Origin of the sequence: Pseudomonas sp. ArH3a (assembly GCF_022648765.1) — a bacterium.
Taxonomy (GTDB): domain Bacteria; phylum Pseudomonadota; class Gammaproteobacteria; order Pseudomonadales; family Pseudomonadaceae; genus Aquipseudomonas.
In genome coordinates this window covers 3,218,759-3,276,429 of sequence record NZ_CP080330.1, presented here as the reverse complement: position 1 = coordinate 3,276,429, position 57,671 = coordinate 3,218,759, and the positions used below count along the sequence as shown (strand labels likewise).

43 protein-coding genes and 2 pseudogenes (2 of these 45 running past the window's edge) are annotated in these 57,671 nt (G+C 60.7%); 24 read left to right on the top strand and 21 right to left on the bottom strand.

Annotated elements, in window-relative coordinates; genetic code table 11:
- Positions 1 to 33: the 3' portion of a threo-3-hydroxy-L-aspartate ammonia-lyase gene (locus K0P33_RS14900; RefSeq protein ID WP_242155920.1), read on the top strand. The gene continues 933 nt to the left of window position 1, outside the view; 33 of the gene's 966 nt are visible here — the last part of the coding sequence; its start codon lies off the left edge, out of view; it ends in the stop codon at positions 31 to 33.
- 28 nt (positions 34 to 61) lie between these two features.
- Here K0P33_RS14900 and K0P33_RS14895 read toward each other — a convergent pair whose 3' ends face one another.
- Together K0P33_RS14895 and K0P33_RS14890 are read right to left on the bottom strand one after the other, a co-directional pair.
- Positions 62 to 688: a PAS domain-containing protein gene (locus K0P33_RS14895; protein WP_242155919.1), complete on the bottom strand. Its 627-nt coding sequence runs from the start codon at positions 686 to 688 to the stop codon at positions 62 to 64.
- A gap of 106 nt (positions 689 to 794) precedes the next feature.
- Positions 795 to 980, bottom strand: coding sequence for a hypothetical protein (locus K0P33_RS14890; protein ID WP_242155918.1), 186 nt, complete (start codon positions 978 to 980; stop codon positions 795 to 797).
- A 271-nt stretch (positions 981 to 1,251) separates the two neighbouring features.
- Here K0P33_RS14890 and K0P33_RS14885 point away from each other — a divergent pair, with 271 nt between their 5' ends.
- Positions 1,252 to 2,502, top strand: a complete 1,251-nt coding sequence (locus K0P33_RS14885; RefSeq protein WP_005788524.1) for a ribonucleotide-diphosphate reductase subunit beta — start codon at positions 1,252 to 1,254, stop codon at positions 2,500 to 2,502.
- Between the two features lie 152 nt (positions 2,503 to 2,654).
- Positions 2,655 to 3,143 carry a DUF1289 domain-containing protein gene (locus tag K0P33_RS14880; RefSeq protein ID WP_094953836.1) on the top strand — a complete coding sequence of 163 codons (489 nt, stop codon included), beginning with the start codon at positions 2,655 to 2,657 and terminating at the stop codon, positions 3,141 to 3,143.
- 60 nt (positions 3,144 to 3,203) lie between these two features.
- Here K0P33_RS14880 and mdeB read toward each other — a convergent pair whose 3' ends face one another.
- Positions 3,204 to 5,882, bottom strand: coding sequence for an alpha-ketoglutarate dehydrogenase (gene mdeB / locus K0P33_RS14875; protein WP_242155917.1), 2,679 nt, complete (start codon positions 5,880 to 5,882; stop codon positions 3,204 to 3,206).
- A gap of 191 nt (positions 5,883 to 6,073) precedes the next feature.
- Between mdeB and K0P33_RS14870 the strand changes: the two genes are divergently transcribed.
- From K0P33_RS14870 to K0P33_RS14860, 3 genes are all read left to right on the top strand, one after another.
- On the top strand, positions 6,074 to 7,000 hold the full coding sequence (locus tag K0P33_RS14870) for a class I SAM-dependent methyltransferase (RefSeq protein ID WP_094953838.1): 927 nt from the start codon (positions 6,074 to 6,076) through the stop codon (positions 6,998 to 7,000).
- Between the two features lie 148 nt (positions 7,001 to 7,148).
- Entirely contained in the window at positions 7,149 to 7,868 is a 720-nt protein-coding gene (gene pcsA / locus K0P33_RS14865; protein WP_094953839.1) for a phosphatidylcholine synthase, read from the top strand.
- A 1,086-nt stretch (positions 7,869 to 8,954) separates the two neighbouring features.
- Positions 8,955 to 9,734: a TSUP family transporter gene (locus K0P33_RS14860; protein WP_242155916.1), complete on the top strand. Its 780-nt coding sequence runs from the start codon at positions 8,955 to 8,957 to the stop codon at positions 9,732 to 9,734.
- Here K0P33_RS14860 and nudC read toward each other — a convergent pair.
- Positions 9,702 to 10,535, bottom strand: coding sequence for an NAD(+) diphosphatase (gene nudC / locus K0P33_RS14855; protein ID WP_094952356.1), 834 nt, complete (start codon positions 10,533 to 10,535; stop codon positions 9,702 to 9,704). The genes K0P33_RS14860 and nudC overlap by 33 nt on opposite strands.
- A 5-nt stretch (positions 10,536 to 10,540) precedes the next feature.
- Positions 10,541 to 11,353 (bottom strand): crotonase/enoyl-CoA hydratase family protein, encoded by an 813-nt coding sequence (locus K0P33_RS14850; protein WP_242155915.1) that lies wholly within the window; start codon positions 11,351 to 11,353, stop codon positions 10,541 to 10,543.
- A gap of 194 nt (positions 11,354 to 11,547) precedes the next feature.
- Here K0P33_RS14850 and K0P33_RS31330 point away from each other — a divergent pair, with 194 nt between their 5' ends.
- Positions 11,548 to 11,679 (top strand): hypothetical protein, encoded by a 132-nt coding sequence (locus tag K0P33_RS31330; protein ID WP_256589287.1) that lies wholly within the window; start codon positions 11,548 to 11,550, stop codon positions 11,677 to 11,679.
- A 59-nt stretch (positions 11,680 to 11,738) separates the two neighbouring features.
- A complete protein-coding gene (locus K0P33_RS14845; RefSeq protein WP_094952354.1) occupies positions 11,739 to 12,293 on the top strand; it encodes a UPF0149 family protein in 555 nt (184 codons plus the stop codon).
- A gap of 6 nt (positions 12,294 to 12,299) precedes the next feature.
- Here K0P33_RS14845 and K0P33_RS14840 read toward each other — a convergent pair whose 3' ends face one another.
- Positions 12,300 to 12,929, bottom strand: a complete 630-nt coding sequence (locus K0P33_RS14840) for a lytic polysaccharide monooxygenase auxiliary activity family 9 protein (protein WP_083358232.1) — start codon at positions 12,927 to 12,929, stop codon at positions 12,300 to 12,302.
- Positions 12,930 to 13,259: 330 nt separating this feature from the next.
- Between K0P33_RS14840 and K0P33_RS14835 the strand changes: the two genes are divergently transcribed.
- Both K0P33_RS14835 and K0P33_RS14830 read left to right on the top strand, forming a co-directional pair.
- Positions 13,260 to 14,516 (top strand): 3-phosphoshikimate 1-carboxyvinyltransferase, encoded by a 1,257-nt coding sequence (locus K0P33_RS14835; protein ID WP_094952353.1) that lies wholly within the window; start codon positions 13,260 to 13,262, stop codon positions 14,514 to 14,516.
- Positions 14,517 to 14,548: 32 nt separating this feature from the next.
- Positions 14,549 to 14,938: a hypothetical protein gene (locus K0P33_RS14830; RefSeq protein ID WP_094952352.1), complete on the top strand. Its 390-nt coding sequence runs from the start codon at positions 14,549 to 14,551 to the stop codon at positions 14,936 to 14,938.
- Position 14,939: 1 nt separating this feature from the next.
- Here K0P33_RS14830 and K0P33_RS14825 read toward each other — a convergent pair whose 3' ends face one another.
- On the bottom strand, positions 14,940 to 15,539 hold the full coding sequence (locus K0P33_RS14825; RefSeq protein WP_094952351.1) for an NAD(P)H-dependent oxidoreductase: 600 nt from the start codon (positions 15,537 to 15,539) through the stop codon (positions 14,940 to 14,942).
- 77 nt (positions 15,540 to 15,616) lie between these two features.
- Here K0P33_RS14825 and K0P33_RS14820 point away from each other — a divergent pair, with 77 nt between their 5' ends.
- Positions 15,617 to 16,219, top strand: coding sequence for a TetR/AcrR family transcriptional regulator (locus K0P33_RS14820; protein ID WP_094952350.1), 603 nt, complete (start codon positions 15,617 to 15,619; stop codon positions 16,217 to 16,219).
- Positions 16,220 to 16,280: 61 nt separating this feature from the next.
- Here the strand turns inward: K0P33_RS14820 and K0P33_RS14815 are convergent, their stop codons facing one another.
- On the bottom strand, positions 16,281 to 16,946 hold the full coding sequence (locus K0P33_RS14815) for a GNAT family N-acetyltransferase (protein WP_094952349.1): 666 nt from the start codon (positions 16,944 to 16,946) through the stop codon (positions 16,281 to 16,283).
- Between the two features lie 56 nt (positions 16,947 to 17,002).
- The gene (locus K0P33_RS14810; protein ID WP_094952348.1) at positions 17,003 to 17,887 is read right to left on the bottom strand and encodes a LysR family transcriptional regulator; all 885 of its coding nucleotides are present in this window, start codon (positions 17,885 to 17,887) and stop codon (positions 17,003 to 17,005) included.
- Between the two features lie 114 nt (positions 17,888 to 18,001).
- Between K0P33_RS14810 and K0P33_RS14805 the strand changes: the two genes are divergently transcribed.
- From K0P33_RS14805 to K0P33_RS14795, 3 genes are all read left to right on the top strand, one after another.
- Complete coding sequence (locus K0P33_RS14805; protein WP_094952347.1) at positions 18,002 to 19,216, top strand: MFS transporter; 1,215 nt, start codon at positions 18,002 to 18,004, stop codon at positions 19,214 to 19,216.
- Positions 19,217 to 19,297: 81 nt separating this feature from the next.
- On the top strand, positions 19,298 to 20,149 hold the full coding sequence (locus K0P33_RS14800) for a CAP domain-containing protein (protein WP_094952346.1): 852 nt from the start codon (positions 19,298 to 19,300) through the stop codon (positions 20,147 to 20,149).
- Positions 20,150 to 20,321: 172 nt separating this feature from the next.
- Complete coding sequence (locus tag K0P33_RS14795; RefSeq protein WP_242155913.1) at positions 20,322 to 22,508, top strand: response regulator; 2,187 nt, start codon at positions 20,322 to 20,324, stop codon at positions 22,506 to 22,508.
- 17 nt (positions 22,509 to 22,525) lie between these two features.
- On the opposite strand, the gene K0P33_RS14790 is transcribed toward K0P33_RS14795, so the two are convergent.
- The 4 genes from K0P33_RS14790 to K0P33_RS14775 all read right to left on the bottom strand — a co-directional run bounded on the left by K0P33_RS14790 (position 22,526) and on the right by K0P33_RS14775 (position 31,424).
- Entirely contained in the window at positions 22,526 to 23,692 is a 1,167-nt protein-coding gene (locus tag K0P33_RS14790) for a GGDEF domain-containing protein (RefSeq protein WP_242155911.1), read from the bottom strand.
- A 51-nt stretch (positions 23,693 to 23,743) separates the two neighbouring features.
- Positions 23,744 to 25,981, bottom strand: a complete 2,238-nt coding sequence (glgB, locus tag K0P33_RS14785; protein WP_242155909.1) for a 1,4-alpha-glucan branching protein GlgB — start codon at positions 25,979 to 25,981, stop codon at positions 23,744 to 23,746.
- Positions 25,978 to 29,325 (bottom strand): maltose alpha-D-glucosyltransferase, encoded by a 3,348-nt coding sequence (gene treS, locus K0P33_RS14780; protein WP_242155906.1) that lies wholly within the window; start codon positions 29,323 to 29,325, stop codon positions 25,978 to 25,980. The genes glgB and treS overlap by 4 nt, the downstream gene beginning before the upstream one ends.
- A gap of 110 nt (positions 29,326 to 29,435) precedes the next feature.
- Positions 29,436 to 31,424, bottom strand: a complete 1,989-nt coding sequence (locus tag K0P33_RS14775; protein ID WP_094952341.1) for an alpha-1,4-glucan--maltose-1-phosphate maltosyltransferase — start codon at positions 31,422 to 31,424, stop codon at positions 29,436 to 29,438.
- Between the two features lie 204 nt (positions 31,425 to 31,628).
- Here K0P33_RS14775 and K0P33_RS14770 point away from each other — a divergent pair, with 204 nt between their 5' ends.
- Complete coding sequence (locus K0P33_RS14770) at positions 31,629 to 31,787, top strand: hypothetical protein (protein ID WP_174245633.1); 159 nt, start codon at positions 31,629 to 31,631, stop codon at positions 31,785 to 31,787.
- Between the two features lie 219 nt (positions 31,788 to 32,006).
- Positions 32,007 to 33,023: a M10 family metallopeptidase C-terminal domain-containing protein gene (locus K0P33_RS14765; RefSeq protein WP_242155904.1), complete on the top strand. Its 1,017-nt coding sequence runs from the start codon at positions 32,007 to 32,009 to the stop codon at positions 33,021 to 33,023.
- Here the strand turns inward: K0P33_RS14765 and K0P33_RS14760 are convergent.
- Positions 33,012 to 33,527 carry an MgtC/SapB family protein gene (locus tag K0P33_RS14760; protein ID WP_242155902.1) on the bottom strand — a complete coding sequence of 172 codons (516 nt, stop codon included), beginning with the start codon at positions 33,525 to 33,527 and terminating at the stop codon, positions 33,012 to 33,014. The genes K0P33_RS14765 and K0P33_RS14760 overlap by 12 nt on opposite strands.
- A gap of 122 nt (positions 33,528 to 33,649) precedes the next feature.
- Here K0P33_RS14760 and K0P33_RS14755 point away from each other — a divergent pair, with 122 nt between their 5' ends.
- The 3 genes from K0P33_RS14755 to mapR all read left to right on the top strand — a co-directional run bounded on the left by K0P33_RS14755 (position 33,650) and on the right by mapR (position 36,987).
- A complete protein-coding gene (locus K0P33_RS14755) occupies positions 33,650 to 33,889 on the top strand; it encodes a DUF3203 family protein (RefSeq protein WP_094952338.1) in 240 nt (79 codons plus the stop codon).
- Between the two features lie 184 nt (positions 33,890 to 34,073).
- Positions 34,074 to 35,483 carry a cytochrome c oxidase accessory protein CcoG gene (ccoG, locus tag K0P33_RS14750; protein ID WP_242155900.1) on the top strand — a complete coding sequence of 470 codons (1,410 nt, stop codon included), beginning with the start codon at positions 34,074 to 34,076 and terminating at the stop codon, positions 35,481 to 35,483.
- Positions 35,484 to 35,577: 94 nt separating this feature from the next.
- The gene (gene mapR, locus K0P33_RS14745) at positions 35,578 to 36,987 is read left to right on the top strand and encodes a GntR family transcriptional regulator MpaR (protein WP_094952336.1); all 1,410 of its coding nucleotides are present in this window, start codon (positions 35,578 to 35,580) and stop codon (positions 36,985 to 36,987) included.
- A 183-nt stretch (positions 36,988 to 37,170) separates the two neighbouring features.
- On the opposite strand, the gene K0P33_RS14740 is transcribed toward mapR, so the two are convergent.
- Together K0P33_RS14740 and K0P33_RS14735 are read right to left on the bottom strand one after the other, a co-directional pair.
- On the bottom strand, positions 37,171 to 37,917 hold the full coding sequence (locus K0P33_RS14740) for an SDR family oxidoreductase (RefSeq protein WP_094952335.1): 747 nt from the start codon (positions 37,915 to 37,917) through the stop codon (positions 37,171 to 37,173).
- Between the two features lie 54 nt (positions 37,918 to 37,971).
- Positions 37,972 to 40,068 (bottom strand): EAL domain-containing protein, encoded by a 2,097-nt coding sequence (locus K0P33_RS14735; protein ID WP_242155898.1) that lies wholly within the window; start codon positions 40,066 to 40,068, stop codon positions 37,972 to 37,974.
- A gap of 633 nt (positions 40,069 to 40,701) precedes the next feature.
- On the opposite strand from K0P33_RS14735, the pseudogene K0P33_RS14730 reads away from it, so the two are divergent.
- Positions 40,702 to 41,725: pseudogene (locus tag K0P33_RS14730) on the top strand (IS110 family transposase).
- Positions 41,726 to 42,215: 490 nt separating this feature from the next.
- A pseudogene (locus tag K0P33_RS14725) lies at positions 42,216 to 43,587 on the top strand (IS3 family transposase).
- 458 nt (positions 43,588 to 44,045) lie between these two features.
- On the opposite strand, the gene K0P33_RS14720 reads toward K0P33_RS14725, so the two are convergent.
- The 5 genes from K0P33_RS14720 to tpx all read right to left on the bottom strand — a co-directional run bounded on the left by K0P33_RS14720 (position 44,046) and on the right by tpx (position 53,755).
- Positions 44,046 to 45,521, bottom strand: coding sequence for an efflux transporter outer membrane subunit (locus K0P33_RS14720; protein WP_242155896.1), 1,476 nt, complete (start codon positions 45,519 to 45,521; stop codon positions 44,046 to 44,048).
- The gene (locus K0P33_RS14715; protein WP_242155894.1) at positions 45,518 to 48,625 is read right to left on the bottom strand and encodes an efflux RND transporter permease subunit; all 3,108 of its coding nucleotides are present in this window, start codon (positions 48,623 to 48,625) and stop codon (positions 45,518 to 45,520) included. The genes K0P33_RS14720 and K0P33_RS14715 overlap by 4 nt, the downstream gene beginning before the upstream one ends.
- Positions 48,622 to 51,723 (bottom strand): MdtB/MuxB family multidrug efflux RND transporter permease subunit, encoded by a 3,102-nt coding sequence (locus K0P33_RS14710; RefSeq protein ID WP_242155892.1) that lies wholly within the window; start codon positions 51,721 to 51,723, stop codon positions 48,622 to 48,624. The genes K0P33_RS14715 and K0P33_RS14710 overlap by 4 nt, the downstream gene beginning before the upstream one ends.
- Complete coding sequence (locus tag K0P33_RS14705) at positions 51,720 to 53,024, bottom strand: MdtA/MuxA family multidrug efflux RND transporter periplasmic adaptor subunit (RefSeq protein ID WP_094953372.1); 1,305 nt, start codon at positions 53,022 to 53,024, stop codon at positions 51,720 to 51,722. The genes K0P33_RS14710 and K0P33_RS14705 overlap by 4 nt, the downstream gene beginning before the upstream one ends.
- A gap of 230 nt (positions 53,025 to 53,254) precedes the next feature.
- On the bottom strand, positions 53,255 to 53,755 hold the full coding sequence (tpx, locus tag K0P33_RS14700; protein ID WP_242155890.1) for a thiol peroxidase: 501 nt from the start codon (positions 53,753 to 53,755) through the stop codon (positions 53,255 to 53,257).
- 171 nt (positions 53,756 to 53,926) lie between these two features.
- Between tpx and K0P33_RS14695 the strand changes: the two genes are divergently transcribed.
- The 3 genes from K0P33_RS14695 to K0P33_RS14685 form a co-directional block, all read left to right on the top strand.
- The gene (locus K0P33_RS14695; protein WP_242155888.1) at positions 53,927 to 55,216 is read left to right on the top strand and encodes a glycosyltransferase; all 1,290 of its coding nucleotides are present in this window, start codon (positions 53,927 to 53,929) and stop codon (positions 55,214 to 55,216) included.
- 72 nt (positions 55,217 to 55,288) lie between these two features.
- The gene (locus tag K0P33_RS14690; protein WP_242155886.1) at positions 55,289 to 56,194 is read left to right on the top strand and encodes an AraC family transcriptional regulator; all 906 of its coding nucleotides are present in this window, start codon (positions 55,289 to 55,291) and stop codon (positions 56,192 to 56,194) included.
- Positions 56,195 to 56,356: 162 nt separating this feature from the next.
- Positions 56,357 to 57,671, top strand: partial view of a hypothetical protein gene (locus tag K0P33_RS14685; RefSeq protein WP_242155884.1) — the 5' portion only. Its footprint extends 227 nt past the window's final position; 1,315 of the gene's 1,542 nt are visible here — the first part of the coding sequence; it begins with the start codon at positions 56,357 to 56,359; the stop codon falls past the right edge of the window.

Genomic DNA, 57,671 nt, shown 5'->3' with positions numbered 1-57,671 from the left:
CGCTATGCCGCGCTGCTCAGCGAGGCGCCATGAATCGGGTGGAGGTTGAAGCCGTGGGGCGCTACTTGGCGTAGGTGTAGACCGCTGCGCGTGACACGCCCAGGTGCGAGGCCACCGTCTCCATGGCCCGGCGAATGTCCATGCAGCCTGAGTCTTTCAGCTCTTGCAGGAGCAGCCGCCGATCCGCCGTCTTGAGCGCGCGCGGGGTGGTCGCCAGGCGCGCGGCGAACTGGTCGATACGCGCACGAATCACATCGGCACCGGACGGCTCGAGGGACTCGCTGGGCGTGTCGCCACTGACTGAACCAAACTGTTCCAACATGCCCTGCAAGCCTCGGAACAACGAGAGATCGACGTTCATGCACAACGCGGCGACGTACTTGCCGCTGGCGTCCTTGATGCCGATCGACGTGCTCTTGACCTGGCGGCCATCGGCGAATTGATTCTGGTAGTTGGCGATGACTTGCGGGTAGTCCGGGTCGGCAATCCGCGCCAGGCCCAGCTCGGTCGCCGGGTCGCCCGGTTGGCGCCCCGAAAGGTTGTTATGAATGGCCAGGATCGCGTGCTGCGGGTCGCGCAAGTCGTGCAGCACCACTTCGCAGAATGGGCTGAAGGTTTTGCTCAAGCCTTCGGCAATCTGTTCGAGCTGGCTGATCAGGGTGGTTTCTTCGGGCGAGGTGTTTTTCATGCAAGACAACATATCCAGTCGTGGACAAGTCGTCAATTTGGCCGTCATCCCTCATTGTTGATCCGCTGGCCCAGCACCCAGCGTGAGCCCGCGCGCGTTTCCTTTCCTAAAAAGCCCGCTCCATCCTGATGATCTCGATGGAAACCGGGCGGTTGCCACGGCTGAACCTACCCTCGCCGATCTTGCGAAAGCCGTAGTCGGCATTGCACAGGTTTTCGACGGCGTTTTGATGCACCGCGAAGAGGCTTTCGGCGTCTTCTTGAGTGGCTGGGCGGATCAGATTTTTTTTCATCCCCTTGAGTTTCCGTGTGTGGCCAGTGAACCCAGGCTTTATAGCCGAATGACCGCCTGGCAGCGACCGATGAGCGCCTACCTTGTGCGTTGACCTACTTTGTTACACACCATATAGTGTGCCCACAAACAGAACAGACCACTACATAGTGTGCAGTATCGGTATTTACCGACCACACTACGCGCAGTATTTCAATGCCTAGTAGCCTGCAAACCGCATATTTTTGGACGGGTTCACACGCCGTCAGAACAGATCAGGAAGGAGTATTTCAATGCTGAGTTGGGATGAAGTCGACAACGAAGACACCGGTGCAGCGGTGATCAAGGGCGCCAACGCCGGCCACGCCAGTGAAGCCAACATGGACCGTCTCGACGGTGCCGGCGCCGCTGCCGCGCTGGAAGCGCGCAACGTGACTGCCAACGACTCCGCCGCGATCATCCGCGCCAAGGCCGCCCTGGACAAACTCGACGTCGCCGAAGGCCTCGCTGAGCTGGAAGGCTCCGCCGCCCGCGTCGCCGTTGACGAAAAGCGCATGATCAACTGCCGCGCCGACCTCAACCAACTCGTGCCGTTCAAGTACGACTGGGCCTGGCAAAAGTACCTCGATGGCTGCGCCAACCACTGGATGCCGCAAGAGGTCAACATGACCGCCGACATCGCCCTGTGGAAAAACCCCGAAGGCCTGACCGACGACGAACGCCGCATCGTTATGCGCAACCTCGGCTTCTTCTCCACCGCCGACTCCCTGGTTGCCAACAACCTGGTGCTGGCCGTGTACCGCCTGATCACCAACCCGGAGTGCCGCCAGTACATCCTGCGTCAGGCCTTCGAAGAAGCGATCCACACCCACGCCTACCAGTACTGCATCGAATCGCTGGCCATGGATGAAGGCGAGATCTTCAACATGTACCACGAGATCCCATCGGTGGCTAAAAAAGCCGCCTGGGGCCTGAAATACACCCGTTCGATCTCCGATCCGAAGTTCGAAACCGGCACCGTTGAGACTGATAAAGAGCTGCTGCGCAACTTGGTCGCCTACTACTGCGTCCTGGAAGGCATCTTCTTCTACTGTGGCTTCACCCAGATCCTGTCCATGGGCCGTCGTAACAAAATGACCGGCGTGGCCGAGCAGTTCCAGTACATCCTGCGCGACGAGTCGATGCACCTGAACTTCGGTATCGATGTGATCAACCAGATCAAAATCGAAAACCCACATTTGTGGGATGCTGAAATGAAAGAAGAAGCGACCCAGATGATCCTGCAAGGGACTCAGCTGGAGATTGAATATGCGCGCGATACCATGCCGCGCGGTGTTCTCGGCATGAATGCGGCAATGATGGAGGACTACCTCAAGTTCATCGCCAACCGTCGTCTGTCGCAGATCGGCTTGAAAGAAGAATACCCGGGCACCACCAACCCGTTCCCGTGGATGAGCGAGATCATGGACTTGAAGAAAGAGAAAAACTTCTTCGAAACCCGCGTGATCGAGTATCAAACCGGCGGCGCGTTGAGCTGGGATTAGTCCACGGCATAGATCTAAAAATGTGGGCGCGGGCTTGCTCGCGAATACAGTGTGTCAGTCGATGCATCCAGTGACTGACCCACCGCATTCGCGAGCAAGCCCGCTCCCACATTGGGTCCGTGGTGTTCTATAGACTTTGCACATTACTTTTTATGCCCAATCAAACCATCAAGACCCCCTGCGTCGGCCTGTGTTCCACCGTTTACGGTGATCTGGTCTGTCGGGGCTGCAAGCGTTATCACCATGAAGTCATTCAGTGGAATGGCTACAACGCCGACGAAAAACAGGCCGTGTGGTTGCGTCTGGAGCAGTTACTGGTGCAGGTGATGGCGAGCAAGCTGGAAGTGCTCGACCCGCAGCGCCTGCGCCAGCAGCTGGAAGACCGCAAGATTCGCTTTATGCCGCACCAGTCGCCGTATTGCTGGGCGTATCAGTTGATTGCGCGGGGCGCGCGGGTGATTTCCAGGCTGGATGCGTATGGCTTGGCGTTGCTGCCGGCGTTTCGTGAGCGCAACCTGACCGATTTGCGCGATGCGATTGATCGGGAGTTTTTTCTGCTTTCTGAGGCGCATTACGAGCGGTACATCGCACCTGGGTTTCTGAAAGAGGCATTTGGGCCAGCCCTGATCGCCACTTTCTAACAAACACCCCAAAACACTGTGGGCGCTGGCTTGCCAGCTCCCACATTTGACTTGTGTTGTTCAGCACATCCAGGAACCCGCCCGCTCCGTCTGCAAGCCATAGCGCTCAATCGCCTGCTGACATACCTCCCGCGCCAAACGCCCCTGCTCCACCAACGCCGTGAGCGCCGCCAGCACGATGTGGTGCCGGTCCACCTCGAAGAAGTCACGCAATGCCGCCCGCGTGTCACTGCGGCCGAAACCGTCGGTGCCGAGCACGGTGTAGCTGGAATCCAGGTACGAGGCGATCATCTGCGGCACCGCCCGTACATAGTCGGATACGGCAATCACCGGTGCGCCTTTAGGCAGGCATTCATTCACATGGCTGCAACGCTTGTCGCCTTGCGGGTGCAGGCGATTCCATCGCTCCACTTCCCGCGCCTCCCGGGCCAGTTCGCTGAAACTGGTGACGCTGAACACCTCGCTCGCCACTTGCCAATCATCGGCCAGCAACTGCGCGGCCGCCTGGGCTTCGCGCACCAGCGTGCCTGAACCGAGCAAGCGCACCTGGGCGGCGGCGGCGCCTTGCAGGCGGTACATGCCCTTGATGATTGCCGCTTCCACGCCTTGGGGCAGGCTCGGCTGTGGGTAGTTTTCGTTCATCAGGGTCACGTAGTAAAACTCGTCCACGTCGTGTTCGAGCATCTGGCGCATGCCGTGGTCGAGGATCACCGCAAACTCGCCAGCAAACGCCGGGTCGTAGGCGCGGCAATTGGGCACGGTGGCGGCGGTGAGGTGGCTGCTGCCGTCCTGATGTTGCAACCCTTCGCCGCCCAAGGTGGTGCGCCCGGCCGTGGCGCCAAGTAGGAAGCCGCGAGCACGCTGATCGGCGGCGGCCCAGATCAGGTCGCCGACGCGCTGGAAGCCGAACATCGAGTAGTAGATGTAAAACGGCAACATGCGCAGGCCATGCACCGAATAGCTGGTGGCCGCCGCCACCCAGGAACTGATGGCGCTGGCTTCGCTGATGCCTTCTTCAAGGATCTGCCCGTCGGTGGCTTCGCGATAGCTGAGGATCGAGCCGATGTCTTCCGGCTCGTAACGCTGGCCGACGCTGGAATAGATGCCGATCTGCTTGAACAGGTTGGCCATGCCGAAGGTGCGCGCCTCATCGGCGACTATCGGCACGATGCGCGGGCCCAGCGCCTTGTCCTTGAGCAGATGGGTGAGCATGCGCACGAAGGCCATGGTGGTGGACATTTCCTTGCCTTCGGCCGCCGTGGCGAAACCGGCGTAGCCCGTCACCGGCGGGACGCTGACAGGCGCGGCGAGCGGGCTGCGGCTCGGCACATAACCGCCCAGCGCGTGGCGGCGCTGATGCAGGTAGCGCAACTCCAGGCTGTCAGCGGCCGGTTTGAAGAAACTCAGCGACTCGGTCTGCGCGTCCGACAGCGGCAACTGGAAGCGATTGCGAAAGGTGATCAGCGCGTCGCGATCGAGCTTCTTCTGCTGGTGCGTGGTCATCTTGCCCTGCCCGGCTTCGCCCATGCCGAAGCCCTTTTTGGTCTGGGCCAGGATCACCGTCGGCTGGCCTTTGACCCGGCGCGCGGCGTGGTAGGCGGCGTGGATCTTGACCATGTCATGGCCGCCACGCTTGAGGCGGTCAATTTGCTCATCACTCATGCCCTCGACCAGCTTGGCCAGTGACTCGCTTTGGCCGAAGAAGTGCTCACGGTTGTAGGCGCCGTCCTTGGCGGCGAACGTCTGGAATTGCCCGTCGACGGTCTGCGACAGCGTGTTCACCAGCGAGCCGTCGCTGTCCTTGGCAAGCAAGGCGTCCCAATCCGAGCCCCAGACCAGCTTGATCACGTTCCAACCGGCACCGGCAAACAACGCCTCCAGTTCGTCGATGATCCGCCCATTGCCGCGCACCGGACCGTCGAGGCGTTGCAGGTTACAGTTGACCACCCAGGTCAGGTTGTCCAAGCCTTCGCGCGCGGCCAAGGTCAGCGCCGACATGCTTTCCGGCTCGTCCATTTCGCCGTCGCCGAATACGCCCCACACGTGGCGATCGGTGGTGTCGAGCAAATCGCGATGCTGCAGGTAGCGCATGAAGCGCGCCTGGAAAATCGAGCTGATCGGGCCGATGCCCATAGAGCCGGTGGGGAACTGCCAGAAGTCCGGCATCAACCACGGATGCGGGTAACTGGAGAGGCCGCGTGCGCCGTTTTTTGGCCCGCCGATCTCCTGGCGGTAATGCGCCAGGTCGTTTTCAGTCAGGCGGCCTTCCAGGTAGGCGCGCGCATAAATGCCCGGCGCGGAATGCGGCTGGTAGAACACCAGGTCGCCGCCAAAACCTTCGTTACGGGCGCGAAAGAAGTGATTGAAGCCCACTTCGAACAAATCCGCCGCGCTCGCATAGCTGGCGATATGGCCACCGAGTTCGCCGTACGCCTGATTGGCGCGCACCACCATGGCCAGGGCGTTCCAACGCACCAGCGACGCCAGGCGCTCTTCGGTGGCGAGGTCGCCGGGAAAGGCCGGCTGTTGCTCAACACCGATGCTGTTGATGTAGGGCGTGCCGTGGCGGGGTTTCCAGTCGATGTGCGGGGCGCTGCCTTCGCGGGCCAGCAGGTCGAGGATCTGCCGCGCCCGTTCGGGACCGGCGCTGGCCACCAGCGAGGCCAGCGCATCACGCCATTCGTCCTGCTCTACCTGATCCAACGCCGTGTGATTGACTGCACTCGCGAAACCGTTCATGGGCACCTCCGGGCTTTTTTTCCAGTTTATGTCGGTGCCTGAGGATTTTTTGCCTGTTATCAGGCGCAGGTTTGAGTGTTTTGAGCATGAATCACTGCCAATCCATTTTTTACCAGCACGTTGTGCTCAAGCCACACGAGACGTTGCAACTGTGTTTAAAATGCCGCCCGCTCAATGACCGACGCTAACCGATGACCCCAGACGCACTCGCCACCCTGCACGCCCACCTGCTCACCGCCCTGGCCAGCCCGCCCGCTGAAACCCGGCGCCTGTTCCACGGCCGGGGCCGCTGCTGGCCGGGCCTGGAACAGCTGACAGTGGACTGGTTGCAAGGCGTGGTGCTGGTCGCGCTGTTCAAGGAGCCTGAGGCTACGCAGCTGGACGCGTTGAAACAGCTGCTGGTTGAGTTCGACTGGGCCCAACATGGCGCGCATACCGTCGCCCTGCAACATCGCTACCTGCCGCAAAGCACCACCGAGTGGCTGGTGGGCGAAGCGGTTGATGAGCTGACCATCACCGAGGGCGGCCTGCGTTACCTGATCGACCTGGGTAAAAAACAGAACAGCGGGCTGTTCCTCGATATGCGCTATGGGCGCAACTGGGTGCGCCAGCAGGCCAAGGGCCAACGCGTGCTGAACCTGTTTGCCTATACCTGCGGCTTCTCGGTCGCGGCCATCGAAGGCGGCGCCGACCATGTGGTGAACCTGGACATGGCCCGCGGCGCCCTCAGCCGTGGTCGCGATAACCATCGCTTGAATGGTCATGACCTGGGCAATGTCACCTTCCTGGGCCACGACCTTTTCAAATCCTGGGCCAAGGTGACCCACAGCGGCCCCTATGACTTGGTGATCATCGACCCGCCGTCCTTCCAGAAAGGCAGTTTCCTGCTGACCAAGGACTACCAACGCGTGCTGCGCCGCTTGCCGGATTTGCTCACGCCACACGGCACCGTCCTGGCGTGCATGAACGACCCGGCGTTCGGCGAAGACTTCCTGATCGACGGCGTCACCCGCGAAGCACCGGGCCTGCGCTTTGTGGAACGGCTGCAAAATCCGCCTGAATTTCCGGATATCGACCCACAAAGTGGCTTGAAGGCGCTGGTGTTCCGTCAGGGTTGATGCTGAAACGTCCTACGCTTGCTACGCTAAGTGATACACCGGGTGGTGAACCTTATCCCCCCCTTCCCGGTCGATACCTGCATCCCCTGGCCAGACTCGACGGCGTTACGTTGTCGGCTGCCCTGTTTCACCTTTTGGAGAACCGCCCGTGATATCGACCCTGCATGTAGCCAGACTCAAAGCCTGGGGCGCCCACGGCTTTACCGCCACCGGCGTGGTGCTGGCCTTCCTGGCCACCTTGGCGCTGCTGGAAAACTCACCCAAGGCGTGCCTGCTCTGGCTGGGCCTGGCGCTGGTGGTTGATGGCGTTGACGGCTCCCTGGCGCGACGGGTGAATGTCAGCACGGTGTTGCCAAGCTTCGACGGCTCGGTGCTGGACCTGGTGATTGATTACCTGACGTATGTGTTTATTCCGGCGTTGTTTATCTACCGCTATATCGATTTGCCGGACTTTACCCACCTGTTCACGGTGTCAGTGATCCTGGTGTCTTCGTTGTTCTGCTTCTGCAATGTGAACATGAAGAGCAAGGACAACTACTTTGTCGGCTTTCCCGCGGCCTGGAACGTGGTCGCCTTATGCGTGTATATCATCCAGCCGGAAGCCTGGGTTACGTTGCTGACCGTGATTGGCTTGGCGCTGCTGACTGTGACGCCGATGAAGTTTTTGCATCCGTTTCGGGTTAAGCGGTTTATGCCGCTGAATATCGCCGTTACCACCATTTGGTTGCTGTGCAGCTTTTTGATGGTGGTGGATTATCCGAATACGAATCCCTGGACGTTTGGGTTGTGGTCGGTGATGTCGGCTTATTTCCTGGGGATTTGTGTGTGGCGTACGGGGTTGGAGTGGTGGGATAGACGCCACGGTTGAGCTAGGTCGGTTGAGTACATATCCGTTGCTGCGGTAACGGCTGCTTAGGGTTCCGCTCTTACAGCGGGTCACTTTTGGAAAAGAGCCCCAAAAGTAACCAAAAGGGCTCTTGCCCCACCACTCGGCACCTCGCTTAGGCTCGGTGTGCCCTCACTCCGGCTTTGGACCGTGGGCCGCCGCCATGGGCCATCCTTGGCCCATCGCGGCTAAACCGGCGTCCTGCCGGTTTACCCACGCTCCAAAGCCTGCGTTCGGCCAGCGTGGTTAACGGGGCGCCTAAGATCAAGATCAAAAGCAAGAGCACGGCGGCCTAGTAGCCGACCTGAGTGGTTAAATCAAAAGCAAAACTGAGGCGGCCTGACAGCCGACCTGATATTTGAAACTGAACTCAATCTAATGTGGGAGCTGGCTTGCCTGCGATGGCATCAACTCGGTGTACTTGATGGACCGAGGTGCCTGCATCGCAGGCAAGCCAGCTCCCACAGAAAAGCAGAGCACTGCGGTGCTGGCAGCCGAACGCGGTCAAAGTTGTGGGAGCGGGCTTGCTCGCGAAGGCGGTGGGTCAGCCAGCTGATGTGTAACTGACCCACTGCCTTCGCGAGCAAGCCCGCTCCCACATTGGGATCTCAGTACATCAGGCAGAGAGTGTACTGCCGTGCTTTTGCTGTGCTTTTGCCCTGTTTTGCTTCTACCACTCAGGTCGGCTACTAGGCCGCCGTGCTTTTGCTTTTGCTTTTGATCTTGATCTTAGGCGCCCCGTTAACCACGATGGCCGAACGCAGGCTTGAATCCGTGGGTAACCCGGCAGGACGCCGGGTTAGCCGCGATGGGCCAAGGATGGCCCATGGCGGCGGCCCACGGATTCAAGCCGGAGTGAGGGCATGCCGAGCCTAGGCGAGGCAACGAGTGGTGGGGCAAGAGCCCTTTTGGTTACTTTTGGGGCTCTTTTCCAAAAGTGACCCGCCGTAAGGGCGGAACCCTACGAAGCCGTTACCACAAAAATGGATATGTACCCAAAGCCAGAGGTACCATAACGCCCTTAGGCGCACCCAACTCGCTCCCCCCTGCCAACTATAAGCCCCGCCCATGCCCTTCGAACTCAGCGTTGACCTGACCACCCTCGCCATCCTGGCCGTCGTAGCCTTCATCGCCGGTTTCATCGACGCCATCGCCGGCGGCGGCGGCCTGCTCACCACGCCGGCCCTGCTCACCGCCGGCATGCCCCCGCACCTGGTGCTGGGCACCAACAAACTCAGCTCCACCTTCGGCTCCGCCACCGCCAGCCTCACCTTCTACCGGCGCAAGCTGTTCCACCCGCGCCAATGGGTGCACGCCATCGTCGGCACACTGATCGGCGCCCTCGCCGGTGCAATAGTCGCCCACTACCTGCCCGCCGAAACCCTGAACAAAATGCTCCCGGTGATCGTGTTCGCCTGCGGTGTGTATTTGCTCTTCGGCGGCACGCCCAAGGCGCCGCTGGACGCCGACGCACCGATCAAGAAGAAATGGCAATCCACCCAAGGCTTCGGCCTGGGTTTCTACGATGGCGTGGCCGGCCCCGGCACCGGCGCGTTCTGGACGGTCAGCACCATGCTGCTGCACCCCATCGACCTGGTCAAAGCCAGCGGTGTGGCGCGCAGCATGAACTTCGTCAGCAACGCGGCGGCGCTGTCGGTGTTTATCTTCAATGGCTCGGTAGACTGGATCGTCGGCCTGGCGATGGGCTTCTCGGTCATGTGTGGCGCGTTCTTTGGCGCGCGCAGCGCGATCAGCGGCGGCGCCAAATTCATTCGCCCGGTGTTTATCACCGTGGTCCTCGGCCTGACCGTGCGCCTAGCCTGGCAACACTGGTTCAGCGTGGCCTAAACGACGGGCCAAGTAGAGGTCAATCAAGTAGCGCGCAATCGAGCGTGACGCTGGCAACGGCGGCAGTTCGTGGATGTTGAACCACTGCGCGTCTTCGATCTCATCGGCCTGGGGCACGATGTCGCCACCGGCGTATTCGGCGTGAAAGCCGAGCATCATCGAATGCGGGAACGGCCAGCACTGGCTGCCCATGTACTGGATGTTCTTGACCTCCACCTGCACTTCTTCGCGCACTTCGCGGATCAGGCAGTCTTCGGCCGACTCACCCGGCTCGGCAAACCCGGCCAAGGTGCTGTAGACGCCGGTGACAAAACGCGGCGAGCGCGCCAGCAGAATCTCATCGCCACGGGTCACCAGCACGATCATGCTCGGCGAAATGCGTGGGTAGCTGCGCAGGTCGCAGGCCTGGCAATACATCGCGCGCTCGCGGGGCACCTGGGCCATGGCCTGGCCGCAACTGCCGCAAAACCGGTGCTCGCGCGCCCAGGTGCCAATCTGCGCCGCGTAACCGAGCACTTTGTACAGCGTGTGGTCGCCTTGCAGCATGAAGCCGCGCAAGCCCTGCCAGCTGCAGCCGGGTACTTCACTCGCCGAGTTGAGTTCCAGCAGGTACACCGGCTCGCCGTCGAGGTGGCCGATGCCATGTTCGGCAAACACCGACAGGTCCTGGCGCTTGAGCCATTCGCGCGGGAACAGCGGGCCGTTGGTGTCATGCAAAAAGCCTTCGCGGCTGCGGGCTACGGCCCAGCCGCCAGGGGCGTCGTTGTCCAGCAGCGTTGTGGTAATCCAGCCTGGGGTCATATCAGTCAATCCACGAATTCGGGTTTCTGCTTACTCATATGGGCCGCGATGGCCACGCGCAGATCGTTGGATTGCAACATAGCCGAGTTCCAGGTGGCAACGTATTCCAAACCATCATTGACCGTGTGGTCACGCATGTAGCTGATCATGGCCTTGGTGCCGGTCACGGCAATCGGCGACTTGGCGGCAATTTGCTCGGCAATTTCCATGACGCCGGCCAACAGGCTTTCATAGTCCGCATACACACGATTGACCAGGCCGATGCTGCGCGCTTCTTCGGCGCCGAATTGGCGGCCAGTGTAGGCCAGTTCACGTAGCATGCCGTCGCCGACAATCCGCGGCAGGCGCTGCAAGGTGCCGACGTCGGCGGCCATGCCGATGTCGATTTCCTTGATGGAAAATTGCGCGTCTTCAGCCGCGTAGCGCATGTCACAGGCGCTGATCAGGTCGATGGCGCCGCCGATGCAATAGCCGTGGATCGCCGCCAGTACCGGTTTGCGGCAGTTGTCGACGGCGTTGAACGAGGCTTGCAGCTCGAGGATCTTGCGCCGCAGCAGGCGCGCGTTGCGGCCCACGTCCTTGCCGAACGCGTTGGCCACCGAGGCCAGCAGCATCAGGTCGATACCGGAAGAAAAATGCTTGCCCGCACCGCTGAGCACCACAGCGCGCACGGCATCGGTGTCTTCGACCCATTGGAAGATCTCGATGATTTCGGTCCAGAACGCCGCGTTCATCGCGTTGATCTTTTCCGGGCGATTGATCTGCACATGGGCAACGTTGCCGGTGAGTTCGACGACGAAAGCTTGGTATTCGGACATGGCAGTGATCCCTGACTGGCGAGTGATAAGGCCCGAACTATAACAAGGGAGCGCGACGGCGCATCGGCCAAAAACGGGACTGGCAAACGTAATGAAATGTTGTGTGTGTGCGGGCTTCATGCAGTGCCGATACCTTTCACCCCGCAGGCCCGCGTTATCGGCTATACAATCAGGGCCCTTGCCTGGAGCCGCCTATGCCGTCCACGGCAGAATTTACCCGTATCGGCCATGACTTTCTGGTGCCGATCATTCTCGCGGTGGTGGGTTCGGTGTGCGTGAGCAAGCGGTGCCAGCACTGGGAAAACACTGGAAAAAAGCCAGCCTAAGCGCCATCCTTCGCGCTTTAAGCCGCCCACAGCGGCGCTCGACGCTCAAAGGAATTGCCATGCACGCCCAACCCCTCGCCCCCGCCGATTTCGAATTCATCGAAGAAACCCTGCTCAAGTACGGCGACGATCACTCGGTGCTGAACCTGGCCGAACTCGACGGCTACTTCACCGCGCTGGTCTCAAGCCCGGCCCAAGTGGAAGTCGGTGAGTGGTTCCCGGCGATCTGGGGTGGGCAGAACCCGGACTGGGAAAGCGTGGAAGAGGCCCAGCGTTTCCTGGAATTGTGCGTACGCCATATGAATACGCTGGCAGCGCAACTGGCGACCGATGCCCAGGCGTTCAAGGCGCGCTTCGACGAAACCGACCATCAGGGCCAAGCCGTGACGCTCGCTGAGGAGTGGTGCTTTGGTTATATCCGCGGTGCCGCGATCGGCAACTGGCCCGAATTGCCTGCCGAACAGGCCGGGCAACTGGAGAAGATTTCCTGGTGCGCCGAGCAAGACAACTTCGAATTGCCGGCGGACCTGGATGTAAACGCCCATCAACAGCGGGTCAGTGCAATCGAACCGGCTGCGCGGGCGCTACATGATTACTGGTTGGCCCAGCGTTAACAGCGCTTACTTGAAATCCAGGTCAAACGCCTGATAGAACGCGTTGCCGGTGTTGGCCACGATCCACATCAACACCACCACGTGCCGACCTTTCTTGCCCTTGGGCAGCGTCACTTGGTGCTCGACCTTGGCCTTCATTTCATCGGCGTGCTGGTAGTACGGCTCCTGGGTGTAGAAATCCTCAAAGAACGGCTTGGCCTCCAATTGGGCGCGGCTGATGCGCTGCTTGGGGTCCCAGCCGTCTTTGGTGATGAGCCAGCGATAACCACGGGTGACGTGAGCGGCGGTGTATTCCCATTGCACCTTAAACACCTGGCCGGCTTCGACATTCAGCAATGGCCAATTGAACGAGGTGTTGAGCTTTTTACTCATTTCTTCGTCGGTGAAGTTGATGCAGTCGCGGTCATCGGTTTTGCCGCCGCTCAAGATATACCCGTCGGCAGGTGGCGCGACGCTTGGGTCATCAGTTTGGTAAGGCGCAGGGAATGGCCCGGCGGTGAGTGCGGGGAAGTTCTTGCCGCCTTCCATTTCGTTGACTTGCCAGTTGCCCAGCAGCCCACGCTCCACGGCCACCGAGCCACGGCTGGCGGGGGTCACGACACGGCCGTGTCTGAGTTGCGTCTGGGGTTTGTTCATTTCAGTCACTCCTTGATTGAATACGCACCGTCTTGGGGCGTGCATCGAACTTACCTCGCCGGGCGATATTGTCCAGCCGCTGCCTCCCTCAGAAAGTTCGTACATCGGCCAGGTTTCGCGGAGTAAAGGCCTTTGCCCTGCATCGGTAGGGTTGTTTGTCCTACCCAGTGAAGGGCGATACAGCTACAAGCAGCGTCCACACGCGGATCACGCCGCAAATACACGCCGTACAACGATCCCCGCTCGACAAGCGTGGCGTGTTTGGCTGATTATTCGGGTCCGCCCGTCGGCCACTCCACGCCACCTTGCCCTGATCAGGAGCCTTGTACCTTGAGTTCGCAGAAAACCGTGACCGTTACACCGCCCAATTTCCCCCTGAACGGCAAGGTCGCGCCCCCCGGCTCCAAATCCATTACCAACCGCGCCCTGTTGCTGGCGGCCCTGGCCAAGGGCACCAGCCGTCTGAGCGGCGCACTGAAAAGCGATGACACCCGCCACATGTCGGTGGCCCTGCGCCAGATGGGCGTGACCATCGATGAGCCGGACGACACCACCTTCGTCGTCACCGGCTCCGGCAAGCTGCAACTGCCTGCGCAGCCGTTGTTCCTCGGCAATGCCGGCACCGCCATGCGTTTTCTCACCGCTGCCGTAGCGACGGTCGAAGGCACCGTGGTGCTGGACGGCGATGACTACATGCAAAAGCGCCCGATCGGCCCGCTGCTGGCCACCCTTGGCCAGAACGGTATCCGCGTCGACAGCCCCACCGGCTGCCCACCGGTGACCGTGCATGGCGTGGGCAAAGTCCAAGCCAAGCGTTTTGAAATCGATGGTGGCTTGTCCAGCCAGTACGTGTCGGCCCTGCTGATGCTTGCAGCCTGCGGCGAAGCGCCGATTGAAGTGGCGCTGACCGGCAAGGACATCGGCGCCCGTGGCTATGTGGACCTGACCCTGGATTGCATGCGGGCCTTCGGCGCGCAGGTCGAAGTGGTCGACGACACCACCTGGCGCGTGGCCCCGACCGGCTACACCGCCCATGACTACCTGATCGAACCCGACGCCTCCGCGGCCACCTATTTGTGGGCCGCTGAAGTGTTGACCGGCGGGCGCATCGACATCGGCGTCGCCGCGCAAGATTTCACCCAGCCGGACGCCAAGGCCCAAGCCGTGATCGCCCAGTTCCCGAACATGCAGGCCACAGTGGTCGGCTCGCAGATGCAGGACGCGATTCCGACCCTGGCTGTACTCGCCGCCTTCAATAACACCCCAGTGCGATTCACCGAGTTGGCCAACCTGCGCGTGAAGGAATGCGACCGCGTGCAGGCGCTGCACGACGGCCTCAACGAAATCCGCCCAGGCCTGGCGACCATCGAAGGCGATGACCTGTTGGTGGCCAGCGACCCTGCATTGGCCGGTACGTCATGCAATGCGCTGATCGACACCCACGCTGACCACCGCATCGCCATGTGCTTTGCCCTGGCGGGTTTGAAAGTCGCGGGTATCCGCATTCAGGACCCGGATTGCGTGGCCAAGACCTACCCTGAATACTGGAAGGCCTTGGGCAGTCTTGGGGTCGCGCTGAGCGACTGAAGCAGCCGCGTCGGCATGGGGAGGGAATGCACATGACACTTCGCCAACCCTGCCCACCCGGCGCTTGTGTCTGCGAGCGTGAACAATTGCTGCAGGCACCCGACGCCGACGTGCGCATTCTCAACCTGACGCGCCAGGAGGAGAAAAAGCTGATCGAACGCCTCGAAGACCTCAAGAGCCTGCAAGACCTGGAACACATGCAACAGCGGATGTACGAACTTTTGGGCATCCGCGTGCATGTCGCGCCAGGCCATACCGAAGTCAAAAGCATGCGCGGGATCCAGATCGTCATCGACGACCTGCCCGGCATGTGCCGTAAGACTCGGCAATCCATTCCGGCGGCGATTCGTCGCGGCATGGAGAAACGCCCGGAGATTGCTTACCGGTTGCTGGATGCCCACGATCTGTTTCGCGAAGGTTGAATCAGCCCGCTACAGCCTCGCCCTGAAACAGCCCCTGCCCTACGGCTTTCGCCGTGTGCAAATGCGTTTGGGCGCTACCGCCTTCAGACTCCAACAGCAACTCGGACGTCACCACCTGCGCCCCGCAGTAATCAAAGATCCCGTAGTCGATCTGCGTGCGCATCGCCTTGGCATAGCCGTGGCGATCAAATGCGCCGGCATCCGCCGCGCCGAGCGCCAGCAGGTGCACCTGCAAGTGCCGCAGCTTCTTCACCACCGGCGTATCGGGGCCATAGTCGATGGCCCAGCCGTTGACGAACACGCGGTCGATCCAGCCTTTGAGCACGGCCGGCAGCGACCACCAATAAATCGGGAACGCGAGAACCAAGGCGTCGGCGCGGTCCAGGCGCGCTTGTTCGGCAAGCACGTCGGCAGGCGGGGTGGCACGGCTGCGGTGTACGCGATGGTCGGCGGCGTTGTAGCGCGGGTCGAAACCTTCGGCGGCGAGGTCGGCGATCTCGAAGGTGTGGCCGGAGGCTGTCAGCCCCGCCGCCACCTGTGCGGCGAGGCCGTGGGTGAGCGATTGTGGGTCGTGATGAGCAACAACGATTAGTGCGTGCATGACAAGGACTCCCTTTCGGCTTAGGATAAGCTACTTTTGGTAAGTTACGCCGATTAAGTTACTTTTGGTATATAAGCATGTCAAGCACTGAATCCCCTGCCCCACGCCGCCGCCTTACACGCGAGGATCGCCTGCGCCAGTTGCTCGATGTGGCCTGGCAACTGGTGCGCGAGGAAGGCACCGAAGCCCTGACCCTGGGCCGCCTGGCGGAACTGGCGGGCGTTACCAAACCGGTGGTCTATGACCATTTCGTCACCCGCGCGGGGCTGCTCGCCGCGCTGTATGAAGACTTCGACGGGCGCCAGAACCAGGTGTTTGCCGAGGCCCTGGACACCAGCGGCGCGACGCTGGATGAGCGCGCGCAGGTGATCGCCGCGTGTTATGTCGATTGTGTGTTGCTGCAAGGTCGGGAAATTCCGGGGGTGATCGCCGCGCTGAGCAGCTCGCCAGAGCTGGAAACCCTCAAGCGCAAGTACGAGGCGATCTTCCTCGACAAATGCCGCGCTGCCCTGGCGCCGTTCGCGCCGGGCGCCACAGTGTCCCAGGCCGGGTTGCGGGCGATGCTCGGCGCGGCGGAAGCCTTGTCGCAGGCGGCGGCCAGCGGCGAGATCAGCCGTGACGAGGCGCAGCAGGAGTTACTGGCGACGATCCTGGCCATGGTCAATCGCGGGCGTGTTTGAGTAATTTGTGGCGAGCGGGCTTGCCACAACAAGCCCACTCACCACAACAGCCCGATCGCCACTAGCGTTCAGCGATAAACCGCTGAACCTTGCGCGCCAGTTGATCGAGATGCCGATCACGTTGCTTCTCCGCATCCACCATCGCGCGCTTGCCGTGTTTTTGCAGCAGGTACGTGTGAATCTGCCGCACTTCCAGCGAGCTATAGATAGCCGCCACGTCCAGCACGCCCATCAAGCCATCAGTGCCGTAATCGCGGGTGTTCATCAGCACCTGGGTGCCACGCGCGCCGCGTACCTGAAAGCCCATGGCCGCGAACGCCGGGACCTTTTCCACGGCACACGCCAACTCGGCGTGGGGGTAGCGCGCCAGCACGTCCTGCAGCATCGCGCGGGCCACACCCTGGCGCCGCCTACCTGCCTGCACCGCCATGAACGCGATGCCGCAGGCTTGCGGATCATCTTTCACCGGTAGGTACAGGCAAAAGCCAATCACCGTGTCCTCATCCATCGCCACTACCAGCTCAACGGCAATGCCCTTGGCGCCATCCAGCGCCTCCAAGTACAGGTGCACCTCAAAGCCGATGGCGTACTGGTAGATGTTGTAGAGCAAGTTGCTGGGCGCCAGCGCGACGCTGCTGATGTCGGTGAGGTTATCGACCACCAACTGCAGAATCTGACTGTTGATCGGCTCGGGGCACGGCGTGGTATAGCGGGTAAGGCTGAACATGCAAATTCCTGGGGTTTCGCGTCAAGGCAGCGGCGATTGTACCTGTTGCAGCCGCGTTATTGCCCGCACACCTCGCGCAAACAACCGCGCAGCCAGCGGTGGGCCAGGTCGGCGTCCAGGCGCGGGTGCCAGAGCATGGCCACGGTGAACGTCGGTATGGATACCGGCAGTGCAAAGCTGAACAGCCCTTCACGCTGGTTGGCGGTGTAGCGCTCGGGCACGCTGGCGATCAGGTCGGTATCGCGGGCCAGGGCGATGGCGGTGGCAAAGCCGGCGACGAGGGTGCTGATCTCGCGCGTGAGGCCCAAGGCGAGCAAGGCGTCATCAACCTGGCCACGCGCCAGGCCGCGCCGGGAGACATAGACATGCTGCCCCTGGGCAAACCGCTCGGCGCTGACGGCGCCCCGGCTCAAGGGATGGCCGCTGCGCACCACGCCGACCAGGCGATCACGAAACAGCGCCTGGGTCAGCACTTCAGGGCTGGCGCCGGGGTCGACCACGCCGATGGCCACGTCGACGCTGCCTTCGCGCAGCAGCGCGTAGTCGTTGTCGGTCTTATTCACGAAGCGCAGCCGCACGCCGGGCGCCTCGTGGGCGATTCGCGCCAGCAAGGCCGGGCCGAGGTTCTCCACAAACTCCTCGCTGGCACGCAGGGTGAACGTGCGCACAACCTGGCCCATGTCCAGAGATTGCACGGGGCGCAGCACCGCCTGGGCCTCCTGCACCAGCCGGCTGACCTGTTCACGCAGTGCCAACGCACGCGGCGTCGGTACCAGGCCGCGCCCGGCCCGCACCAGCAAGGGGTCGCCGGTGGTCTCGCGCAAGCGTGCAAGTGCCCGGCTCATGGCTGATGGGCTCAGGCGCAGGCGCTGGGCGGCACGCGCGACGCTGCCTTCGGTCAGCAACACATCCAGGGTGGTCAGCAGGTTGAGATCGGGCATGGGCAATCCTCATAAGGCGTTTGATGCACGTATAGGCTGCAAACCCTGCGCCTTCCGCCATAGTAGGCGAGGACGTAGATTGGCGACAGCTGCGTTCACTCAAGGAATCGCCCCATGCACACCTCATCAAAAGGCCGACTTATCAGCCTGTCCCTGTCCATGCTTCTGGCCTCCCTCGGCACCAGCATTGCCAATGTCGGCCTGCCCAGCCTGGCGCAGGCGTTTGATGCCTCGTTTCACGCGGTGCAGTGGGTGGTGCTGGCGTACTTGCTGGCGATCACGGCGGTGATTGTCAGTGCAGGCAGCCTGGGCGACCGTCTGGGGCGGCGCCGATTGTTGCTCGCCGGGTTGCTGCTGTTCGCCGTGGCCTGCGCGCTGTGCGGCGCCGCACCTTCACTGCAATGGCTCGTTGCCGCGCGCGTCCTGCAAGGGCTGGGCGCAGCGAGCATGATGGCGATGACTTTAGGCTTGGTCGGCGACACCGTGCCCGCGCAACGCACCGGGCGTGTGATGGGCCTGCTCGGCACGATGTCGGCGGTGGGCACCGCCATGGGCCCCAGCGTCGGCGGCGTGCTGCTCAGCCTGTGGGGCTGGCGCGCGTTGTTTCTAGTGGGCGCGCCTCTGGGTTTGTTGGCCGCCGCCCTCGCCTGGCGGTATTTGCCGGCAGATCAGCAAGGCCGCACGTCGGCCTCGGGCAATGCATTCTGGCTGCCGTTGAAAGACCCAGCCTTGCGCGCAGGCCTGGCGATGAGCACCTTGGTATCGGCAGTAATCATGACCACCTTCGTGGTCGGCCCGTTCTATCTTTCCCGGGGCCTGGAGCTTGAGGCGGCGTGGATGGGCCTGGCGATGGCCGTCGGGCCGTGCGTTTCAGCGGCCACCGGTGTGCCGGCCGGCCACCTCACCGAGCGCCTGGGCAGCCAGCGCATGACGCTCGCGGGGTTGGGCCTCATGGCCGTCGGCGCCCTGGCGCTGTCGCTGGTCAGCGCCCTGGTGGCGTACCTTGCCGCGCTGGTGCTGCTGACGATGGGCTACAGCCTGTTCCAGGCCGCCAACAACACGGCGGTCATGAGCGATGTCGACGCGTCACGCCGGGGCACGATCTCCGGCCTGTTGAACCTGTCGCGCAACCTGGGCCTGATTTTCGGTGCCTCGGCCCTGGGCGCTGTGTTTGCCTGGGCCAGCCCCGATGTCACCCGCGCAGCGGCGCAAACCGTGGCTAATGGCCTGCACGTGACCTTCGCCGCAGCACTGGCCCTGATCATCGCCGCCAGCACCTTTGCCTGGCGCCGCCACAGCGCCGAGAACGGCGCGCAGAACACCCGTTGAGGCAAAAAAACAAAAAAGGCGTTGCGCCAGACCGGGTTACATCGCGCATCATGGGCACTTTCAAGCTCAAGGGTAATGTCCATGCGCGTGCTGTCATTGATGATGGGTCTTACGACGCTGGCCGCCAGTTTGGCGTTCTGCGCCAGCGCGATGGCGAATGAAGAAAGTCAGTTGGTGCAACAGATCAATCAGTACCGCAGCCAGGTGCAGCGCTGCGGTAACCAGGGTTCCCAGGAACTGCCACCGTTGGCCAACGACACGCGGCTGGTGCTGCCGGCCACCAATGTCGGCGACTTGCAGCAAGCGCTGGCGCGGGCCGCGTACCCGATGGTGAATGTGCAAGCCATCAGCCTGTCCGGCCCCAAAAATGCCGAGGCGGCGATGAAGGCCGTGCGCGAAAGTTTCTGCCGCGTAGTGCTCGACCCGCAATTTGTCGACATCGGCGTAAGCAACAGCGGCCAGGATTGGCGCATCGTGCTCGCGCGCCCGTTGTTGACCAGCGGCCTGGGCGACTGGCAGACCGAAGGCAAACAACTGCTGAACCTGATCAACACCGCGCGCGCGCAACCGCGCCAGTGCGGCACCCAGGCGTTTACCGCGACCACGCCGGTGTCGTGGAACGATGAGCTGGCCAATGCCGCCAACAGCCACACACGCAACATGGCCAACGGCAACTTCTTCGACCACCTCGACCACGATGGCCGCACCCCGGGCGACCGCGCGGAGCTGGCCGGCTACATCGCAAAAAACATCGGTGAAAACATCGCCGCCGGCCTCGACACCCCGCGCAAAGTGGTGGACGGCTGGCTCGCCAGCCCCGGCCATTGCGCCAACTTGATGAACCCGCAATTTCGCGAGTTGGGCGCAGCCTATGCCATGGACCCGAAGAGTGACGCGGGGATTTATTGGACCGGTTTATTCGGCGCGCAGTAGGGCGTGAGCAGGCGCCGAACTCCGCCGAGCGCAATCTATCCAAACGGAGGGAGAATCAAATTGCCATCTAGGCGATAATTGCGCTGAACTGGCAGCGGTCAACCGGGTCAGTAGCTTGATACCTGAGGCATTCAGGCACGCTAAAGACTCTGGAAAACAAGGTGTTCACCCAATGATGAATTGGCTGCAAAGCAGCAGCGACATGGCCGAGCGAGTTCGCCAGCATGATTGGGCAAGTACGCCATTAGGTCCATTGGAACAATGGCCTGATGTACTCAAAACCACCGTTGCGCTGTGTTTTGCCTCAAGCTTCCCCCAGTCCATCAGTTGGGGCCCGCACCTGATCACGCTCTACAATGATGCGTTTATCCCTATTCTGGGCGATAAGCCCTACGCATTGGGGCGTGCTTTCAGCGACACCTGGCGTGAAGTCTGGGACGAAGTGAGCCACTTCGCCAATGCTGCCTTTCAAGGCAATGCGACCTACGTAGAAAACTACCCGCTGGTGATTGAGCGTGGCAATGGCCCGGAGCAAGCGTACTTTACGTTTTGCTACAGCCCTGTGCGCGACCCGCAAGGCACGGTCGTCGGCATGCTCAATACGGTCACAGAAACCACCGCCACGGTCTTTCTCGCCCGTCGCCTGGCCGTACTGGATGCCATTGGTAGTGCGGTGGCCAACGCCACCGACGCCGAATCCATCATGACCACCACCACGCGCCTGTTGGCCGAACACCTGCATGTGTCCAATTGCGCCTATGCCGATATGGACGCCGATGAAGACGGCTTCACCATTCGCGGTAATTGGGCGGCGCCCGGCTCGCCAAGTATCGTCGGGCGGTACAGCCTGGCCTCGTTCGGCGCACACGCGATAAAACAGCTCAACGCCGGTGAAGCGCTGGTGATTGGCGACAACCGCGTGGAGTGCACGCCCGAGGAGTCCGCCTGCTACCAGACCTTGGGCGTCACGGCGACGGCGTGTTTCCCGCTGATCAAAGACGGGCGCCTGACCGCCCTGATGGCCGTGCATCACAAGTTTGCGCGCGTCTGGTCGCCCTATGACTTGGCCCTGGTGAGGGAAGTCACCGAGCGCTCCTGGGCGCATATCGAACGGGTGCGCGCCGACGCCGCCGTACGCGAGGGCCTGGCGGCCATTACCGAGCTGAACGCCACCCTGGAGCAGCGCGTCGAAGAACGCACCAGCGCCCTGACCCAGGCCGAAGCGGCGCTGCATCAGTCGCAAAAGCTCGAAGCCATCGGCCAGTTGACCGGCGGCGTGGCCCACGACTTTAACAACCTGCTGACGATCATTCGCTCCTCGGTGGACTTCCTGCGCCAGCCCGGGCTGTCCGAAGAGCGGCGCCAACGCTACATGGGCGCCGTCTCGGACACCGTCGAGCGCGCCAGCAAGCTCACCAGCCAGTTGCTCGCCTTCGCCCGCCGCCAACCGCTGAACCCGGAAGTGTTCGATGTGTGCCTGCGGGTCAAGAACATCGGCGAAATGCTCGAAAGCGTGACCGGTGCGCGTATCCATGTGCAGACTCAATTGCCCGGCCAGCCTTGCTATGTGCGCGTCGACCCCAGCCAGTTTGAAACCGCGCTGATCAACATCGCGCTCAACGCCCGCGATGCCATGGAGGGCCGAGGCACCCTGACACTGCGCGTGGCAACGCTGGCGGCGCTGCCGCGTATCCGGGGCGATGCCGAAGCCCATCAGCCGTTTGTGGCGATTGCGCTGGCCGACACCGGCAGCGGGATTCCCGGCAATACCGTCGAGCGCATTTTCGAGCCGTTCTTTACCACCAAGGCCGTGGGCAAAGGCACCGGCCTGGGCTTGTCGCAAGTGTTCGGGTTTGCCAAGCAGTCCGGCGGCAATGTCGATGTAACCAGCCACTTGGGCCAGGGCAGTGTGTTTACCCTGTACCTGCCTGAAGCGGAACCGGCGGCGGAGCAACCCAGCCTGGCGCAGGAAGACTGCAGCCCAACCCACGACACGGCAATGCACCATATTCTGATCGTGGAAGACAACCTGGAAGTCGGCCGTTTCGCCAATCAGATCCTGCAGGACCTCGGCTACCAGACCACCTGGGCCACCGATGCCGAACAGGCATTGGCGCTGGCCGGGCCCGACGGGATGGCGTTCGACGCGATTTTCTCGGATGTGGTGATGCCGGGCATGACCGGCGTGGCGATGGCCAAGCTGCTGCGCCAGAGGCGGCCGGACTTGCCGATAGTGCTGACCTCGGGCTACAGCGAAGAGCTGGCCGACAGTGGCTACGAAGGCGTCGAGTTCCTGGCCAAGCCCTACTCCGCCGACCAAGTGGCCCGTGCGCTGGCTAAATCGATGCAACGCGACTGAGCCCTGCCTCAAGCGCCCTACTCTGCTACCGCCACCTGGTTACGCCCCATGGCCTTGGCGCGGTACAGCGCCTTGTCGGCGGTGTTCATCAGGCTGTGCAGGTCCTGATCGAGGCTGCGGGTGGTGGCAACGCCCAGGCTCGCGGTCAAGCCCTGCACCGGCTCGGAGGCCAGCCCGGAAATCGCCTTGACCAGTTGCTCAGCGATACCCCGTGCAGTTTCCAGTGAGGTATTGGGCAACAGCACCGCAAACTCCTCGCCGCCGAGCCGCCCGTAGACATCGGCCTGACGAAACGATGCACTGATCACCCCGCCGACTTGGCGCAGCACTTGGTCGCCGGCCTGGTGGCCGTAGGTGTCGTTGATATCTTTGAAGTGGTCCATGTCCATCATCAGCGCGCACAGCGGCTGCTGGTTGTGGCGACACTGCGCGTAGAGCACTTGGGCGTGTTCGAAAAACGCCCGACGGTTCATCAGCCCCGTGAGCTCGTCGGTCTGGGCGGCGCGTGTGGAAATCGTGTACGCACGCTCCATTTGCCGGGTCAGGCGAAAGGCTTTTTCCAGGGCATCGGACAGTTTGTGCGTGGCGCTGGCCACGAAAAACGCGAACACCAGCACCGCAATGGCCACACCCACTTGCATCGACGAGGCCTGGAACAGCAGCCACAGCGTACACGGCATCAGCACCAGGGCAATGGAGCCCAGGGTCATGTAGCGATAGGCTGAATAACACGAGACCGCGCTGACTGACATGCCCACGGTAAACAGCATGACCAGCACTTGGGATAGGCGGTCGTCCGTGGGCATCACCGCCAACGCGCCAATGCCCCACACGCCCGCCGACAGCATCAGCGTCACCCAGTAACGACGCTCCCAACGCTGGGGCGTACGCTCGTTAATGGGGCAACGAAACCACTCCAAGAACATCTTGATGCGCAACAGCGAGGTGCCCGCCAGCACCGGCAGCCAGACCAGCATGACCTGGTGGTCAAAGCGGTCCCAACACAGCCAGCAGAGCATGCTGGCGGCCAGGTAACTGCCGAAAATGGCGGAGAACGATTGGCGAAATAGCTGGTGCAACCGGTCGGTTCGCACCTGCTCTTCGATAAAACCATCCTGGTCCTGCCCACGTCCAAGGCTATTCATGAAATACGCCTGTTTCGACTGCCTCGACAAAGGCGCCATTGTGGCACCCTGCCAGTAGTGCGGACAACAGAATCCGGCATGCTAGAGCCTTTAAAGGGCTTCCGGCCGCAGAATCAATACACCCAGTGGTGGCAGATTCAGCGAGAGCGACACCGGTTGCCCATGGCGCGCCTCATCCTGAGTGAACACTCCCCCACCGTTGCCATAGTTGGAACCGGCATAGGTGTCGGCATCACTGTTGATCACCTCGCTCCAACGCCCCGCAATCGGCACGCCGACCGAATACGCCTCGCGCGGTACTGGGGTGAAATTGGCAACTACCAATACCGGTTTGCCGTCCTTGCTCCAACGCAGCCAAGCGTAGACGCTGTTGATCGCATCGTCGCCGATTAGCCACTGGAACCCTTGAGGTGCGTCGTCCTGTTCGTGCAGCGCCGGCTCCTCGCGGTACAGGCGGTTCAGGTCGCCGACCAGCTTCTGCACGCCCCGGTGCTCGGGGTATTGCAGCAGGTACCAGTCCAACTGCTGATCGTGGTTCCACTCACGCCATTGGCCGAACTCGCAGCCCATGAACAGCAATTTCTTACCCGGGTGCATCCACATGAAGCTCAGGTAAGCCCGCAGGTTGGCAAACTTCTGCCAGCGATCACCGGGCATCTTGTCGATCAGCGAATGCTTGCCGTGCACCACTTCATCGTGGGAGATCGGCAGGATAAACCGCTCGGACCAGGCATACACCAGGCCGAAACTCAGCTCATTGTGGTGATGGGCGCGGTACACCGGGTCTTGCTGGATGTAATGCAAGGAATCGTGCATCCAGCCCATGTTCCACTTGTAGTTGAAACCCAGGCCACCTTGCTGCGTGCTCTGGCTCACACCCGGCCAGGCGGTGGACTCCTCGGCAATCACCAGCGCGCCCGGTGCTTCCAGCGCCACCACGTCGTTCAAGTGCCGCAGGAAATCGATGGCTTCGAGGTTCTCGCGGCCGCCATGGCGGTTGGGCACCCACTCGCCGGCTTTGCGCGAGTAGTCGCGATACAGCATTGAGGCCACGGCATCCACCCGTAAACCGTCGACATGGAAATGTTTAAGCCAGTGCAGCGCCGAGGCCAGCATAAAGCCGTGCACTTCCGTACGGCCCAGGTTGTAGATCAGCGTGTCCCAATCCTGGTGAAAGCCTTCCAGCGGGTTGGCGTATTCATACAGCGCGGTGCCGTCGAACTGGGCCAGGCCGTGGGTGTCGGTGGGGAAATGCGCTGGCACCCAGTCGAGGATCACGCCGATATTGGCCTGGTGCAGGGCATTGACGAAAAAGCCGAAATCTTCCGGCGAGCCAAAACGCGCACTCGGAGCGAATTGTGACAACGCTTGGTAACCCCAGGAGCCGCCGAACGGGTGTTCCATAATCGGCATCAGCTCGATATGGGTGAAGCCCAATTGCTGCACATGCGGAATCAATCGATCGGCCAGCTCGCGCCAGCCGTACTGGCGCGATACTTCGCCGGCCTCGTCCAGCTCGCATTGCCAGGAACCGACGTGCAGCTCATAAATCGACAGCGGCGCCGTGGTCTTGTGCTTGTCGCCGCGCGACTGCATCCACTCATGGTCTTGCCAGTCCACCTGCAACGGCGCGGCGACTTTCGAGGCGGTGTCGGGCGGCAGTTGGGTGGCCAGTGCCATCGGGTCGGCCTTGAGCGGCAGAATCCCGTTGGCACCGAGAATTTCGTACTTGTAGGCCGCACCCGGTTGCAGGCGTGGGATAAAGATTTCCCACACGCCAGACGGATGACGCAGGCGCATCGGGTGACGGCGGCCGTCCCAGATATTGAAGTCGCCCACCACCGACACACGCCGGGCATTCGGCGCCCACACGGCGAAGCGCACACCCTGCACGCCGTCGACGCTGGTCACCTGCGCACCGAGGCAACTGCTCAGGTCACGGTGATTGCCTTCGGCAAACAGGTACAGGTCCATTTCACCGAGGAGCAATTGGTTGAAGCTGTAAGGGTCTTCGGTGATCTGCTCACCGCCGGCCCACTGGATCTTCAGCAGGTAACCCTGGCGCGTGTTGAAATGCCCGACAAACAGACCCGGCACCTGAGTCGCGTCGAGGCTGCCAATCTGTTCACCGCTGTCACGCGCCAAGACCTGAACACTCAGGGCTTCGGGCAGGAACGCGCGGATAAACTGCCCGCCCTGCTCGTCATCATGCGGCCCCAGAATCGAGAACGGGTCATGGTGCTCGGCGCGCACCAGTGCTTCGACGTCCTTGGACGCCGGCATTGCAGTCAATTTCGGTTGCAGCGGTTCTTTATTTGTAAAGCTCATGACGTCTCCCCACCGCGTGCAGTTTTCGATATAGGTGTCAGCCCGCTGAGCAGGCCGTGCAAACCTTGCAACGGCACCGGCAACCAGGTCGGGCGGTTTTCCGCTTCGTAGGCCACTTCGTACGCGGCCTTCTCCAGGCTGAACAACGTCAGCGCGGCGCTCTGGCCTTTGGCATCCTGCCAGTCATGCGCCAGTGTAGTCGTCGCCTGATGATAAGCCTGGGTAAATGCCTCTCGCGCTTCATTCAGGTAACGCTCGGTCACGCGTTTACGGGCGATATCCGCTTCGGGTGAGTGATCCACTCCTTGCACATTCAGGGCCATGGCGGCAGCGTAATCAAACGAACGCAGCACGCCACTCACATCTTTATACGGGCTGTGCTTGCCGCGCCGCTCATGCAGCGGCCGCGCCGGTTCACCTTCAAAGTCGATCAAGTAAGCATCGCCCTTGACCACCAACACCTGGCCCAGGTGCAAGTCACCGTGGACCCGAATCCGCAAGCCGCCCGCCGTGGCTTTCGCCAAGGCCTGAACGTGACCGGTGATGGCTTTTTTCTGCGCCAGCAACTCACTGACCCGCGCCTGATCGGCAGGGTTCAATTGGTTTTGATGCAGCTTGAGCAAGTGCAGCGCGCGGTCGATCTGCGCCCCGACGTCCTTGGCCCAGGCCTGTGTATCCTTGACCGTGGTGGCTTCGGGGTTGAAGGCCTTGTTGGTGGTTTTCGCCGCCAGCACCCCATGCATTTCACCCAGGCGCTGGCCGAGCAGGCCGGCAAAGTCTTTCAACTCACCCAAGGCGTTGTAGTGCTGTTCCTGCTCGGAGATGGCTTCAGCCAGCTCGTCGCGAATCGCGCGCTCCAGGTTGTTCTGGGTCCAGCCCCACGCATCGCCCTGGTTGCTCAAGTAGCCCTGGGCGATCATCAGCAGGTTGTCATGGCCCTCGGCATCATGGCGAATCATCGAGCCCAGCAGCGGCGAGATATTCGGGTAGCCGGCGGCGGTCAAATAAGCGCTCATTTCCAGCTCCGGATGTACCCCGGCGCTGACTTTGCGGATAAGTTTGAGCACCAGGCTTTCGCCCACCACCACGGAGCTGTTGGACTGTTCGGCCGCCAGGTAGCGCACCTGCGACTCATCGCTCAGTTGCAACTGGGCCAAGTTCGGCGTGGCCTCAAAGCGCAAATCACCTTCACGGGTGTTCAACACCGTGCCGGCTTGCAGGCCGTGAATCACCGCACGAATAAAGTGCTCGAGGCTGAAGGCATCGGTCACCAAGCCCACCTGACGCGCTCGGCGTACGCGGGCCAGCGCCAACTGCTGCGGCAAGGCGCTGGTGAACTGGTCTTCACCGAGAAAGCCGAACGGCAGTTGGTAGCGACTGACCTGACCACCGCTGCTGACCTCGATTTCGCTGAGCAGCACCGGGTACTGCGGGTCGCCGAAGCGCACGCCGTAGGCGATGTGCACACTGTCGATGGCGGTGTCCTTGCCCGCGAACCAGCGCCGCTTGGGCAGCCAGGCCGGCAGCGAGGTGTGCTCCAAGGTGGTGCGGCACGGTTCTTCGAGTAACTCTTCCATGCGTTTTTTCAGCACCAACGTAGTGAAGTCCGGAATGCTCTGCGCCGGTTCCACATGCCAGCTCGGCATCTGTTTTTCCGCCGCCAACACGAACCAATAGAAACCGTACGGCGCCAGGGTCAGCAGGAAATTCAGCTGGCCAATCGGCGGGAAGGCATTACCGCCGAGCATTTCCACCGGCACCATGCCGGCAAAGGCCGACAAGTCCAGCTCGGCCGCTTGGGCACTGCGCGACACGTTGGCCACGCACAGGATGATCTCGTTGCGCCCATCGCCGCCGGTGTATTCGCGGGTATAGGCCAGGATACGGCGGTTGCTCGGCGAGAGCATTTTCAAGCTGCCACGGCCAAAGGCCTTGGACTGCTTGCGCACCGCCAGCATGCGTCGGGTCCAGTTCAGCAGCGAGTGCGGGTCCTGGGCCTGAGTCTCGACGTTGACCGACTGGTAGCCGTAAAGCGGGTCCATGATCGGCGGCAGCACCAGGCTGGCCGGGTCGGCGCGGGAGAAGCCGCCGTTGCGGTCGATGGACCATTGCATCGGCGTGCGCACGCCGTCACGGTCGCCGAGGTAGATGTTGTCGCCCATGCCGATCTCATCGCCGTAATACAAGGTCGGCGTGCCCGGCATTGAAAGCAACAGGCTGTTAAGCAATTCAACGCGACGGCGGTCGCGCTCCATCAGCGGCGCCAGGCGCCGACGAATACCCAGGTTGATCCGTGCGCGACGGTCGGCGGCGTAGTAGTTCCACAGGTAGTCACGCTCTTTGTCGGTGACCATTTCCAGGGTCAGTTCATCGTGGTTGCGCAGGAAGATCGCCCATTGGCAGTTGGCAGGGATCTCCGGGGTTTGGCGCAAAATGTCGGTGATGGGGAAGCGATCTTCCTGGGCCAGGGCCATGTACATGCGCGGCATTAGCGGGAAGTGAAAGGCCATGTGGCACTCATCGCCGTCATCACCCTTTTTGTCACCAAAGTAGAGCTGCGTGTCTTCCGGCCACTGGTTGGCCTCGGCGAGCAGCATGCGGTCCGGGTAATGCGCGTCGATCTCGGCGCGGATCTGCTTGAGGACGTCGTGGGTTTCCGGCAGGTTCTCGTTATTGGTGCCGTCGCGCTCGATCAGGTACGGGATGGCATCCAGGCGCAGGCCGTCGATGCCCATGTCCAGCCAGTAGCGCATCACCGACAGCACCGCTTTCATCACCTGCGGGTTGTCGAAGTTGAGGTCCGGCTGGTGGGAATAGAACCGGTGCCAGAAGTACTGGCCGGCGACCGGGTCCCAGGTCCAGTTGGACTTCTCGGTGTCGAGGAAAATGATGCGGGTGCCGTCGTATTTCTGGTCGTCGTCGGACCACACGTAGAAGTCTCGAGCGGCCGAACCCGGCTTGGCCTTGCGCGCACGCTGGAACCAGGGGTGCTGGTCGGAGGTGTGGTTGATCACCAGTTCGGTGATAACCCGCAGCCCGCGGTTGTGCGCTTCGGCAATAAAGCGTTTGGCGTCGGCCATGGTCCCGTAATCGCTGTGCACGCCACGGTATTCGGCGATGTCATAGCCGTCATCGCGGCGTGGCGAGGGGTAGAACGGCAAGAGCCAGATGGTGTTCACGCCCAGGTCGGCGATGTAGTCGAGCTTAGCGATCAGCCCGGGAAAGTCACCGATGCCGTCATTGTTGGAGTCGAAATAGGATTTGACGTGAACCTGGTAGATCACCGCGTCCTTGTACCAGAGCGGGTCTTTGATAAAGGTGGCAGCCTTGGGTTTCTTCGCCATTGGAAACTCCTGAAATGCTTGAACATTGACCTGAAGGGGCGCGTTCGATGTGGGAGCTGGCTTGCCTGCTCCCACCTTTACTCTTCATCAGTCTGAAGATCAGGCTCGGCTTAGGAAGTGGTGATGCGCCATATTCCAAACGGGGTGTGCGGCTCCAGCCGCAGCCACTGGGTCTTGCCGTACCAAGTCCAGCGATGGCCGTTCATCAAGTCTTCGCCTTGGGTCTGGGCATCATCCGGCAAGCCCATTTCCCACAGCGGCAACTCGAAATCCGCCTCTTGGGCATTGAACGGGTCGAGGTTGACGGCGACGAGGATGAAATTGCTGCCGTCTTCACTGCGCTTGCCGAAGTACAGAATGTTGTCGTTCCACGCGTTGTAGAGCTTCAGGCCCAAGTGGGTCTGCAACGCAGGGTTCTGCCGGCGGATACGGTTGAGCTGGGCGATCTCGGCAATGATGTTGCCCGGCGCGGTGAAGTCCCGTGGGCGGATCTCGTATTTTTCCGAGTCCAGGTACTCTTCCTTGCCCGGCACCGGGGCGGCTTCGCACAGTTCGAAACCCGAATACATGCCCCACAGGCCCGAGCCCATGGTGGCAAGCGCCGCGCGGATCAAAAAGCCTGGTCGGCCGGACTGATGCAGGAAGCCCGGGTTGATGTCCGGCGTGTTGACGAAGAAATTCGGCCGGTAACACTCGCGCCACGGCGACTCGTTTAACTGCGCGAAGTATTCGCTCAGCTCGGCCTTGGTGTTGCGCCAGGTGAAATAGGTGTAACTCTGCGAGTAACCGACCTTGCCCAGGCGCGCCATCATCGAAGGGGTGGTGAACGCCTCGGCCAGGAAGATCACGTCCGGGTGTTTGGCGCGCACATCGCTGATCAGCCACTGCCAGAACGGCAGCGGTTTTGTGTGCGGGTTGTCGACGCGAAAGGTCTTCACGCCCTCTTCTACCCAACCGACCACCACGTCGCGCAGCTCGGTCCATAGGCTGGGGATTGAGTCGGCGGCATAGAAGTCAACGTTGACGATGTCCTGATACTTCTTCGGCGGGTTCTCGGCGTATTTAATGGTGCCGTCCGGGCGCCAGTTGAACCATCCGGGGTGCTGCTTGAGCCACGGGTGGTCCTGGGAACACTGGATGGCAAAATCCAGGGCGATCTCCAAACCATGCTCGGCGGCGGCCTTGACCAGTCGGCGGAAGTCATCGCGGCTACCCAATTGTGGGTGGATGGCCTCATGGCCGCCCTCCTCGCTGCCAATCGCGTACGGGCTACCGGGATCATCCGGGCCGGCGGTCAGGGAATTGTTCTTGCCTTTGCGGTGGCTGCGACCAATCGGGTGAATCGGCGGGAAATACAGCACGTCGAAGCCCATGTCGTGGATCATCGACAGCCGCGAGTGAACATCGTTGAAGGTGCCGTGACGCGCGGGATCGTCGGTAATCGAGCGGGGAAACAGCTCATACCAGCTGGCAAACTGCGCAGCCTCACGCTCAACGTCAATCGGGTAGACGGGGCTGATACTCAAGTAGGCGCGGTGGTCGGCCTGGGTCATCAAGTGCGCACTGTCTTCGTGCAAAAATTGTGCGACCTGCTCGGTTTCCAGCAGCCCGGAGAGTTCATGGTGCAACAGCATCAGGCGGTCACGCAGCTCATTGTCACTGCGCTCAGCGGCCTGCAGCACCAGGCTGCGGCCTTCCTGCAATTCCAGGCTGACCGGCACGCCGGCTTCGTGCTTTTTACGCAATTCGTAGCAGAAGCTGGCGAACGTATCGATCCAGGCTTCGATGCAATATTCATGGGGGCCTTGCTGGGTCACGCTAAACGCGCCCTCCCAGCCATTGTTGCCCACATCTGCCATGACCACGCTGTGCCAGCTTTCGTCCTGCAGCGGGCGCCAGCGAATCAGCACGGCGAGCTTGTCATGGCCGTCGGCGAACACCTTACTGGTGACGTTGACCCGCTGGCCAACCACCGCCTTTACAGCAAATTCGCCGCCGTCGATCACGGGCGCGGTGCTTTCGATAGCGATCCTAGGCAGCAGCAGCGCCTGGGACAGTGGCAATAAAGAATCGTCTGGAGCCAGTGTTTCAGCAGTCATCGAGCATCTTCCCCTTACGCCCTGTGGACGCTCTTTGCTTGATCCGAATTCTGAGGCGGCAGCGCTCTCCCTGAGCAGGGCCGTAATAGGTCCGAGCCTGCCGTCAGCGCAAAAGTTCAGGTGGATGTGCCGCCATTGGGCGGGGAATCAAATCTCCCCGGCGGTTGTCCACCGGTAGAGCAAAGCACAAAGGAGGCCACACCGATGAATATCCCGATCCCGGCTGAAACACCTGATCCGAATATCGACGATCCGACATTACCGCCTGCGCAGCCACCGCCGATTCCTGAACAGGAACCCCCTGAAAATGAGCCGCCGCCAGTGCAGGAACCTCCAACAAGCGAGCCGCCGGTCATCCTCTGACGTATTCGCTGCTGGTTCGACGTCCGCTTGCTCAATCCGCGTAATGGTGGCAATCGAACCAAGACGTGCAGGCGGACGTTAATAGTCGAAATTTCCCACCTACATTAAAGGAAAACCCCAAATCCAACCGACCTGGTAGTTCCCATACTGATCTGACGCTGACTTCAACGCCAAGTCCGAGGCCCCAGCGTTCAGCCGATCCGCATATGAGGAATTACCGTGTCGACCATCTATCAGCCATCGCAAGTCCGCTCCGACGCGCCTCCAATCCACGCTAAGTCGCAGGCCACTCCCCCAGCACCCGCCGTCGTGTCTGACAAAGCCATGGACGACCTGCTCCAGTCGGGCCCCAACAGCGACCGGCAGCCGATGCGCCCCGATGAGCCCAAGATGACGCCTGAAGGCCGGGCCATAATAGAGGGAGAGCTCAAAGAACTCAGTGCCCAGCTAACTCCTGCAACGGTCGAGCTCATGATGCGCCACCCTGAATCCGACGAGTCAAAAGCCCATTACGATAAGATCGACAGGGTGTTGACCCCAGACAACATCAAGGGCATGTTGGCCGGCAAGAATGCGGCGTCTTGCACAAAAACGCTTGCCAAGATCGAGACCCAATTAAAAAAAGAGTCGATCGACACTGCTCTCGATCCTATCTCAAACGAGCAGGTCGAGGCCTACCGCAGACATGTGGAATCGATACTGTTCGATCTAAAGGTCCGCTTGATAATGGACTCGGATGAAAAACGCTTTGAAATAGCCCGCGATTCTTTCCGAAAAGAGGACCCCCGCCTGACGAGCATTCAACACTATATAAATGACGTGTACGCCAAGAGTAAGCACCTCTACGACATTGCCACCGAGGTGCACAAAGCGATCGGGGCGCTGCAAATTGCACATCCTGAAGGTTTGGAGCCAGAGAAATACCGAGAACCTGACCACGCAAAGCATTCCAAAACCTACAGCTTCAGTAATACCGCAGCATCTACCCTTGAACACCCCTCCGAAATCAGGAATTTCGTCGCTGACCGAGACAAAATCGACGTCACCGGTATTAGTAAGCAGCTCAATAAACCCCTGCACTGGGTCAACCAATTATCCGGCGCCAGTGGCGAGATGCAGTTGAAATACTCGCGTGAAAATAATGCCAGTGTGCTGGTGATTTCCGGCATCAAAGGGGAGCCGGCGCTGGTCGCGAAGATATTCGGCCAAGTGAAAGAAAAGGACCTACTGATCTGACCGGCGGTCATCATGGGCCTCGAACGCCCTGACAATCCGGGGCATCACGCTAAATACCGCCAAGGCCAACAACGTACTGAGCACCGCGGTCGATTCGCGGCCCATACCCGCGGCAACCCCAATCGCAGCGGTCATCCAAAGGCCGGCAGCGGTGGTCAGGCCTTTGACGTGCTGGCCGTCCTCATCTTCCTTGCCTTTGAGGATGGTGCCGGCGCCAAGAAAGCCAATCCCCGCAATCACCCCCTGCACGACGCGGCTCATGGCATCGGCCTGATTACCGGACATCTGCGGCACCAATACAAACAGCGCCGCACCCAATGCCACCAGCATATGGGTACGCACGCCCGCCGCCTTGCCCTTGTGCTCACGTTCAAAGCCGAGAATACCGCCCAGGATCGCGGCGATCAGCAGGCGCACGGTGATCTGGGTAAGTTGCTTCGCATCGCCGATGTCAGCGAACTCGGCTTGCAGGGTTTGCCACACTTCTTGCCACCAGGCGTCCATGGAAGCACTCCTTTGTGATTATTGATAAACGATGGACAGCGGCGACCGCCAGTCAGTTGTCTGGAACGCTTGGCACAGTGGTGAGCCCTAACAATTACCAGCCTACGGAAAAGGAGACCACCATGCCTGTACGTATCGACAACCAAACGTGCTACTTCAAGGTCGACGAAAACGGCCAGGAACGCAGCCTGCCGGCGCCTGAGATAGAGGTCCTTACCGACAGCCTCAAGTCCATGTCTTTTGTGGTGGTGGAAGGCGAGCGAATCTACATCACCGAAGCGCAAGCCGACGCGTTGACCGTCGCCGGCGCCGTGGATGGGCGTAAACATTTGAAGGCGACCGACAGTGATTCGGTGATTTGATTGATCTGTATCAGCACCCGCTCAATAGCGCTGCACTCCAGGCGCCACGGGGTGCAGCAGATCGTCGCAGGCCTGCCTGCAAAACCCATCTGATCCGCTTTTTATCGCCCTAGCTGAGTCTGTTATGCAAACAGAGCGGCGTTCATAGTTCATCGGCCTGATGGAGGCTGATGAGCGAACGACCATGAGCGAAAGAATCCCCACCGTGGAAACCTTTGAGCCCATACACCCAAAGAAGGTGAAGGCCAAAACCAGCGATAACCTGATCCATACCCGCAGCTTCACCGGCCTGTTCCGCACCTTGCGCGTGAGCGGTGCAGCCCTACTGTTCCTGGCGTTTTTCGGCACCGTGTGGCTGAACTGGGGTGCACGGCAAGCCGTGCTGTGGGACCTGGCCGAAAGCAAGTTCCACATCTTTGGTGCGACCTTCTGGCCCCAGGACTTCATCCTGCTGTCAGCGCTGTTGATCATCTGCGCCTTCGGCCTGTTTGCGATTACCGTGTTTGCAGGCCGCGTGTGGTGCGGCTACACCTGCCCGCAAAGCTCGTTTACCTGGCTGTTCATGTGGTGCGAAAAAGTCACCGAGGGCGAGCGCAACCAACGCATCAAACTGCAGGCGGCACCCTGGAGCCTGAACAAACTGGCGCGGCGCTCGGCCAAACATACGTTGTGGCTGGGTATTAGCGTGCTGACCGGGCTGACCTTTGTCGGCTACTTCACGCCCATCCGCCCCTTGGCCCTGGAGCTGCTGACCTGGCAAATGGGTGGTGTGAGCCTGTTCTGGGTGCTGTTTTTCACGGCCGCCACCTACATCAATGCCGGTTGGCTGCGCGAAGCGGTGTGCATGCACATGTGCCCTTATGCGCGGTTCCAGAGTGTGATGTTCGACAAGGACACGCTGACCATTTCCTACGACGTGGCCCGTGGAGAAAACCGTGGGCCACGCAAGCGCGAGGTGAAGCCTGCCGATGTCGGCCTGGGTGACTGCATCGACTGCCAGCTGTGCGTGCAGGTGTGCCCCACCGGCATCGACATCCGCGACGGCCTGCAAATGGAGTGCATCGGCTGCGCGGCCTGCATCGACGCCTGTGATTCGATCATGGACAAGATGGGCTATGCCCGTGGCCTGGTCAGCTATACCTCCGAACACCAACTGCAAGGCGGCAAAACCCACCTGCTCAGGCCGCGGCTGATCGGCTACAGTGCCGTGCTGCTGGTGATGATCGCCGCGTTGGTGGTGGCCCTTGTGGGGCGGCCGATGGTATCGCTCGACGTGACCAAGGACCGTGGCATGTTCCGCGAAAACAGTCAGGGCTTGATCGAAAACATCTACAGCCTCAAGGTCATCAACAAGACCCAGCAGCGCCAGGACTACCGTCTGGAACTGGTGGATGCCGATGGCTTCGAGTTGCAAGGCAAGACCGAAATCAGCCTGGCACCGGGGGAAATCAGCGATGTGCCGGTGTCGGTGGCGTTGTTGGCCGACAAACCGGCGAGCAGTTCGCAGCCCCTGCGCTTCAAGGTGACGGATGTGGATGAGCCGTGGATCTACAGTGCTGCCGATAGCCGCTTTGTGGCGCCGATGAACCGCTGAGGTCTGGCAAACACAAACGATCAATGGTGGGAGCTGGCTTGCCAGCTCCCACCTTTAGCCCTGCGTACACTTTTACAAAGCTAATTAGGCCCTCATGAAACGCTACGAAAAATTTGCCGATGACATCGCAGAACTGATCCGCTCCGGCGTCCTCGGGCCCGGCCAGCGGGTGCCGTCGGTGCGTTATGCGAGCCAGACCTATGGCGTCAGCCCGTCCACGGTCTTCCAGGCGTACTACCTGCTGGAGCGCCGTGGGCTGATTCGCGCGCGGCCGCGTTCTGGCTACTTCGTCAACGCCCATGCGCCGAGCCCGTTTTCCGAGCCGGTGGTAAGCGAGCACGTGCATGAGTCCACCGAAGTGGATGTGAGTGAGCTGGTGTTTTCGGTGCTCGACTCCATCAAGGACCCCAATACGGTGCCCTTCGGCTCGGCCTTCCCCAGCCCGATGCTGTTTCCGTTGCCGCGCCTAGCCCGCTCCCTGGCCAGCGCCAGCCGCGAGATGGACCCTCGCCTGGTGGTCACCGACATGTCACCGGGCAACCCGCAACTGCGTCGACAGATTGCTCTGCGTTACATGGTCGGCGGCCTGATGCTGCCCATGGAGGAGCTGCTGATCACCAACGGCGCCCTCGAAGCGTTGAACCTGTGCTTGCAGGCCGTGACCGAGCCGGGCGACCTGGTCGCCATTGAAGCCCCCGCGTTTTATGCCTGCCTGCAAGTGCTGGAACGCCTGAAACTCAAGGCGGTGGAAATCCCCGTGCACCCGCGCGATGGCATCGACCTCAACGCCTTGGCGCAAAGCCTTGAGCGTTACCCGATCAAGGCCTGCTGGACCATGACCAGTTTCCAGAACCCCATGGGCGCCACCTTACCGGAGGCGAAAAAACAAGCGCTGGTAGAACTGCTGCGCAGCCACCAGGTGCCGCTGATCGAAGATGATGTGTATGCCGAGTTGTATTACGGGCAACAAGCACCGAAACCGGCCAAGGCCTTCGACACCGAAGGGTTGGTCATGCACTGCGGTTCCTTTGCCAAGAGCCTCGCGCCGGGTTACCGCGTCGGCTGGGTCGCGGCCGGGCGTTATGCGCAGAAGGTCGAGCGCCTCAAATTGATGACCTCGTTGTGCCCCTCGATGCCGGCCCAGGCAGCGATTGCCGACTACCTGCAACATGGTGGCTATGACCGGCACCTGCGCAAATTGCGTTACGCCCTGGAAGAGCAGCAAAGCGCCATGCTGGCCGCCATCGCCCGTTACTTCCCCGCACAGACGCGGGTCAGCCAGCCGGCCGGCGGGTATTTCCTGTGGTTGGAACTGCCGGAACAGACCGATTCGCTGAAGTTGTTCCAGATGGCCCTGGCACAGGGCATCAGCATTGCGCCGGGGCCGATTTTTTCGGCGACTCAGCGCTTCAGGAATTGTATCCGTTTGAATTATGGCAGCCCGTGGACCGAGGCGTCGGAGAAGGCAATGGAGACGTTGGGGCGGATTGTGCGGTCATTTTGAGGGCAAAGTGAAGGTCGCCAATTTCGTTTGCGCTATGGACGCTGATCGGGAACAGCTCGGGCCGAAACAACGTATAGGGGAACGGGTCGATCGCATACTGTGGGCAAAACATCATTAACACCGGCTGCCTTACGCTTATTTGCTGACCATTTCCTTGTCAGGAAATGGTCTTTTTTATCAATGTCAGCGCCCGCCGCCCAAATCCAGGAATGCCCCGGTGGTGTAGGACGCTTTGTCCGACAGCAGCCAGATGATCGCTTCCGCCACTTCATCCGGGCGACCGCCACGGGCCATGGGAATGCCGGACTCCAGTTTGCTGACGCGGTCCGGGTCGCCACTGAGCGCGTGGAAGTCGGTAAAGATATAGCCAGGGCGCACGGCGTTGACGCGAATCCCCTCACCCGCCACTTCTTTGGACAGGCCAATGGTGAAGGTGTCCAGCGCGCCCTTGGAGGCGGCGTAGTCGACATATTCACCCGGCGACCCCAGACGCGCGGCCACCGACGACACATTGACGATACTGCCGCCCTGCCCGCCATGTTTGGGTGACATACGCAGCACCGCGTGCTTGGCGCACAGCATCGGCCCCAGCACATTGGTCTTCATGATCTTCAGGATGCGGAACTCGGACATCTCATCGACCCGCGACTTATGCCCCACGGTACCGGCGTTATTGACCAGCGCGGTCACACGGCCCAGTTCCGCATCCACGCGATTGAACAGCGCGATCACTTCATCTTCGATGCTGACATCCGCACGCACTGCAATCGCCTGGGCGCCCAGGGCGCGAACGTGTTCCAGCACACTATGGGCGGCTTTTTCGTCGCACTGGTAGTTGATGCAGATACGGTAGCCCTCGCGAGCAGCCAGCAATGCCGTCTCGGCGCCGATGCCACGGCTGCCCCCGGTGATGATGACGACTTTGTCCATGCGTGCAGTCTCCTGATTCAACCATCTGTTTAAGGTTGGATCCAAGAATACCCGTCACCCACCGCTCTTGTCAGGCGCTACCGCCTCTTTGGCGCGCTGGATGTCGGCCATGAAACCCTCAGCCGGCAAGGGATGCCCCAGCAAGTAGCCTTGCAGCGAGTTGCAACCCAAACGCGTCAGGAAACTCTGCTGCACATCGGTCTCCACACCTTCAGCGACAATCCGCAGCCCCAGAGCCTGGCCGAGGGCGACGATCGCGGAAACGATGGCCGCATCGTCGCTGTCATGCTCCAGGTCGCGAACAAAACCACGGTCGATCTTCAACTCGTTGGCCGGCAAGCGCTTGAGGTACATCAGGCTGGAATAGCCCGTACCAAAGTCGTCGATGGACAGGTCCACACCCATGTCCGACAACTGCTGCAACACCGTCATGCTCGCATCGGCATCGCTCATGGCGGTGGTTTCAGTGATTTCCAGGGTCAGGCTGTTGGCCGGCAACTGGTGACGTTCGAGGGCGGCGGCGACACTGTTGACCAACCCGACATGGCAAAACTGCAGTGCCGACAGATTCACGGCAATGCGCCAGTCTTCATAGCCCTGGGCGTACCACACGCGCATCTGGCGACACGCTTCATTCAGCACCCACTCGCCGATCGGGATGATCAACCCGGTCTTTTCCGCCAGCTCGATAAAGGCCGCCGGCATCAGTAAACCTTGCTGCGGGTGCTCCCAGCGCAGCAGTGCTTCGGCGCCGACAGGCAGACCACTAAGCGCATCGAACTTAGGCTGGTAATACAACCGAAACTGCTCGTGCTCCAGGGCATTGCGCAGGTCCTGCAGCAACTGCAGTTGTTTGCGCGCGTTGGTATTCATCGACACGTCAAAGAAGCTGTAGCCGTTCTTGCCCATGCCCTTGGCGTGGTACATCGCGGCGTCAGCATTCATCAACAGTTCCTCGGGGTTGCCGCCGTTGCCCGGAAACAGCGCGATACCGATGCTGGCGGAGATTTTCAGCTCATGCTCGGCCACCGTGAACGCACGGTTGATCAAGCCGACCTGGCGTTCAGCCAAGCCCATGGCATCGTCCGGCTGCGTCAATTGCACCAGCAATACAAATTCATCACCGCCGATGCGTGCCAGGGTGTCCTGGCTGCGCAGATCTTCGCGCAAGCGCAGGCCCACTTCGCGCAGCAACTGGTCGCCCATGTGATGACCAAACGCATCGTTGACCGGTTTGAAACCATCCAGGTCGATAAACATCAACGCAAAGCAACCGCCCTGCTCCTTCACCGCCTGGATGGCTTGTTGAATGCGGTCGGCGAGCAAGGTGCGATTGGGCAGACCGGTGAGCATGTCATGCAGGGCCAGGTGGGTCAGTTCCTGGTTGGCCAGGCTCAGGGAGTCGGCGAGTACGGCAGTGCGCGTCTCCAGGCGTGCGTCGAGCAAGGAGGTCAGCAACGCGATGGTTAACACCGCCAACGAGGTGACCAGCACCAAGTTATCCAGGCCTGTGCCGCTCAGCCCTGTCAGCGCGGCGCCGCAGAAACTGTCGTCGTCAAAACGTGCCGCCGCCATGCCGGTGTAGTGCATGCCCACGATCGCAATGCCCATCACCACCGCTGCCCCGCCACGTGCCAGGCGCACGTACGGCGTGTTGCGCCGCAGGTTGAAGGCGATCCACAGGGCTGCGCCAGACGCCCCGACGGCAATCAGCAACGAGGCGCCGAACAGGGTGGGATCGTAGTCGATACCCGGGGTCATGCGCATTGCGGCCATGCCGGTGTAGTGCATGCTGCTGATGCCCGCGCCCATGATCAATGCGCCAAACCCCAGTTGCCACGCGGGCAGGCGTGGTTGGCTGACCAGCCACAAAGCAAAGCCGCTGGACAACACGGCGATTAGCAGCGACAGCGCGGTGATGCTCAGGTCGAACCCCAGGGCAAACGGCAGGTGTAAGGCCAACATGCCGATAAAATGCATGGACCACACGCCTACGCCCATCGCCAATGCACCGCCCGTCATCCACAAATACACCGCGCGGCCCTTGGTGGTCGCGATGCGGCCGGCGAGGTCCAGCGCGGTGTAGGACGCCAGGATGGCGACGAACAGCGAGATCACGACCAGGGAGGGGGAATAGCTACCGATCAGCATGGGGTTTCTCAAGACTGACGGGCATTGAAGGCCCGTGGCAGGTGGCAAAGCGGGCGATTGTAGCGAGAATAATTATTGGACAGTTGATTAATTATCAAGGGGCCATTAGTGGCGTTTTGACGTCAATTTGCTGGCTTGGGAATGGTGGGGTGGGGGGTGGATTTGAGTACATATCCGTTGTTTGGGTTACGGCTTAAATGGGTTCCGCTCTTACAGCGGGTCACTTTTGGAAAAGAGCCCCAAAAGTAACCAAAAGGGCTCTTGCCCCACCACTCGGCACCTCGCCTAGGCTCGGTGTGCCCTCACGCAGGCTTTGGAGCGGGGGCCGCCGCCATGGGCCATCCTTGGCCCATCGCGGCTAAACCGGCGTCCTGCCGGTTTACCCCCGCTCCAAAGCCTGCGTTCGGCCAGCGTGGTTTAACGGGGCGCCTAAGATCAAGATCAAAAGCAAGAGCACGGCGGCCTAGTAGCCGACCTGAGTGGTTGAAGCAAATCAAAAGCAAGCCGAGGCGGCCTGAAAGCCGACCTAATCGTGGAAGCTGAAACTCAATCAAATAATGAGATGGCTACCCCCGCCGCCCCCTGTGAACGCCCACTAAGCTTTCACAGGGGGATCTATCGGAGACCGCAGCCATGAGCAAAGTAGACATCACCGCCGTTGACCTTGGTAAGCACAGCTATCACGCTCACGAACAAGATGAGCGTGGCCATGTACTGCTGCGCAAAAAGTTTAATCGAGCAGGATTGCTCCAGCATTTAGCTTCCATCGAGCCTTGTACTGTTGTGATGGAAGCCTGCGGCGGCGCCCACTTCATGGCGCAACAAGTCGCCATGCTGGGACACACCCCCAAACTTATTGCTCCTCATCTCGTGCGCCCTTACGTAAAAAGCAATAAAAACGACTTCGCTGATGCCGAAGCGATTTGTGAGGCAGCTAGTCGCCCAACGATGCGTTTCGTACCAGTAAAACCCAAGCTCAGCAAGCGTTGGCCATGCTCAACTCGGTCCGCGACTCGCTTATCAAGGAACGCACAGCCGCCGTTAATCGAATTCATGCAGGGCTTTTGGAGGTGGGTGTCAGCTTGGCACCGGGCTTTAAATCAGTCAAAGAGGTGCCCGCGTTACTCGAAACAGCCTCATTTCATGGGCTGATCAAAAGCTGCTGCAAGGGCTGTATGACCACTACGTCTACCTGGATCGTCAGGTTAAGGTTCTCGACAAAGAAGTTGAGAGCCAAGTCGCTGAAGATGATCTGGCTTCTCGTTTGATGACAATTCCTGCGTTGGCCCGATCACCTCCAGCGTCTTGGCTGCGGAGTTGGGCGATGGCAAGCAGTTCAAATGTGGTCGAGGCTATTCAGCCTCGATAGGACTTGTGCCAAAGCAGCATTCTACTGGCGGTAAAACCGTACTTTTGGGCATCAGCAAGCGCGGAGATCGAAACCAGCGACGCTTGTTTGTTCAATGTGCCCGTATCTACTTGATGCACTTGGATAAGCAAAAGGGAGTTTGGCCGATTGGGTTCGCAAGCTGCTGGCAGGCCATCGGCACTCAATTTAGTGGTCTGCGCGCTAGCCAACAAGCTGGCAAGAATCGCTTGGTCGATCGCGGCAAACCACACTGAATTTGATGCAGGGCCAAGCGCGATGAACGCTTGACCCTGCTGTCACCCAAGCACCACCCACCTGGTTTTGCGATGCTGGATAACAGATGACGTGAACGGCCAACCGGCCTGACGACAACCCTGAGCTCCCACACGGCTGAAAGGCCGTCCAAATAATTAGGGTCGTTGGGCATCAATTCTCATCGAGGCGCGGGGCCAATACCCCACTCAGACGCCGAATAGATGAAAGCAAGCCATACACGCCATCAAAGACAGTATTGCAGAAAAGGGCGTAACCATAGATGTGGGAGCTGGCTTGCCTGCGATGGCATCAACTGGTTATGCCTGATACACCGAGGTGTCTGCATCGCAGGCAAGCCAGCTCCCACAGAAAAGCAGAGCACTGCGGTGCTGACAGTTAAACTCGGTCAAAATTGTGGGAGCGGGCTTGCTCGCGAATGCGGTGGGTCAGTCAGCTCATGTGTAACTGACCCACTGAAGTGCGCCCCAGAAGTTGGACACCCGTCCAACTCCTGAGGCTTTTCATGAGCAAATACACGACGCAGTTCAAGCTTTCCGCCATTACCACTTTCCTTGAACAGGGCCGAGGCTTTCGCCGCATAGCCGCTCAATTTCAAATGGATCCCACCTTGCTTCGTCGTTGGGTGGAGGCTTACCGATTACATGGCGAAGCCTGTCTAAGCAGAACCGGCGAACGCTACAGTCCCTTGTTCAAGTTTTCAGTGCTGCAACGCATGTGGCGCGACTCCTTATCTTTGCGCCGCGCAGCGGCGCTCTTCAACCTGGGTAACTCAAGCCAGGTGGGCAGATGGCAACAGCAGTATTACAGTGGCGGTATTGAAGCCCTGGAGTCAGGGAAAAAGGATCGATTACCGCTATGCCCAAGCCGCCTTCTAAACCGCGTAAAACTACCACCCCACTCACCGACGCACAGCTTGCACACAAGGCATTACTCGATGAACTGCAGTATTTGCGCATGGAGAACGCCTACCTAAAAAGCTTGGAGAGTTGGGCGAGGCGGTGATGAGGCGAGAGAGAGAAGCGAAGAAAAAGCCCGATTAGTCACTGAGCTCAAACAAGCTTTCCCCTTGAGTGATTTGCTCAAGCTGGTAGGTCTTGCGCGAAGTACGTACTACTACCAACTCAAGGCGATGGGCGTTGCGGACCGGTTTATCTCGATCAAAGCCTCTATCCAGACTATCCAAGACGAGAATGAGGGCCGCCTTGGTTACCGTCGGATGACTTTAGAGCTACGTAAGCAAACGCCGTTGATCAACGGTAAAACGGTACGACGGCTGATGGGAGAGTTAGGCCTGAAATGCACAGTGCGACCGAAAAATACAAATCGTATAAAGGGCCAATGGGAGAGGTATCGCCCAATATCCTGGCTCGTCAGTTCGAAGCTGAGCAACCAAATCAGAAATGGGTAACCGATGTCACCGAGTTCAAAGTGGCCGGCAAAAGCTGTATCTGTCCCCAGTACTGGACTTGTACAACGGAGAGATTGTGGCCTATAAGACCGCCGTCCGCCCCCAATACGCCTTGGTAGGCGACATGCTGGAGCTTGCCCTTGAGCGCTTGCCCGAAGGCGCCAAACCCATGCTGCACTCGGATCAGGGCTGGCACTATCGACACTCAAAGTATCGGGAAAAACTGGAAAAAGCTGGGTTGGAACAGAGCATGTCTCGCAAAGGGAACTGCTATGACAACGCCACAATGGAAAGCTTTTTCGGTACCCTGAAGTCGGAGTTTTACTATCGGGAAAGCTTCGACAGCGTTGCTCAGCTGCAGGCCGGGCTGGATAAGTACATCCATTACTACAACCATAAGCGAATCAAAACGAAGCTTGGCGGACTGAGCCCTGTGGCTTACAGAACCCGGTCCGCGGTAGCCTAACCATTAGCTGTCCAACTTTTGGGGCGCACTTCACACCGCATTCGCGAGCAAGCCCGCTCCCACATTTAGATCTCGGTACATCAGACAGAGAGTGTGCTGCTCTGCTGTGCTTTTGCCCTGCTTTTGCTTCAACCACTCAGGTCGGCTACTAGGCCGCCGTGCTCTTGCTTTTGATTTTGATCTTGATCTGAGGCGCCCCGTTAACCACGATGGCCGAACGCAGGCTTGAATCCGTGGGTAACCCGGCAGGACGCCGGGTTAGCCGCGATGGGCCAAGGATGGCCCATGGCGGCGGCCCACGGATTCAAGCCGGAGTGAGGGCATGCCGAGCCTAGGCGAGGCACCGAGTGGTGGGGCAAGAGCCCTTTTGGTTACTTTTGGGGCTCTTTTCCAAAAGTGACCCGCCGTAAGGGCGGAACCCATTTCAGCCGTAACCCAAATAACGGATATGTACTCAGTCACTCCTTGCCAGCAACCGACGTCTGCCCATCCCACCCACCACCCAAGGCAGCAACCAACTGCACACTCGCCACCAACCGCGTCTGCAACAACGTCAGCACCGTCCGCTCATTACTAAGCGCCGTAGCCTGCACCGTCACCACATCCAGATAAGCAATCAACCCCGCCTTATACTGGTTCTCGGTCAACCGCAGCGATTCACGCGCCGCATCCAAGGCTTCGTTACTGACGACCGCCTCGTCTTCCAGCACCTTCAACTGCACCATGTAGTTTTCCACCTCACGGAACCCATCCAGCACCGTCTGGCGATACTTGGCCACCGTCTCGTCATAAGACGCTACAGTCCGATCAACCTCCGCCGACCGCTGCCCACCGTCGAACAACGTCATCGCCAACTTAGGCCCAACCGACCAAAACCGATTAGGCAAACTGATCCAATTCGCATAAGTACTGCTGGAATACCCACCCGCCAAGCTCAAGGTCAAATCCGGATAATAGGCCGCCTTGGCCACACCAATATTCGCGTTGGCAGCCATCACCGACCGCTCAGCCGAAGCAATATCCGGACGACGCTCCAGCAATTGCGACGGCAAGCTCACGGGAATCTGCGGCAATGCAGGAATATCCTTGCTCACGGCCAGGTTGAAATTGGCTGGCGCCTCACCGATCAACACCGCAATGGCATTCTCCAGTTGTGCACGCTGCCAGATCAAGTCGATCAGGCTCGCCTGGGTCGTCTTGAGCTGTGTTTGCGCCTGGGCGATCGCATCCTTGCCCGACACACCGGCGCGGTATTGGTTTTCAGTCATTTTCAGCGAGCGCTGGTAAGTGTCCAGTGTGGCTTGCAACAAACGCGTCTGTTCATCCATGACCCGCAATTGAAGGTAGTCCTGCACCAGCTCCGATTGCTGGCTCAAACGCATCGCCGCCAGGTCCGCCGAACTGGCCTCGGCAGTCGCTTCATTGGCCTCCAGGCCACGGCGCAATTTGCCCCACACGTCCGCCTCCCAACTCACGCCCAATTGCGCGTTGAGCGTGTCGCGAATACCGCTGCTGGAACTGCTGAGGCTCGCATTACTGCTACCAGTGCCCTGGCTGGCGCGGGTCTTGCCGGCGCTCAAGTCCACCGTCGGAAAAAACGCACCGCGCGCGCTGCGCACCTGCGCCTGGGCCTGGCGAAAACGTGCTTCGGCCTGGGCCACGGTCTGGTTGGAGTTGTTCAGGCGTGTCACCAGGTCGTTCAGTTGGCGGTCGCCGTACAGCTCCCACCAGGCGCCACGGGCCAGGGAGTCACTCGGCGTCGCCTGACTCCAGCCCTGGGCCTCCTTGAATTGCACCGGCTCGACCACCTCCGGCCGTTTGTAATCGGGGCCGATGGCGCAGGCGCTGAGCAAGGCCGCGCACAGCACCAGGCTGGCGACGCGGGAACCACGGGGCATGCTCATGGCCAATTTGGCAAACGTTGAATCGGTCATAGCGCAGTGTCCAAGGCAGCATCGGTACGCACACCGCGCCAGGCGTTGAAGCGGTGGCGCGCGCGGTCGAGATAGAGGTAAACCACCGGGGTGGTGTAAAGGGTCAGGATCTGGCTGAACACCAGGCCGCCGATAATGGTCAGGCCCAGCGGCTGGCGCATTTCCGCGCCGTCGCCGGAGCCCAGCAGCAGCGGCAAGGCGCCGAGGATCGCGGCGAGTGTGGTCATCAGGATCGGCCGCAGCCGCAACAAGCAGGCGCTGCGAATCGATTCCAACGGGCTCATGCCGTCGTGGCGCTCCAGTTGCAGGGCCAGGTCGATCATCAGGATCGCGTTCTTTTTCACCACCCCGATAAGCAGGAACAACCCCAGCAGCGAGATCAGGCTGAACTCGCCACCCAGTAAGTAGATCGAGAGCAACGCGCCGACACCGGCCGACGGCAAGGTCGAGAGGATGGTCAGCGGGTGAATGTAACTTTCATACAGAATGCCCAGCACCAAGTACACCGCCACCAGCGCGCCGAGGATCATGAATGGCTGGCCCTTCTGGGTCGCCGCGAAGGCATCGGCGGTGCCGGCCATCTTGGCGATCACATCTTCGGGCAAGCCCACCTTGGCAATCGCCCGCTCGATGGCGGCCGTGCCCTGCTCAACCGTCACCCCAGGCGCCATGTCGAAGGCAATGTCTTCCGAGGCGAACTGGCCTTCATGGCTGACGCGGTCATCGGCCAGGCTGTTTTCGTAATGGGCAATGGTCGACAGTGGCACCCGCGCGCCGGTGGCCGTGATCACCTGCATCTGGTTCAGGGTAATCGGGTCCTGGGCATATTTGGGGTTGACCTCCATCACCACCTGGTACTGGTTGAGGCTGTCATAGATGGTGGAGATCTGCCGCTGGCTGTAGGCGTTGTTCAGCACCGCCGTGACCATGCTCATGTCGATGCCCAGGCGCTTGGCCTGATCGCGGTCGACCATCAGCGTCACCTGCGCCGCACCACGGCCCTCACGGGCGTCGATGGCGGTCAGCTCCGGCAGCTCACGCAGGGCCGCGACCACTTTCGGGTACCACAGGCGCAACGCGGCCAAATCGCCGCTTTGCAGGATGTAGGAATATTGCGCGCTGGTCTGGTCGCGGCTGCCGCCAAATTGCAGGTCCTGGTCGGCCATCAGGAACAGACGCCCACCCGGTACCAGCGGGACTTCCTTGCGGATACGTTCGATCACCGCCTGGGCCGAGAGCTTGCGCTCAGCGATCGGCTTGAGGCGCACCAGCATCACCGCGTTGTTGGTGCCGCTGTTGCCGCCGATAAACCCGGCCACGCTGAGCACCGCCGGGTCTTTCAAGACCGCCTGGCGGAAGATCTCCATCTTGGGCTGCATCACACTGAACGACAGCCCATCGTCGCCACGCACAAAACCGATCAACTGGCCGGTGTCCTGCTGCGGCATGAAGGTTTTCGGCACCACCACGTACAGCGCGATGTTCACGCCCACGGTGAGCAACAGGCTCAGCAGGGTCAGGCGCCGGTGGCGCAGCACCCAGTCCAGGCTGGTGGCATAGACCGCAACCATGCGCTCGTTGACCCTGTGGCTCCAGCGCTGCAAACCGGTCATCTGGCCTTTGACATGCGGCTTGAGCCAGCGCGCGCAGAGCATCGGGGTCAAGGTCAGCGAGACGATCAGCGAAACGATGATCGCCGCCGACAAGGTGATGGAAAACTCCCGGAACAGGTTGGTGACGATGCCGCCCATAAACAGGATCGACAGGAACACTGCCACCAGCGACACGTTCATCGACAGCAAGGTAAAGCCGACTTCCTGCGCGCCCAGGTACGCCGCCTTCATTGGCGGCACGCCGTCGTCGATATGCCGGGAAATGTTCTCCAGCACCACGATGGCATCGTCCACCACCAAACCGGTGGCCAGGATCAAGGCCATCAGCGAGAAGTTGTTCAACGAGAAGCCGAACAGGTACATCACCGCAAAGGTGCCCACCAGCGACACCGGCACCGCCAAGGTCGGGATCAACGAGGCGCGGAAGTTACCCAGGAACAGGTACACCACCAGCACCACCAGGGCCACGGCAATCAGCAAGGTCATCTCGGCTTCATGCAAAGTGGCGGTGATCACCGGCGAGCGGTCCATGGCCAGGTTGAGCTTGACGCTGGACGGCAGCACCGCCTGCAACGCCGGCAACTGCGCCTTGATCTGCCGGACCGTCTCGATGATGTTGGCGCCGGACTGGCGGTTGATCACCAGCAGCACCGCCGAATCATTGTTGAAAAAGCCGCTGTTGTAACGGTCTTCCACGCCGTCGCTGATCTTCGCTACATCGCCCAGGCGCAAGGCCGCGCCATTCTGGTAGCGAATCAGCAGCGGTTCGTAATCCTTGGCTTTTTCCAACTGGTCGTTGGCTTGGATCTGCCAGTTACGCTCGCCGTCTTCCAACGAACCCTTGGGCCGGCGCTGGTTGGCGTTGGCGATGGTGTTGCGCACATCGTCCAGGGCCACGCCGTACTGGTCGAGGGCCTTGGGTTCCAGCTCGATACGCACCGCCGGCAAGGAGCTGCCGCCGATTTGCACTTCGCCCACACCCGGCACCTGGGACAGGCTTTGCGAGAGGATCGTCGACGCCAGGTCATACAACTGGCCCTTTTGCAGCACGTCGGAGGTCAGCGACAGCACCATGATCGGTGCCTGGGACGGGTTGATCTTCTTGTAGGTCGGCATGCTGCGCATGCCGCTGGGCAATAGGTTGCGCGAGGCGTTGATCGCCGCCTGCACTTCACGCGCCGCACCGTTGATATCTCGGTCGGAGTCGAACGCCAGGATCACCCGCGTCGAGCCCTGGCTCGACGAACTGCTCATGGTGGTGATACCGGCAATCGCACCGAACGAGCGCTCCAGCGGCGTGGCCACGGTGGACGCCATCACCTCGGGGCTGGCGCCGGGCAAGCTGGCCGAGACCACGATTACCGGAAAGTCGATCTGCGGCAGCGGCGACACCGGCAGCAAATTGAAGCTGACACCGCCCAGCAACATGATCGCCAGGCTCAGCAGCATGGTCGCTACCGGCCGGCGAATAAACGGTCCGGACAGGTTCATGACTCAACCGGCTCCAGGCTTTGCGGCTCTTTGCGCCAGCGACGGCCCAGACGATCAAAATACAGGTAGATCACCGGCGTGGTGAACAGGGTCAAGACCTGGCTCACCAGCAAGCCGCCGACCATCACCAGGCCCAATGGCTGGCGCAACTCGGCGCCGGAACCGGTGGCCAACATCAATGGCACCGCGCCAAACAAGGCCGCCAAGGTGGTCATCAGGATCGGCCGGAAACGCAACAGCGCCGCCTGATAGATCGCGGTCTGCGGGTCCAGGCCTTGGTTGCGTTCGGCGTCGAGGGCGAAGTCGATCATCATGATCGCGTTCTTTTTCACGATACCGATCAGCAAGATGATGCCGATGATCGCAATCATGCCCAGGTCATTGCCGCTGAGCAGCAACGCCAGCAAGGCCCCCACCGCAGCCGACGGCAAGGTCGAGAGGATGGTGATCGGGTGGATATAGCTCTCGTAGAGCACGCCGAGCACGATGTACATGGTCACCACCGCTGCCAGGATCAGCAACAAGGTGCTCGACAGCGACGCTTCGAAGGCCTGTGCTGCGCCCTGGAACTGGGTCTGCACCCCGATCGGCATGCCGATGTCTTTCTGGGTCTGGTTGATTAGCTCCACGCCTTTACCCAGCGCGACGCCGGGGGCCAGGTTGAACGACATCATCACCGCCGGGAACTGGCCGATGTGCGAGATCGCCAACTGCGCCTGGCGTTGCTCCACGTGGGCCAGGCTCGACAGCCGCACTTGGCCGCCGTCGGTGGTTTTCACGTAGATCTGGTTCAGCGCCGCAGGGCCGAGTGTTTCACCGGACTGCGCCTGCAGCACCACGCGGTACTGGCTGGCCTGAGTGTAAATGGTGGAAATCTGCCGCTGGCCGAAGGCGTCGTACAGCGCGTCGGTGATGGTCGACACACTCACGCCCAGGCGCGAGGCAGCGTCGCGGTCAATCACCAGGAACACTTGCAGGCCTTTGTCCTGCAGGTCGCTGGCGACGTCGGTGAGTTCCGGCAACTGGCGCAAGGTGTGCACCAGCTTATCGCTCCACAGCGCCAACAGATCGGCATCGGGCGAGGACATGCTGAATTGGTACTGAGTGCGGCTCACGCGGTCTTCGATGGTCAGGTCTTGCACCGGCTGCATGAACAGGCGAATGCCCACCAGCTTGTCGATTTGCGGCTGCAACCGCGTGATCACCTGGGCCGCGCTCAAGTCGCGCTGGCCGTGGGCCTTGAGGTTGATCAGCAGGCGCCCGCTGTTGAGGGTGGCGTTATCGCCATCCACGCCAATGTAGGACGACAGGCTGTCCACCGCCGGGTCAGCCAGGATGACCTTGGCCAATTCCTGCTGACGCTGGCTCATGGCAGCAAACGAAATCGACTGCGGCGCCTCGGAAATGCCCTGGATCACCCCGGTGTCCTGCACCGGGAAAAAGCCCTTGGGCACCACCAGGTACAGCACCACGGTCAGGCCCAGGGTAGCGATAGCCACCAGCAGGGTCAGCGGCTGGTGCTTGAGTACCCACTGCAACATGCTTGCATAACGCGCGATCAACCAGTCGATCCACGCGCCGCTGGCCTTGTAGAAACGGCTCTGATCTTCTTCCTTGGGTTCACGCTTGAGCAGGCGCGCGCACATCATCGGCGTGAGGGTCAGCGAGACCACCAGGGAAATCAGGATTGCCACCGCCAGGGTGATGGCGAATTCGCGGAACAGCCGCCCGACCACGTCAGCCATGAACAGCAGCGGGATCAACACCGCAATCAACGACAGCGTCAGGGAAATCAAGGTAAAGCCAATCTGCTTGGCGCCCTTGAGCGCCGCATTGAGCGGCGTCTCGCCCTCTTCGATGTAACGTGAGATGTTCTCCAGCATCACGATGGCATCGTCCACCACAAAGCCGGTGGCGATGGTCAGGGCCATCAGTGTCAGGTTGTTGATGGAAAAACCCGCCAGGTACATCACGCCAAAGGTGCCGATCAGCGACAGCGGTACGGCAATCGACGGAATGATCGTGGCGCTGAAGCGGCGCAGGAACAGGAACGTCACCATCACCACCAGGGCAATGGCGATCAGCAATTCGTGTTGCACATCGGTAACCGAGGCGCGGATGGTCTGGGTGCGGTCGGTGAGCACTGTGACCTCAAGGCCGGCCGGCAGATTGTCGGTGATGCTCGGCAGCAACGCCTTGATACGGTCGACCACCTCAATCACGTTGGCGCCCGGCTGGCGCTGAACATTCAACAGCACGGCCTGGTTTTCGTTGGCCCAGGCGGCAAGGCGCTCGTTTTCGGCACCGTCGACGATCTGCGCCACATCTTTAAGGCGTAACGGCGCGCCATTGTTGTAGGCCAGGATCAATTCGGCATATTGCTCGGGCGAGACCAACTGGTCGTTGGCGTCGAGCATCGACACCCGCGTGGGGCCGTCGAAGTTACCCTTGGGCTGGTTGACGTTGGAGGCAGCGATCAGGGTGCGCACGTCCGACAGGTTCAAGCCATTGGCGGCCAGGGCCTCGGGGTTGACCTTGATGCGCACGGCCTGGCGCTGGCCACCCGCGATGCTGACCATGCCCACGCCACTGATCTGCGCAATTTTTTGCGCCATGCGCGTGTCCACCAAGTCATTGAGCTTGGGCAGCAGCATGGTCTTGGACGTGATCGCCAGGGTCAGCACCGGGGTGTCCGCCGGGTTGACCTTGTTGTACACCGGCGGCGCCGGCAAATCCTTGGGCAACAGGTTGGTTGCCGCGTTGATCGCGGCCTGCACCTGTTGCTCGGCAACATCCATATTGATGTCGAGGTTGAAACGCAGCGTGAGCACCGACGCACCGCCGGAGCTGGTCGACGCCATCTGGGTCAGCCCGGGCATTTGCCCGAACTGGCGCTCAAGCGGCGCTGTTACCGCGCTGGTCATCACATCGGGGCTGGCGCCGGGGTACAGAGTCATTACCCGGATCGTCGGGTAATCCACCTGGGGCAAGGCCGAAACCGGCAGCAAGCGATACGAAATAATACCGGCCAGGACAATGGCCAGCATGCTCAGCGTAGTGGCAACCGGGCGAAGGATAAACAGGCGCGACAGGTTCATGAACCGACCTTTTGCGCCTTGCCGGCGTCAGCGCCGGTCTCCCCTTTCGCCGCGGGTTTGCCTTGCAGGTGTTCGGTCGGCGTGGTCGGCACTTCAGTGCTGTCGTTGACCACTTCGATTTCGCTGCCTTCCTTCAGGCGGTCGGTGCCTTCCATGACGACGCGGTCACCCGCGACCAAACCTTCCTTGATCACGGTGTTGTCGCCGTCGGTGTCACCGACCACCAAAGGTTGGACCTTGACCTTCTTGTCGCCATCGAGCTTGTAGACAAAGGTGCCGTTGTTGCCGAACTGGATCGCAGCGGACGGCGCCAGCACTACGTTGTGCAAGGTATCGGCCAGCAGGCGCACGTTGACGAACTGGTTGGGGAACAGCGCCTGGTCCTTGTTATCGAAACGGCCCTTGAATTTCAGGGTGCCGGTGGTCACGTCAATCTGGTTATCCAGGCTCTGCAGCACGCCGACTGCCTGTTTTTTTGTGTCGCCACGGTCCCAGGCTTCCACCGGCAGCTTGTTGCCGGCGTGGTAACGGGCGAGCACGGTGTCCAGGGTGCTTTCCGGCAGGGTAAAGACCACGCTGATCGGCTGGGTCTGGGTGATCACCGCGAGGAAGGTGGTGTCGTTGGCGGCCACCAGATTGCCCACATCGACCTGACGCAAGCCCACCCGGCCGCTGATCGGCGCACGGATCTTGGTGAATTCGAGGTTGAGCTTGGCGTCGTCCACCGCGCCCTGGTTGGTCTTGACCGTGCCCTGATATTGCAGGACGAGTGCTTCGGCGGTGTCCAGGGTCTGTTTGGCGATACTGTCCTGGGCATACAAGTCGCGGTAACGCTGCACGTCAACCTGGGCGTTTTTCAGCTGGGCCTGGTTTTGCATCAGCGTGCCCTGAGCCTGAAGCAAGGCGTTCTGGTAGCTGCGCGGGTCGATTTCCGCCAGCAGGTCACCGGCCTTGACCATCTGCCCTTCTTCAAAGGCGATCTTCACCAGCTCACCGCCCACCCGGCTGCGTACATTAATGGTGTTGAGCGCGGTCACCGTGCCCAAGGCCTTGTAGTACACCGGGAATTCCCCCAGCACCGCCGGCGCCACACGCACCGGCACCGGGCCGGTGGAACCGCCGAAGCCAGGGCGCGCCATCCCCGTCTTGCCGGTGTGCCCGGCCGGTTTCTGGGCGGCGCCATCCTTATGGCTGGCAGGCCAGAACTTCCAGCACAGGCCGGCGATAACCAGCAGCACGAGCAGGCCGAACAGCCAGCGACGGGAGTTGCGGGGGGAGGATTGCATCGAGTGATCAACCATTGGGCGCGAGAGCTTCTTCTTTAGGAGGCTGAAAGATAAGCACTGGGGCGCATTAAGAAAAGCGCCTTTACCGGCAATTTACCTTGGACTTACAACTTTTAACTTCTGGCCTTAGTCCAGTCGCTATTTAGCTAAGCCGCTGACTCTAAATGAAAACGGCCTGGACTAGGCCAGGCCGCAATCATCTATCAAGCGTGTTACTGCGAAAAGACAGTAATGCGCTGAAACAGTTACTTCAAAACAGCCAGGGCCGCTTCGTAGTTTGGCTCTTGGCCGATTTCGCTGACCAATTCGCTGTGCAGCACGTTGTTGTTCTCGTCCAGTACCACCACGGCACGGGCGGTCAGGGCTTTCAGTCGGCCATCAACGATAGACACACCGTAGTCGACGGCGAAGCCTGGGTCGCGGAAATCCGACAGGCTCAGCACGTTGTCCAGACCTTCAGTGCCGCAGAAACGTTTCTGGGCAAACGGCAGGTCAGAGGAGATGCACAGCACGACAGTGTTGCTCACATCGTTGGCCTGGGCGTTGAACTTGCGTACCGAAGTCGCGCAGGTCGGGGTGTCAACGCTTGGGAAGATGTTCAACACTTTGCGCTTGCCGGCGAAAGTTTCCAGGGTCGCTTCCGACAGTTCGACGGTGGTCAGGGCGAAATCTGGGGCGGTGGAACCGGTTTTAGGCAATTCGCCTTCAACCTGGACAGGGTTACCATGAAGGGTGACTTGGGCCATGAACGGAATCCTTATGCTGGGTTTGATTAAACGAAATCGAGACGCAGAAGTTAACCACAAACTGCCGTAGCTACCTATGCCCGAACGTAAATTGTCATGCCGACGCCTTGGCGACGGCAGCTATGGTTTAATTGCGCGCTTTTCGCCCACCCTGCAAGGAAACCGTCGTTGATGAATCAGCCCGCCACCACAGTCCTGGTCATTGGTTATGTCTGGCCGGAACCCCGCTCCTCGGCTGCCGGCGGGCACATGATGCAAATTCTCGAAACCTTTCTGACACAAGGTTGGGACGTTACCTTCGCCAGCCCCGCGACGGTTGGCGAGCACAAGGCCGATTTGCCAGCGCTGGGCATCACCGAATGCGCCATCGCGCTGAATAACAGCAGTTTCGATGACTTTATCCGCGAACTGGACCCGGATATCGTGCTGTTCGACCGTTTCATGATGGAAGAACAGTTCGGCTGGCGCGTGGAAAAGCACTGCCCCGACGCCCTGCGCGTGCTGGAGACCTGCGACCTGCAAAGCCTGCGCGACGCCCGCCAGCAGCGCCTCAAGGACCACCTCAAGGCGCATCCTCACGACGACGACTTCAGCCCGCTGTTCGCCCCTGCGCTGCTGGATGAATTTCAACGGATGGCCGACACCGACGTGGCCAAGCGCGAGATCGCGGCGATTTTGCGCTGCGACATCAGCCTGATGATCTCCGACGTCGAAGCCCGCCTGCTCACCGAGCAGTTCAAGGTGCCGGCCGCCCTGCTCCACTGGTGCCCGCTGATGCTGGAGCCGCCGACCGAGGCCTTCACACCGTTCGAAGACCGCGCGCATTTCCTCAGCATCGGCAATTTCCGCCACGCGCCCAACTGGGATGCGGTGTTGTGGATGAAGAACAGCCTCTGGCCGCTGATCCGCCAGCAATTGCCGGGCGCTCAACTGCATATCTACGGTTCCTACACACCGCCCAAGGCCACCGCCCTGCATAACCCCGCCCAGGGTTTTCACGTGATGAACTGGGCCGAAGATGCACTCGCGGTGATGAGCGCCGCGCGCATCTGCCTGGCGCCGCTGCGTTTTGGCGCCGGCATCAAGGGCAAGCTGGCCGATGCCATGCTGTGCGGCACGCCGAATATCACCACGCCGATTGGCGCCGAAGGCATGGGCGATGAGCAACCGTGGCCGGGTGCGATTGAGCACAACGCGCAAGCCCTGGCCGCAGCTGCCGTGGCGCTGTATCAAGACCGTGAACGCTGGACCCAGGCCCAAGAAAACGGCCGCCGATTGCTGGCCCGTCGCTATGACCTGGCCATCCACGGCCCGGCGCTGGTGGAATGCCTGGAGCAGTGCCGCAGCAACCTTTCGGCCCATCGCCGCGACAACTTCATCGGCAGCATGCTGCGCCACCATGCGCATAAGAGTACGCAGTACATGTCCCAGTGGATCGAGGCTAAAAACCGCAACGTATAAGCACTGACGCTGGCGAGGTTGCGCGCGAGGGGGCATTATCCCAGGCAGCAACCACAATAAAGCGACGGCAGCATGACCCGAGCAACGCGAATCACCGACCCTTCCTACGAGTTGATGGACGATCACAACGGTCTGTCCATCATCTATCGCCAGCACGGCTTCCCCTGCCCACTGGTGCGCTGGCATTTCCACAAGGAATACGAGCTGCACCTGATCGTCGCCAGCGCAGGCAAGGTGTTTATCGGCGATTACATCGGCAACTTCTACCCGCAAAGCCTGTTCCTCACCGGCCCCAACCTGCCCCACAACTGGATCAGCCAAGTGGAGGAAGACGAGGTGGTGCCCAAGCGCGACATGCTGGTGAACTTCACCGACGAGCTGTTCGAGGGCGGCAGCCAGATCTTCACCGAACTCAAGAGCCTGGTGCCGTTGCTCGAACGCGCGCAATACGGCATCGAATTTCGCTGTAAAAAGACCATCGCTCAAGCCATGAACTTGATGCAACGCATCGAGGACGCCCAAGGCATGGCGCGCCTGGGGCACTTCTTTATCTTGCTGGAAGTGTTGAGCGCCTGTGAGGACTACCAACTGCTGTCCGGCGTCACTACGCCGCAACTTGCCGATGAGCACAGCATTGACCGCACCAACCGCGCGGTGGACTACATTTTTGCGCATTACGCGCGGGAGTTGTCGCTGGAGGAAGTCGCCGAATACCTGGGCATGAAGCCGACCTACTTCTCCAGGGTGTTCAAACAGGCGACCGGGCGCACGTTTATCGAGTTTGTGAACCGCTTGCGTATCAGCAAATCCTGCGAACTGCTGGCCGATGGCGACAAGGCGGTGACCGACGTGTGCTTTGAGTCGGGCTTCAACAATATCTCCAACTTCAATCGACGCTTCCAGCAGCTCAAGGGCATGACACCCTCACACTACCGGCGCCTGGCGGTGCAGCGGCTGACCGAGCAGAACCTGGCTTAACCCTGGCCCCTCGAAACACGCCGAATAGATATTCGTCAGTGAAACGGCCTGGTTTTGCAAAACGCCACAGGAACCTCATCGAGCCCACTGCCACTCAGCGAAAGCCCCCTCATCTAATCGATAGAGGGACGGCCTTCAACGCATGAGCAAAAAGGACACCCGATGATCAATGGTCTGCCGCTACCCACTGCCATACCCGCCCTCCAACCTGCCGAGCTGACGCCACGTAGTCAGGTGGAACAAAACCCACACCCGCAAAAACACGCTCAGGCGCTCCCCACAAGCCACCTGCCCGCTTCACCCAACCCGCTCAATCGCTTGTCGCGCACCCGTCGAGACCTGCAGAACCTCACCCCAAGCAATACCCCTCTCCAAAAGTTCGCCAAGGCCGTGATTGAACAGGGTGACCAGCAACTGGCCGGTAGCGTCGCGAACAGCTTGATCCGCCTGCAGCAAGCGATTGACACCGATAGCTCAGACCGTGGGACCGATAAAGTCAGGGTCCCGGCTGAATCCACTTTCGGCCTGGCGTGGGCCACGTTTGCTGAAGCCGTACAATCGGAGCCGTTCACGTCGTACGCCAAACGCAACAAAATCAACATTGACGACATGGTCGTCCACCCCAATGGAACGATTGCCAATTTAGGCGGCAAGGAACCCGCCATTTTCGATGCGAACGCGTGCGCCGAATCAAAAGCCGCGACGGCAGCTGTTATCGCCGCCGCCAAAAACGTAGTGGGGCCAAACCATGATGTGCATGGGTACTCCGGCGGGGTAACGTTCTACGGCCCACTTCATACATCGAACACTACCGTCGCGCAGTTCTACGGCCTGCCTTTGGACACCGTCAACAGCGACACTATTCTGTCCACTCTCGGACAGCTGTCGCACGCAGGGACTTTCCCGGGTTTAACCAGTACCGACCCTGGTACTGAGCCCCTCAAACAGCGGCAAAAAGACGCCGCCCAACACATCGTGGATTTGCCGCAGCCGGCGCTGAAAGCGCTTCTCGCAGCGTTCAAGCCAGGGCTTCAGGGCGCAAGACTTTTACGCGCCGACCATGAGCTGGCAGAGCTGTGCCGCCGGGCGCTGATACAGCTGATTCCAGGCACGGGTGAGCACGAATCACCGATCAGGCTGAACAACATTCCTGAGCTGTCCTCATTCAACGTGGCGCGCAAAAAACTCCTGGCCGCACTGACTGACACGGCGTTTACGGACTTTGCGCAACAGCACAGCATCGATCCCACCAGCGTGCGGATCAACCCTGGCTCCGGTGATCTGACCGGTCAGGTAAACGGCGCCGACACCACCTTCACGCAACATGACGGTTCGGGCTGGTCCGCTGTCTGGTCCAAGCTGCAGGGCAGTGTACGAACCATGGCCGGTGGTTCGACTACCGATGTGCGGTATCCGCCCAGCACCGGTGCGGCATTGGATGAGGTCATGAGCTTTTATAAGGAAAGCATGCCTGCCC

What these genes read in the sequence shown, in the direction of transcription:
- K0P33_RS14895 (WP_242155919.1), bottom strand. Translation starts at nt 688, where the DNA reads ATGAAAAACACCTCGCCCGAAGAAACCACCCTGATCAGCCAGCTCGAA.
- K0P33_RS14890 (WP_242155918.1), bottom strand. Translation starts at nt 980, where the DNA reads ATGAAAAAAAATCTGATCCGCCCAGCCACTCAAGAAGACGCCGAAAGC.
- K0P33_RS14885 (WP_005788524.1), top strand. Translation starts at nt 1,252, where the DNA reads ATGCTGAGTTGGGATGAAGTCGACAACGAAGACACCGGTGCAGCGGTG.
- K0P33_RS14880 (WP_094953836.1), top strand. Translation starts at nt 2,655, where the DNA reads ATGCCCAATCAAACCATCAAGACCCCCTGCGTCGGCCTGTGTTCCACC.
- mdeB (WP_242155917.1), bottom strand. Translation starts at nt 5,882, where the DNA reads ATGAACGGTTTCGCGAGTGCAGTCAATCACACGGCGTTGGATCAGGTA.
- K0P33_RS14870 (WP_094953838.1), top strand. Translation starts at nt 6,074, where the DNA reads ATGACCCCAGACGCACTCGCCACCCTGCACGCCCACCTGCTCACCGCC.
- K0P33_RS14860 (WP_242155916.1), top strand. Translation starts at nt 8,955, where the DNA reads ATGCCCTTCGAACTCAGCGTTGACCTGACCACCCTCGCCATCCTGGCC.
- nudC (WP_094952356.1), bottom strand. Translation starts at nt 10,535, where the DNA reads ATGACCCCAGGCTGGATTACCACAACGCTGCTGGACAACGACGCCCCT.
- K0P33_RS14850 (WP_242155915.1), bottom strand. Translation starts at nt 11,353, where the DNA reads ATGTCCGAATACCAAGCTTTCGTCGTCGAACTCACCGGCAACGTTGCC.
- K0P33_RS31330 (WP_256589287.1), top strand. Translation starts at nt 11,548, where the DNA reads ATGCCGTCCACGGCAGAATTTACCCGTATCGGCCATGACTTTCTGGTG.
- K0P33_RS14845 (WP_094952354.1), top strand. Translation starts at nt 11,739, where the DNA reads ATGCACGCCCAACCCCTCGCCCCCGCCGATTTCGAATTCATCGAAGAA.
- K0P33_RS14840 (WP_083358232.1), bottom strand. Translation starts at nt 12,929, where the DNA reads ATGAACAAACCCCAGACGCAACTCAGACACGGCCGTGTCGTGACCCCC.
- K0P33_RS14830 (WP_094952352.1), top strand. Translation starts at nt 14,549, where the DNA reads ATGACACTTCGCCAACCCTGCCCACCCGGCGCTTGTGTCTGCGAGCGT.
- K0P33_RS14825 (WP_094952351.1), bottom strand. Translation starts at nt 15,539, where the DNA reads ATGCACGCACTAATCGTTGTTGCTCATCACGACCCACAATCGCTCACC.
- K0P33_RS14820 (WP_094952350.1), top strand. Translation starts at nt 15,617, where the DNA reads ATGTCAAGCACTGAATCCCCTGCCCCACGCCGCCGCCTTACACGCGAG.
- K0P33_RS14815 (WP_094952349.1), bottom strand. Translation starts at nt 16,946, where the DNA reads ATGTTCAGCCTTACCCGCTATACCACGCCGTGCCCCGAGCCGATCAAC.
- K0P33_RS14810 (WP_094952348.1), bottom strand. Translation starts at nt 17,887, where the DNA reads ATGCCCGATCTCAACCTGCTGACCACCCTGGATGTGTTGCTGACCGAA.
- K0P33_RS14805 (WP_094952347.1), top strand. Translation starts at nt 18,002, where the DNA reads ATGCACACCTCATCAAAAGGCCGACTTATCAGCCTGTCCCTGTCCATG.
- K0P33_RS14800 (WP_094952346.1), top strand. Translation starts at nt 19,298, where the DNA reads ATGCGCGTGCTGTCATTGATGATGGGTCTTACGACGCTGGCCGCCAGT.
- K0P33_RS14795 (WP_242155913.1), top strand. Translation starts at nt 20,322, where the DNA reads ATGATGAATTGGCTGCAAAGCAGCAGCGACATGGCCGAGCGAGTTCGC.
- K0P33_RS14790 (WP_242155911.1), bottom strand. Translation starts at nt 23,692, where the DNA reads ATGGCGCCTTTGTCGAGGCAGTCGAAACAGGCGTATTTCATGAATAGC.
- glgB (WP_242155909.1), bottom strand. Translation starts at nt 25,981, where the DNA reads ATGAGCTTTACAAATAAAGAACCGCTGCAACCGAAATTGACTGCAATG.
- treS (WP_242155906.1), bottom strand. Translation starts at nt 29,325, where the DNA reads ATGGCGAAGAAACCCAAGGCTGCCACCTTTATCAAAGACCCGCTCTGG.
- K0P33_RS14775 (WP_094952341.1), bottom strand. Translation starts at nt 31,424, where the DNA reads ATGACTGCTGAAACACTGGCTCCAGACGATTCTTTATTGCCACTGTCC.
- K0P33_RS14770 (WP_174245633.1), top strand. Translation starts at nt 31,629, where the DNA reads ATGAATATCCCGATCCCGGCTGAAACACCTGATCCGAATATCGACGAT.
- K0P33_RS14760 (WP_242155902.1), bottom strand. Translation starts at nt 33,527, where the DNA reads ATGGACGCCTGGTGGCAAGAAGTGTGGCAAACCCTGCAAGCCGAGTTC.
- K0P33_RS14755 (WP_094952338.1), top strand. Translation starts at nt 33,650, where the DNA reads ATGCCTGTACGTATCGACAACCAAACGTGCTACTTCAAGGTCGACGAA.
- ccoG (WP_242155900.1), top strand. Translation starts at nt 34,074, where the DNA reads ATGAGCGAAAGAATCCCCACCGTGGAAACCTTTGAGCCCATACACCCA.
- mapR (WP_094952336.1), top strand. Translation starts at nt 35,578, where the DNA reads ATGAAACGCTACGAAAAATTTGCCGATGACATCGCAGAACTGATCCGC.
- K0P33_RS14740 (WP_094952335.1), bottom strand. Translation starts at nt 37,917, where the DNA reads ATGGACAAAGTCGTCATCATCACCGGGGGCAGCCGTGGCATCGGCGCC.
- K0P33_RS14735 (WP_242155898.1), bottom strand. Translation starts at nt 40,068, where the DNA reads ATGCTGATCGGTAGCTATTCCCCCTCCCTGGTCGTGATCTCGCTGTTC.
- K0P33_RS14720 (WP_242155896.1), bottom strand. Translation starts at nt 45,521, where the DNA reads ATGACCGATTCAACGTTTGCCAAATTGGCCATGAGCATGCCCCGTGGT.
- K0P33_RS14715 (WP_242155894.1), bottom strand. Translation starts at nt 48,625, where the DNA reads ATGAACCTGTCCGGACCGTTTATTCGCCGGCCGGTAGCGACCATGCTG.
- K0P33_RS14710 (WP_242155892.1), bottom strand. Translation starts at nt 51,723, where the DNA reads ATGAACCTGTCGCGCCTGTTTATCCTTCGCCCGGTTGCCACTACGCTG.
- K0P33_RS14705 (WP_094953372.1), bottom strand. Translation starts at nt 53,024, where the DNA reads ATGGTTGATCACTCGATGCAATCCTCCCCCCGCAACTCCCGTCGCTGG.
- tpx (WP_242155890.1), bottom strand. Translation starts at nt 53,755, where the DNA reads ATGGCCCAAGTCACCCTTCATGGTAACCCTGTCCAGGTTGAAGGCGAA.
- K0P33_RS14695 (WP_242155888.1), top strand. Translation starts at nt 53,927, where the DNA reads ATGAATCAGCCCGCCACCACAGTCCTGGTCATTGGTTATGTCTGGCCG.
- K0P33_RS14690 (WP_242155886.1), top strand. Translation starts at nt 55,289, where the DNA reads ATGACCCGAGCAACGCGAATCACCGACCCTTCCTACGAGTTGATGGAC.